The 55,613-nt window shown below is 64.3% G+C and carries 54 protein-coding genes and 1 pseudogene (1 of these 55 cut by a window edge); 35 read left to right on the top strand and 20 right to left on the bottom strand.

All coding sequences use genetic code 11. The features are described 5' to 3' along the window. Positions 1-186, top strand: partial view of a YebC/PmpR family DNA-binding transcriptional regulator gene (locus HOLFODRAFT_RS0210945; protein ID WP_005031349.1) — the 3' portion only. 546 nt of this gene lie to the left of the window's left edge; only the last 186 of its 732 coding nucleotides appear in the window; its start codon lies beyond the left edge, outside the window; the stop codon is at positions 184-186. Positions 187-262: 76 nt separating this feature from the next. Here HOLFODRAFT_RS0210945 and HOLFODRAFT_RS0210940 read toward each other — a convergent pair whose 3' ends face one another. Beyond that, a complete protein-coding gene (locus HOLFODRAFT_RS0210940; protein ID WP_005031350.1) occupies positions 263-853 on the bottom strand; it encodes a peroxiredoxin in 591 nt (196 codons plus the stop codon). A gap of 136 nt (positions 854-989) precedes the next feature. Beyond that, positions 990-2,912 carry a peptidylprolyl isomerase gene (locus tag HOLFODRAFT_RS0210935; RefSeq protein ID WP_005031351.1) on the bottom strand — a complete coding sequence of 641 codons (1,923 nt, stop codon included), beginning with the start codon at positions 2,910-2,912 and terminating at the stop codon, positions 990-992. A gap of 74 nt (positions 2,913-2,986) precedes the next feature. Here HOLFODRAFT_RS0210935 and def point away from each other — a divergent pair, with 74 nt between their 5' ends. From def to rlmN, 4 genes are read left to right on the top strand one after another with little or no spacing between them, the layout of a single operon-like run. Beyond that, positions 2,987-3,490, top strand: coding sequence for a peptide deformylase (def, locus tag HOLFODRAFT_RS0210930; RefSeq protein ID WP_005031352.1), 504 nt, complete (start codon positions 2,987-2,989; stop codon positions 3,488-3,490). Between the two features lies 1 nt (position 3,491). Continuing rightward, entirely contained in the window at positions 3,492-4,421 is a 930-nt protein-coding gene (locus HOLFODRAFT_RS0210925; protein WP_005031353.1) for a methionyl-tRNA formyltransferase, read from the top strand. Next, positions 4,421-5,461 carry a potassium channel family protein gene (locus HOLFODRAFT_RS0210920; RefSeq protein ID WP_005031354.1) on the top strand — a complete coding sequence of 347 codons (1,041 nt, stop codon included), beginning with the start codon at positions 4,421-4,423 and terminating at the stop codon, positions 5,459-5,461. The genes HOLFODRAFT_RS0210925 and HOLFODRAFT_RS0210920 overlap by 1 nt, the downstream gene beginning before the upstream one ends. After that, a complete protein-coding gene (gene rlmN / locus HOLFODRAFT_RS0210915) occupies positions 5,458-6,549 on the top strand; it encodes a dual-specificity RNA methyltransferase RlmN (protein ID WP_005031355.1) in 1,092 nt (363 codons plus the stop codon). Before HOLFODRAFT_RS0210920 ends, rlmN begins: the two co-directional genes overlap by 4 nt. A gap of 46 nt (positions 6,550-6,595) precedes the next feature. On the opposite strand, the gene HOLFODRAFT_RS0210910 is transcribed toward rlmN, so the two are convergent. Next, positions 6,596-8,011: a mechanosensitive ion channel family protein gene (locus HOLFODRAFT_RS0210910; RefSeq protein WP_005031356.1), complete on the bottom strand. Its 1,416-nt coding sequence runs from the start codon at positions 8,009-8,011 to the stop codon at positions 6,596-6,598. A gap of 139 nt (positions 8,012-8,150) precedes the next feature. Here HOLFODRAFT_RS0210910 and HOLFODRAFT_RS20680 point away from each other — a divergent pair, with 139 nt between their 5' ends. The 10 genes from HOLFODRAFT_RS20680 (at position 8,151) to HOLFODRAFT_RS0210865 (ending at position 17,294) form a co-directional block, all read left to right on the top strand. After that, positions 8,151-10,097: a sensor histidine kinase gene (locus HOLFODRAFT_RS20680; RefSeq protein ID WP_005031357.1), complete on the top strand. Its 1,947-nt coding sequence runs from the start codon at positions 8,151-8,153 to the stop codon at positions 10,095-10,097. After that, positions 10,094-10,717, top strand: a complete 624-nt coding sequence (locus tag HOLFODRAFT_RS0210900; RefSeq protein WP_005031358.1) for a response regulator — start codon at positions 10,094-10,096, stop codon at positions 10,715-10,717. Before HOLFODRAFT_RS20680 ends, HOLFODRAFT_RS0210900 begins: the two co-directional genes overlap by 4 nt. A gap of 208 nt (positions 10,718-10,925) precedes the next feature. After that, the gene (locus HOLFODRAFT_RS0210895; RefSeq protein ID WP_005031359.1) at positions 10,926-11,459 is read left to right on the top strand and encodes an outer membrane beta-barrel protein; all 534 of its coding nucleotides are present in this window, start codon (positions 10,926-10,928) and stop codon (positions 11,457-11,459) included. A 38-nt stretch (positions 11,460-11,497) separates the two neighbouring features. Further along, on the top strand, positions 11,498-12,118 hold the full coding sequence (locus HOLFODRAFT_RS0210890; protein WP_148300422.1) for a hypothetical protein: 621 nt from the start codon (positions 11,498-11,500) through the stop codon (positions 12,116-12,118). A 25-nt stretch (positions 12,119-12,143) separates the two neighbouring features. Continuing rightward, the gene (locus tag HOLFODRAFT_RS25090; protein ID WP_052572540.1) at positions 12,144-13,406 is read left to right on the top strand and encodes a collagen-like domain-containing protein; all 1,263 of its coding nucleotides are present in this window, start codon (positions 12,144-12,146) and stop codon (positions 13,404-13,406) included. Between the two features lie 55 nt (positions 13,407-13,461). Beyond that, entirely contained in the window at positions 13,462-13,806 is a 345-nt protein-coding gene (locus HOLFODRAFT_RS25085) for a hypothetical protein (protein WP_211237951.1), read from the top strand. Between the two features lie 124 nt (positions 13,807-13,930). After that, positions 13,931-14,191, top strand: a complete 261-nt coding sequence (locus HOLFODRAFT_RS0210875) for a hypothetical protein (protein ID WP_005031151.1) — start codon at positions 13,931-13,933, stop codon at positions 14,189-14,191. A gap of 25 nt (positions 14,192-14,216) precedes the next feature. After that, the gene (locus tag HOLFODRAFT_RS25520) at positions 14,217-15,878 is read left to right on the top strand and encodes a collagen-like domain-containing protein (protein ID WP_052572539.1); all 1,662 of its coding nucleotides are present in this window, start codon (positions 14,217-14,219) and stop codon (positions 15,876-15,878) included. A 54-nt stretch (positions 15,879-15,932) separates the two neighbouring features. Further along, positions 15,933-16,196 carry a hypothetical protein gene (locus tag HOLFODRAFT_RS24505; protein WP_005033327.1) on the top strand — a complete coding sequence of 88 codons (264 nt, stop codon included), beginning with the start codon at positions 15,933-15,935 and terminating at the stop codon, positions 16,194-16,196. 6 nt (positions 16,197-16,202) lie between these two features. Further along, positions 16,203-17,294 carry a glycosyltransferase gene (locus HOLFODRAFT_RS0210865; protein ID WP_043485816.1) on the top strand — a complete coding sequence of 364 codons (1,092 nt, stop codon included), beginning with the start codon at positions 16,203-16,205 and terminating at the stop codon, positions 17,292-17,294. Between the two features lie 49 nt (positions 17,295-17,343). Here the strand turns inward: HOLFODRAFT_RS0210865 and HOLFODRAFT_RS24500 are convergent, their stop codons facing one another. The 10 genes from HOLFODRAFT_RS24500 to HOLFODRAFT_RS20655 all read right to left on the bottom strand — a co-directional run bounded on the left by HOLFODRAFT_RS24500 (position 17,344) and on the right by HOLFODRAFT_RS20655 (position 28,216). Further along, the gene (locus HOLFODRAFT_RS24500) at positions 17,344-19,053 is read right to left on the bottom strand and encodes a beta strand repeat-containing protein (protein WP_005033320.1); all 1,710 of its coding nucleotides are present in this window, start codon (positions 19,051-19,053) and stop codon (positions 17,344-17,346) included. Positions 19,054-19,309: 256 nt separating this feature from the next. Next, positions 19,310-20,158, bottom strand: a complete 849-nt coding sequence (locus HOLFODRAFT_RS0210855; protein ID WP_005033317.1) for an FAD/NAD(P)-binding protein — start codon at positions 20,156-20,158, stop codon at positions 19,310-19,312. Between the two features lie 152 nt (positions 20,159-20,310). After that, positions 20,311-21,321: a 4Fe-4S dicluster domain-containing protein gene (locus HOLFODRAFT_RS0210850; protein ID WP_005033312.1), complete on the bottom strand. Its 1,011-nt coding sequence runs from the start codon at positions 21,319-21,321 to the stop codon at positions 20,311-20,313. A 6-nt stretch (positions 21,322-21,327) separates the two neighbouring features. Beyond that, positions 21,328-22,131, bottom strand: a complete 804-nt coding sequence (locus HOLFODRAFT_RS0210845; RefSeq protein WP_005033309.1) for a ferredoxin family protein — start codon at positions 22,129-22,131, stop codon at positions 21,328-21,330. Positions 22,132-22,140: 9 nt separating this feature from the next. Then, positions 22,141-22,578: a hydrogenase iron-sulfur subunit gene (locus tag HOLFODRAFT_RS0210840; RefSeq protein ID WP_005033307.1), complete on the bottom strand. Its 438-nt coding sequence runs from the start codon at positions 22,576-22,578 to the stop codon at positions 22,141-22,143. Between the two features lie 12 nt (positions 22,579-22,590). Beyond that, complete coding sequence (locus tag HOLFODRAFT_RS0210835; RefSeq protein ID WP_005033305.1) at positions 22,591-24,582, bottom strand: CoB--CoM heterodisulfide reductase iron-sulfur subunit A family protein; 1,992 nt, start codon at positions 24,580-24,582, stop codon at positions 22,591-22,593. A gap of 10 nt (positions 24,583-24,592) precedes the next feature. After that, a complete protein-coding gene (locus HOLFODRAFT_RS0210830; protein ID WP_005033303.1) occupies positions 24,593-25,456 on the bottom strand; it encodes a CoB--CoM heterodisulfide reductase iron-sulfur subunit B family protein in 864 nt (287 codons plus the stop codon). A 2-nt stretch (positions 25,457-25,458) separates the two neighbouring features. After that, positions 25,459-26,031: a 4Fe-4S dicluster domain-containing protein gene (locus HOLFODRAFT_RS0210825; protein WP_005033301.1), complete on the bottom strand. Its 573-nt coding sequence runs from the start codon at positions 26,029-26,031 to the stop codon at positions 25,459-25,461. Between the two features lie 480 nt (positions 26,032-26,511). Beyond that, positions 26,512-26,961, bottom strand: a complete 450-nt coding sequence (locus HOLFODRAFT_RS25080) for a hypothetical protein (RefSeq protein WP_211237950.1) — start codon at positions 26,959-26,961, stop codon at positions 26,512-26,514. Positions 26,962-26,986: 25 nt separating this feature from the next. Then, on the bottom strand, positions 26,987-28,216 hold the full coding sequence (locus tag HOLFODRAFT_RS20655; RefSeq protein WP_052572537.1) for an IS1634 family transposase: 1,230 nt from the start codon (positions 28,214-28,216) through the stop codon (positions 26,987-26,989). A gap of 149 nt (positions 28,217-28,365) precedes the next feature. Here HOLFODRAFT_RS20655 and asd point away from each other — a divergent pair, with 149 nt between their 5' ends. The 11 genes from asd (at position 28,366) to HOLFODRAFT_RS0210760 (ending at position 37,054) form a co-directional block, all read left to right on the top strand. Then, positions 28,366-29,295 (top strand): archaetidylserine decarboxylase, encoded by a 930-nt coding sequence (gene asd, locus HOLFODRAFT_RS20650; protein ID WP_005033298.1) that lies wholly within the window; start codon positions 28,366-28,368, stop codon positions 29,293-29,295. Next, complete coding sequence (gene scpB, locus HOLFODRAFT_RS20645; protein WP_005033296.1) at positions 29,292-29,924, top strand: SMC-Scp complex subunit ScpB; 633 nt, start codon at positions 29,292-29,294, stop codon at positions 29,922-29,924. The genes asd and scpB overlap by 4 nt, the downstream gene beginning before the upstream one ends. Positions 29,925-29,985: 61 nt before the next feature. Continuing rightward, positions 29,986-30,381, top strand: coding sequence for an antitoxin Xre/MbcA/ParS toxin-binding domain-containing protein (locus HOLFODRAFT_RS0210805; RefSeq protein WP_005033294.1), 396 nt, complete (start codon positions 29,986-29,988; stop codon positions 30,379-30,381). Continuing rightward, complete coding sequence (locus tag HOLFODRAFT_RS23055; RefSeq protein ID WP_005033292.1) at positions 30,381-30,968, top strand: RES family NAD+ phosphorylase; 588 nt, start codon at positions 30,381-30,383, stop codon at positions 30,966-30,968. Before HOLFODRAFT_RS0210805 ends, HOLFODRAFT_RS23055 begins: the two co-directional genes overlap by 1 nt. 76 nt (positions 30,969-31,044) lie before the next feature. Next, the gene (locus HOLFODRAFT_RS0210795; protein WP_005033290.1) at positions 31,045-31,815 is read left to right on the top strand and encodes a motility protein A; all 771 of its coding nucleotides are present in this window, start codon (positions 31,045-31,047) and stop codon (positions 31,813-31,815) included. Continuing rightward, on the top strand, positions 31,808-32,491 hold the full coding sequence (locus HOLFODRAFT_RS0210790) for an OmpA/MotB family protein (RefSeq protein WP_005033288.1): 684 nt from the start codon (positions 31,808-31,810) through the stop codon (positions 32,489-32,491). The genes HOLFODRAFT_RS0210795 and HOLFODRAFT_RS0210790 overlap by 8 nt, the downstream gene beginning before the upstream one ends. A 335-nt stretch (positions 32,492-32,826) precedes the next feature. Next, a complete protein-coding gene (gene clpP, locus HOLFODRAFT_RS0210780) occupies positions 32,827-33,423 on the top strand; it encodes an ATP-dependent Clp endopeptidase proteolytic subunit ClpP (protein WP_005033284.1) in 597 nt (198 codons plus the stop codon). Positions 33,424-33,519: 96 nt separating this feature from the next. Then, a complete protein-coding gene (locus HOLFODRAFT_RS0210775) occupies positions 33,520-35,256 on the top strand; it encodes a RecQ family ATP-dependent DNA helicase (RefSeq protein WP_005033282.1) in 1,737 nt (578 codons plus the stop codon). Between the two features lie 19 nt (positions 35,257-35,275). Beyond that, complete coding sequence (locus HOLFODRAFT_RS0210770) at positions 35,276-36,151, top strand: aldose 1-epimerase family protein (protein WP_005033279.1); 876 nt, start codon at positions 35,276-35,278, stop codon at positions 36,149-36,151. Continuing rightward, a complete protein-coding gene (locus HOLFODRAFT_RS20635) occupies positions 36,144-36,662 on the top strand; it encodes a hypothetical protein (protein ID WP_005033277.1) in 519 nt (172 codons plus the stop codon). The genes HOLFODRAFT_RS0210770 and HOLFODRAFT_RS20635 overlap by 8 nt, the downstream gene beginning before the upstream one ends. 89 nt (positions 36,663-36,751) lie before the next feature. Then, positions 36,752-37,054: an MTH1187 family thiamine-binding protein gene (locus HOLFODRAFT_RS0210760; protein WP_005033275.1), complete on the top strand. Its 303-nt coding sequence runs from the start codon at positions 36,752-36,754 to the stop codon at positions 37,052-37,054. Between the two features lie 50 nt (positions 37,055-37,104). Here the strand turns inward: HOLFODRAFT_RS0210760 and HOLFODRAFT_RS20630 are convergent, their stop codons facing one another. The 4 genes from HOLFODRAFT_RS20630 to HOLFODRAFT_RS0210740 are packed head-to-tail and all read right to left on the bottom strand — an operon-like array spanning position 37,105 to position 42,436. Further along, positions 37,105-37,926, bottom strand: a complete 822-nt coding sequence (locus tag HOLFODRAFT_RS20630) for an MBL fold metallo-hydrolase (RefSeq protein ID WP_005033272.1) — start codon at positions 37,924-37,926, stop codon at positions 37,105-37,107. Between the two features lie 15 nt (positions 37,927-37,941). Continuing rightward, positions 37,942-39,897, bottom strand: a complete 1,956-nt coding sequence (locus tag HOLFODRAFT_RS23050; RefSeq protein WP_005033269.1) for an ATP-binding protein — start codon at positions 39,895-39,897, stop codon at positions 37,942-37,944. A gap of 18 nt (positions 39,898-39,915) precedes the next feature. Further along, positions 39,916-40,440: a YfiR family protein gene (locus HOLFODRAFT_RS23045; RefSeq protein WP_005033267.1), complete on the bottom strand. Its 525-nt coding sequence runs from the start codon at positions 40,438-40,440 to the stop codon at positions 39,916-39,918. 7 nt (positions 40,441-40,447) lie between these two features. After that, positions 40,448-42,436, bottom strand: coding sequence for a TonB-dependent receptor plug domain-containing protein (locus HOLFODRAFT_RS0210740; protein ID WP_005033264.1), 1,989 nt, complete (start codon positions 42,434-42,436; stop codon positions 40,448-40,450). A gap of 206 nt (positions 42,437-42,642) precedes the next feature. Between HOLFODRAFT_RS0210740 and HOLFODRAFT_RS20615 the strand changes: the two genes are divergently transcribed. From HOLFODRAFT_RS20615 to cysC, 7 genes are all read left to right on the top strand, one after another. Continuing rightward, on the top strand, positions 42,643-44,550 hold the full coding sequence (locus tag HOLFODRAFT_RS20615; protein ID WP_005033262.1) for a transglycosylase domain-containing protein: 1,908 nt from the start codon (positions 42,643-42,645) through the stop codon (positions 44,548-44,550). Positions 44,551-44,823: 273 nt separating this feature from the next. Next, entirely contained in the window at positions 44,824-45,732 is a 909-nt protein-coding gene (locus HOLFODRAFT_RS0210725) for a PstS family phosphate ABC transporter substrate-binding protein (protein ID WP_158412946.1), read from the top strand. Next, positions 45,732-46,616, top strand: a complete 885-nt coding sequence (gene pstC, locus HOLFODRAFT_RS0210720) for a phosphate ABC transporter permease subunit PstC (RefSeq protein ID WP_005033255.1) — start codon at positions 45,732-45,734, stop codon at positions 46,614-46,616. The genes HOLFODRAFT_RS0210725 and pstC overlap by 1 nt, the downstream gene beginning before the upstream one ends. Continuing rightward, complete coding sequence (locus tag HOLFODRAFT_RS0210715; RefSeq protein WP_005033253.1) at positions 46,613-47,443, top strand: PstA family ABC transporter permease; 831 nt, start codon at positions 46,613-46,615, stop codon at positions 47,441-47,443. The genes pstC and HOLFODRAFT_RS0210715 overlap by 4 nt, the downstream gene beginning before the upstream one ends. Continuing rightward, positions 47,440-48,201: a phosphate ABC transporter ATP-binding protein gene (locus HOLFODRAFT_RS0210710; protein WP_005033252.1), complete on the top strand. Its 762-nt coding sequence runs from the start codon at positions 47,440-47,442 to the stop codon at positions 48,199-48,201. The genes HOLFODRAFT_RS0210715 and HOLFODRAFT_RS0210710 overlap by 4 nt, the downstream gene beginning before the upstream one ends. Positions 48,202-48,208: 7 nt before the next feature. Next, positions 48,209-49,108, top strand: coding sequence for a sulfate adenylyltransferase subunit CysD (gene cysD, locus HOLFODRAFT_RS0210705; RefSeq protein ID WP_005033248.1), 900 nt, complete (start codon positions 48,209-48,211; stop codon positions 49,106-49,108). Beyond that, complete coding sequence (gene cysC / locus HOLFODRAFT_RS0210700; protein ID WP_005033245.1) at positions 49,108-50,991, top strand: adenylyl-sulfate kinase; 1,884 nt, start codon at positions 49,108-49,110, stop codon at positions 50,989-50,991. Before cysD ends, cysC begins: the two co-directional genes overlap by 1 nt. Before the next feature lie 7 nt (positions 50,992-50,998). Here cysC and HOLFODRAFT_RS0210695 read toward each other — a convergent pair whose 3' ends face one another. Both HOLFODRAFT_RS0210695 and HOLFODRAFT_RS0210690 read right to left on the bottom strand, forming a co-directional pair. Beyond that, positions 50,999-51,604 carry a hypothetical protein gene (locus HOLFODRAFT_RS0210695; RefSeq protein WP_005033243.1) on the bottom strand — a complete coding sequence of 202 codons (606 nt, stop codon included), beginning with the start codon at positions 51,602-51,604 and terminating at the stop codon, positions 50,999-51,001. A 30-nt stretch (positions 51,605-51,634) separates the two neighbouring features. After that, positions 51,635-52,819, bottom strand: a complete 1,185-nt coding sequence (locus HOLFODRAFT_RS0210690; protein ID WP_005033241.1) for a hypothetical protein — start codon at positions 52,817-52,819, stop codon at positions 51,635-51,637. Between the two features lie 177 nt (positions 52,820-52,996). On the opposite strand from HOLFODRAFT_RS0210690, the gene HOLFODRAFT_RS23995 reads away from it, so the two are divergent. Further along, positions 52,997-53,374, top strand: coding sequence for a PilZ domain-containing protein (locus HOLFODRAFT_RS23995; RefSeq protein WP_280113193.1), 378 nt, complete (start codon positions 52,997-52,999; stop codon positions 53,372-53,374). 4 nt (positions 53,375-53,378) lie between these two features. Beyond that, complete coding sequence (locus HOLFODRAFT_RS23040) at positions 53,379-55,298, top strand: HEAT repeat domain-containing protein (RefSeq protein WP_005033237.1); 1,920 nt, start codon at positions 53,379-53,381, stop codon at positions 55,296-55,298. A 6-nt stretch (positions 55,299-55,304) separates the two neighbouring features. Here the strand turns inward: HOLFODRAFT_RS23040 and HOLFODRAFT_RS25795 are convergent. Next, positions 55,305-55,415 (bottom strand): annotated as a pseudogene (locus HOLFODRAFT_RS25795) (VF530 family DNA-binding protein); the annotation flags it as partial. Between the last annotated feature and the right edge of the window lie 198 nt (positions 55,416-55,613).

The raw sequence follows: 55,613 nt of genomic DNA, 5'->3' as shown, positions 1-55,613 counted from the left end.
AAGGATGCCGTGGATGCCGCCGGTCTGCCCGTGTTGGAGTCCCAGATCATCAAGGCGGCCTCCACCTCTGCCGCCATCCCCGACGACAAGCTCAAGAGCTTCCTGAAGCTCATCGATCTGCTCGAAGACAACGATGACGTGCAGAACGTCTGGCACAACGCCGAGTACGACGAGCCTGAAGACTGATTGCTGTCACGCGAAGACGCGGAGGGCGCGGAGAAAGAATCTTTCTCTCCGCGCCCTCCGCGTCTCCGCGTGTGACCTACTTTCCGCCCGAGTATTCCTTCAGCCCATCGAAGGTGGGCGTGAGGGCCTTCTCGCCCTTGTGCCAATTGGCTGGGCAGACCTCTCCGTGCTCGTTGGTGTAGTCGATGGCGTCCAGGACTCTCAGCACCTCCTCCACGTTTCGACCCAGGGGAAGGTCGTTGACGGTGATATGGCGAAGGGTCTGCTGCTCGTCGGCATCGATGATGAAGAGCCCCCTGAGGGCTACGCCCTTGCCCAGGAGCACGCCGTAGTCGGCGGCGATGGTCTTGTTGATGTCCGAAACCAGAGGGTAGGCGATGCCCTGAATGCCTCCGGTCTTGCGCTCGGTGTTGGCCCAGGCCCAGTGGCTGAACTTGCTGTCTACGCTTACGCCCACCACCTGGGTATTCCGTTCCTTGAACTCCCCGATGGCATCGGAGAAAGCCAGGATTTCTGTAGGGCAGACAAAGGTGAAGTCCAGGGGGTAGAAGAAGAGCACCACTTTCTTCCCCTTGAACTGGCTGAGGCTGAAGTTATCAACGAACTGCCCGTCCACAAGGGCGTCGGCCTTGAAGTCGGGTGCAGGCTGAGTCACGAAGGCAGTCATGGTTCCTCCCCATTCGCCGGGTCACGTCCGGTTTGCTGACTGCTACTTAGTCTCAATTCCCGGGTGATCTGTGACAGACGAAAGCGGCCTCCTGACTCCCGTATGGGTCAGAAGGCCGCTCTTGGGGTGCGGGAAGCTATTCTGCTTCGGTCTGGGCGGAGCGGGTGCGGCTCAGGGCCTCCTGGTTGACCCAGATGCCCCGGAAGCGTCCCCAGAGGGAGCTGAAGCCCGGCTTCTGGCGACCCTGGGTGTCGAGGGCCTGGAGTTCAGTCTGGAGGAGCTTGATGGATTCCCTGCCCTGGAGTTCGGCCACGAGGGCGTGGCGGGATTCGAAGTTCAGGGGGTTGGCAGGGATGCGGGCCGTGATCTTCGCCACCCACAGCTTGCCGTCTGGCGTCCAGAGAATCGGGGTGGTCTGACCGACAGCGGTGTCCAGCAGCGCCCGGCGGATGCCGGAGTGCTGGGCCAGTTCATTCAGGGAGGCAAGGTTGACTGCCTGCTGGGTGGCGGTTGTTCCCAGGGCCTTCAGGTCGCCGCCCTGAAGCTTGGTCTTGGCGGATTCGAGGGTCAGGCGGCGGCTTTCTTCCATTCGGAAGGCGGCCAGGACTCGGTCGCGGATTTCCTTGAGGGGCGGCACTGCGACGGGGCGCTCCTCCTGGACCCGGAACAGGACGAAGCGGTTGCCCAGGGGCAGGACCTTGGAAACCTGCCCGACCTTGAGCCCGAAGACCTCGGCCAGGATGGGATCGGCCTCGCCCAATCCCTCCACCTTGGTGCCGGGTTCATCCAGGAGGGGGTTTGAAAGCTGGACCTTGAGGCTCTGGTTGCGGGCAGGGGCCGAAAGGTCCCCCTTGGCACCGGCGGCCTTGCGGACCTGCTCCAGGCGATCCTTGGCGCGGGCGATGAAACGGTCCTGGAGGAGCTGGGCGCTCAGCTCGGCTTTAACCTCGTCGAGGGTCTTGGTCTTGCGTCCTTCCAGCTTGATCAGATGGATGCCGAAGGAGGAGCGGACGGGGCGGCTGATCTCCCCCTCCTTGAGGGCCCTGGCCCCCTCGGAAAACCCCTTGTCCATGGTGGCCAGCTTGAACCAGCCCAGCTCACCCCGATTGCTCTTGGCGCTGGGATCCTGGCTCTGTTCCAGAGCGGCCTTGTTGAAATCCTGGCCGGTCAACAGCTTTTCGCGAAGGGCCTCGGCCTTCTGGGTGGCCTCCAGATACTCCGCGTCGCTCTTCGCGAGGAAGAGGATGTGGCTGGCCTTCAGCTCAAGGTACTGGGCCTGGCGGGACTCGTAGGCGGCCTTGATGGAAGCCTCATCCGGCTGGAGGGAGTTCCCGAAATCGCCGGGCTGGACGCTGATGTACTGGATCACTCGGCGGGGGCCCACCTGGAATCGGGCCCCAGAGGATGTCAGGAGGGCCTGGAGCCTGGCATCACCGGGATCGGCGACGGCAGAGGCATCCGGCGCCAGGGTGACGGACTCGAAGGATATCTTCTCGTTGCGGGTCCGGTTCTCACGCTCAACCCAGGCCTCATCCACGGGGATGCTGGCGGCTGCCTGGGCCTTCAGCTTGGTCACGGCCTGTTCCAGGCGCACTTCCTTCTCCCAGATGTTCAGGCTGGTGCCGCTCTCCTTGAGGATGCCGTTGATTTCGCTGGTGCTTCGCAGGCTGCCGTTCTGAAGGAAGATGGGGTACATCCGCAGGCGGGCTTCCAGGGCGGCGGCCACCTCGGCGTCGGTCACCACGATGCCGTGGCGCTCCGCCAGTTCCTCCGCCAGCTTCTGTCCCACCAGGGACTCCAGGGCCTGGGACTGGAGATAGGCTCCCATGGTCTCCAGATTGACCTGCTTGCCCAGACGGCGGACCGTGTCGGCCACCTTCTGTTCCACTTCACGCCGAAGAACGTCGCGGCCATAGACCCGCGCCAGCACGTTGTCCGGGGCCTCACGATCCGCACCGCTGGGTGCCAGATAGGCCACCAGCCCCAGTAGCACGACACCCATCACTACGGTCATGGGTGTCTTGCTGCCCTTGAACACCTGCCGGAAATTGCGAAGCATGGGAACTCCAAGTCAGAACTTCCTAGATTATCAAAGGTTCCCCCGATGGCCTAAACTGAGTATCCGAGGAATGCATGACTGTACGACCTGTGATCACCTGGGGAGACCCCCGACTCAAGCAGAACAGCGCCGATATCGGCGAATGGACCCCCGAGCTGCAGCAGCTCGTGGAGGACATGTTCGAGACCACCCTGGCTGAGGAAGGGGTAGGCCTGGCGGCTCCCCAGCTCGGCATCAACCTCAATCTGGTGGTCATCGACACCTCCTGCGGTCAGGATCCGACCCAGAAGATCGTGCTCATCAATCCCGAGATCACCGCCAGTGAAGGGGTGCAGAAGGGCTCGGAAGGCTGCCTTTCGGTGCCCGGCATCACCGAGATCCTGGAGCGCCCCAAGAAGGTCTGGCTCAAGAACCGTCGGCCGGATGGCACCTGGGAGGAACGGGTGGGGGAGGATCTCCTGGCCCGGGCCTTCTGCCACGAGATTGACCATCTGCGGGGCAAGCTCTTTGTGGAGTATTTTGGGCCTGTGAAGCGAGGCCTGATCCAGCGGAAGTACCAGAAGCTGAACAGGGGCTAGGATGGCCCGCATCGCCTTCCTGGGCACTCCTGCCGTTGCAGTCCCAGTCCTCCGTGCCCTGGCTGCCGCCCATCCCGTGGCGGCGGTCTTTGCCAATCCGGACCGCCCCCAGGGGCGGGGTCGGAAGCTGGAAGCTCCCCCCGTCAAGCAGGCGGCCCTGGAGCTAGGCCTGCCTGTGCACCAGCCCGAGAGCTGGAAGCTGCCGGAAACCCGGTCGCTCTGGGAGAGCCTGGGCATCGATCTGGCCATCGTGGTGGCCTACGGTCACATCCTGCCCACCTGGATGCTGGATGGCTGCTCCCCCTGGAACCTCCACTTCTCACTGTTGCCCCGCTGGCGGGGTGCGGCGCCGGTGAACCACGCCATCCTCAGCGGAGATTCCGAGACCGGCGTCAGCCTCATGAAGATTGCGCCGGGACTGGATGCGGGACCGGTGCTGGCCGTCTCCCGCCGCCCCATCACCCTGGAGGATTCGGCGGACGCTCTCCTCGGGGCCCTGGCGGAGGATGCCGCCGCCCTGCTGATGGCCCACCTTCCCGAGTTGCTGGCAGGGCCCCTATCCCCCCTCCCCCAGGACGAGGCCCAGGTCACCGTGGCCTCCAAGCTGGACCGTTCCATGTCTGTCCTGGACTTCTCCAGGAGCGCCCTGGCCCTGCACCGGCAGGTGAGGGCCCTCCAGCCCTGGCCCGGCGTCGAACTTGCGCTCGGGGAGCTCCGTCTCAAGGTCTGCGGTGTGGGAGGCCTCAGGGCCTGTGGCGAGACCCCTGGTACCCTCCGCTGGGACAAGGGCGGAGCGTGGCTCAGCGCCGGTGACGGCCAGGCCCTCGAACTCACGGGTCTCCAGCGCCCCGGCAAGCCCATCCAGCCCGCCCTCCAGGCCCTCCAGCCCTGGGGGGCCTCAGGCCGCATTACCGCTGATCGGATCCCCTGATGGTGCGGGATTCCCCACCCCTCGCGCGGTTGCGCCACACCCTGGCACTCCTGCTCATCGTGGTGCTGGCCGGCGCCCTGGGCTACCACCTCCTGGCCCACCTCGGCACCCTCGACAGTTTCTACATGGCCATCACCACCCTCTTCACGGTGGGTTTCCGGGAGATGGGCGACGTCAACGCCTACACCCAGTTCTTCACCATCTTCTACCTCATCACGGGCCTGGGCACCGCGACTTACGCCCTGTCCAACCTCACGGCCTTGATCGTGGAGGGGGACATCCAGGGCTATCTACGGGAGCGCCGCATGGAAAAACGTCTGGCCGATCTTCAGGATCACATCATTGTTTGCGGCTTCGGCAAGATGGGCTTCCAGGCCGCCTGGGAGCTGAAGCAGGCTGACATCCCCTTCGTCATCATTGAGCAGGATGAGACCAAGACCCACAACCCCCGTTTCGAAGGCGAGATCTTCCTGGTGGGCAACGCCATGGACGAACTCATCCTCTCGCGTGCAGGCCTGACGCGGGCCCGGGGGCTCATCAGCGCCCTGGCTTCGGATGCCGACAACGTGCTGGTCACCCTCACGGCCAAGCAGATGGCCCCGGATGTGGAGATCGTGGCCCGGGCCGCCAAGCTGGGCACCGAGAACAAGCTCAAGGCCGCCGGGGCGGACCATATCGTGAGCCCCTATGAGATTGGGGGGCGCCGCATGGCCAACCTCTTCATGGCCCCCGACATGATCAACTTCGTGGATGTGGTGGTCGACAGCAAGGAACAGCTGGAGTTGGCCCTGGAGCACGTGCTGGTCTCGCCCTCTTCCCCCCTGGCGGGCCTGACCCTGCGGGACACCCGCATCCGGGACACCACGGGCGCCCTGGTGGTGGGCATCAATCGCGCCGGTGAGGGACTGCGCTTCAACCCTAAGGGCAGCGAGACCTTCCAGGTAGGGGATGTGCTGCTGGTGCTGGGGCCCCACACCGCCCTGGAGGCCTTCGTGACCCTGGCCCGAGGCGTGACCGTGCATCCGAGGCGTCGGACATGAACTGGGACCAGCCAGCTCCTGAGCTTGCTTCGGGTGGGCGCCCCAACGTGGCCGGTGCCTGTCGCGAGGCCCTGAAGGCCCTGGTGGCGGGGCTCGGGGAGAAGCCCTTTCGGGCGGCCCAGCTTTTCGAGGGCCTCTATGTCCATCGCTGGACCCGCTGGGACCAGTTCAGCACCCTGTCCAAGGCCCTGAGGGAGCGCCTGGAGGCCGAGGTGGACCTAGCCTGGCCCGCTATCCAGGAATCCCGCACCGCAGAGGACGGCGCCACCAAGCACGCCTTCCTCCTGGGGGACGGCCAGCAGGTGGAGGGCGTGCACATGCCCTATGCCGACCGCACGACCCTCTGCATCTCCAGCCAGGTCGGGTGTGCCATGGGCTGCACCTTCTGCGCCACGGGCCAGATGGGCATCCGCCGCAACCTCAGCGCCGCCGAGATCGTGGGGCAGGTGGTTGTCATGCTCAACCAGCACCGGCACCCCGAGGGACGCCCGGTGAACCTGGTCTTCATGGGCATGGGGGAGCCCCTGCACAACCTGGCCCAGGTGATGGGGGCCTTCGAGATCCTGACGGATCCCAAGGGACTGGCCATCCCCCCCCGGCGCATCACCCTCAGCACCTCGGGTCTGGTGCCGGGGATCCGGCGCCTGGGGAGCTATGAGCGCCGCCCCCGCCTGGCGGTATCCCTCAATGCCACAACCGACGCCTACCGCGACCGCATCATGCCGGTGAACCGGGCCTGGAACCTGGCGGCCCTGGCCGAGGCCCTCCGGGCCTTCCCCCTGGCCAAGGGGGAGCGGATCACCCTGGAGTACGTCCTGCTGCGGGGCGTGACGGACTCCCGGGAGGATGCCGATCGCCTGGCAGCCTATGCCAGGGCCCTCCCCAGCAAGGTGAACCTCATCCCCTTCAATGAGCACGAAGGGGCGGGATATCAGGCCCCGGAGGAGGGGACCCTGGACCTCTTCTGCCGCATTCTCACCCAGAGCGGGGTGGCCGTCATGATCCGGCGCAGCCGGGGGCAGGAGGTGGGGGGAGCCTGCGGGCAGCTGGTGAAGCGTGAACCAGAGCTGGAAGGGTCCAAGGACTGAGGACGGACCTTGGTCATCAAAGCTCTGTTCCACTTGGTATGAGACTTCAGCCCAGCAGCCACTTCCGGATCTGCTCCGTCCACTTGGCCCGCCGATCGATCGGTCCCTCACCTGGAGCCAGCGCCTTGGCCCGGCTCTCCATGAGGTCCACCAGGCGTTCCAGTAGGTGCGGCTCCTCCTTCAGGCAGTGCTCGAAAGCGCCCTTGGGGAGTTCCACCAGTTCGCAGGGCGTTTCGGCCACTACGGTGGCGTTGCGGGGGGATCCGGTCAGGAGGCTGGCTTCTCCGAACCAGGTGCCCGGCCCCAGATTTCCCACGACCTCCCAAAAAAGGCCGGTGAAAGGCTCGTGGCGCTCCACAGCCCGGACCACCTGAAGCCGCCCGGAGATGACGGCAAACAAGGACTCCCCGGGGTCCCCCTCCCGGATCAGCCCCTCCCCGGGGGCCGCGTGCCTTACGAAGATCTGCCCCTTTAGGGACTTGGCCCAGTGAGGGGGGAGGTGGAGCCGTTCCAGGAGCTGCCGGAGGTCTCCTTCGGCAATTTCCCGGGTCCGGTGGTGGGGCGTGGTGGCTCCATGGGGCCCCAGAAGGGAGAAGCCTTCCCGGGGCAGGATGGTGTTGGCGAGACGCACGGCCTGGAAGTTCCCCTGGCGCCCGTGGCGGAAGCCCAGGGCCCACCAGCGCATCTCCAGGACCGCGCCCCCCATGTCGAAGCTGTGGGCCACCACCTCGGGCCGATGATCCCGCAGGTGGGGGATGCCCCCCAGGGCCGCCGTGAGCTTGTCGATGGCCACGTGCAGATCGGGATGGGGCTCCACCACCACCCGGGCGGTGCGGCGGTGCAGGCCGGAGGGAATGTAGAGATTGGTGACCACGGCCTGGGCCAGGATGCGGTTGGGGAAGATGTCGGTGTCGCCATTCTCGGTCCGGAGCTGGACCGCCCGCCAGGTCATGGCCACCACCTGGCCCACGAGGGTCTCCCGGCCTGGACCGCCCCGCAGGTTGCCCGTGACTTCCAGCCAATCGCCCACCTGGAAGGCGGAATCCAGTTGAAGGCTGATGCCGGCGAAGAGGTTGCCCAGGACCTCCTGGAGGGAGAGGCCCACGACCGCCGCGGCGATGGCACCTGTTCCCAGGAGGGCCCCCAGGTTGACCCCCAGGAGGCTGTGTACCAGGAAGGCGCCGCACCCGATGTAGAGGATCACCATCAGGATGTCCCGGGCGAATCCCGGGCCCGCCGTGCGTCGGTTGCGCAGGAGGGGATCCAGAAGGAAGAAGGAGACGGCCTTGATGGCCAACAGGGAAACACAGGCCCACAGGATCAGGTCCCCGGCCCGCCGTAAACCCTGGCTGGCCGTGAATCGTGGCAGCACGAAGGCCAACCCCGCCAGAAGCAGCAGGAGGAGAATCCAGGCAAAGAGCCTGCGACCAGGGGTGATGCGAACATTGAGATCGCGGAACATGCCAAAAGGATAGTCCAGGGCTGGGGGAATGGTGCGAATTTGGTTGGCCGTCCCTCCTGGGGCAACCCGCTTGCGGTGGTCTTGACCATTTCTTCGGTTGTGTCCCCTCACTGGACCCCTGAGACTGGAATCCAGTGCCATGAAGACACCCTGCCTGAAACTCCTTTCCCTGCTGATGCTGGTCCTTTGTCTGGGCGGTATTGGTCGTGGACAGACGCCACTGAAGGCTCGGCACGGGGTGATGGACCTAAGAACCGTGGATCTGGCCAGAGGGGGAGCTGTCCACCTAGACGGCGAGTGGGAGTGCTACTGGGGCAGGCTGGTCGAGCCCGGGGATCTGCCTGTGGCAGGATCCCCGCCCTATCTGTCCCTGCCGGGGGCATGGAATGGGAAACCGCTGGGGAGCATGCCTATTCCCAGCACAGGCATGGCCACTCTCCGGCTCAAGGTGCTCTTGCCGTCAGGGCCGACCCCCCTGGGTCTCCGACTTTGCAACATCCAATCGGCCTACCGTGTCTGGATCAACGGGGCCCCCTCGGGGGGGAGCGGGGAGCTCGGCGCTTCTCAGGGGGAAGAGACCCCGAACCCCGCCATTCTCATTCACGCTCTGCCGGAAGGCGTGACGGAGGCTGAGATTCTTCTGCAGGTTACCAATCAGCATTTCCATCAGGGGGGGGTCCTGGCTTCCATCGCACTGGGGGAGATCGGGAAGCTGCAGGCGAATCAGGCGCGCAGTTGGGGCAGAGTCCTCTTTTTCGCTGGCAGCCTGCTGATGATGGGTATCTACCACCTGGTCATCTATTGGTTCCGCAAGGACAGCACCGCGACGCTCCTCTTTGGCACCTACTGCATTCTTTGGGCGGGCTTCATGTTGGTGGTGCAGACCCACGGTCTGACCCTCCGCCTCTTTTTCCCGGAGCTGGCCTTCGAGGACATGGAGCGGGCCAAGCAGTGCTTTCTCTTTCTGACAGTGCCCGTGGGCTTCGCCTTCTTTCAGGTGCTCTACCCCCAGGAACTCTCCAGGCGGGTACTGCTGATCTCGGTGGCCATGGCCGCTGCAGCAACTTTGCTGGCGCTGGTTTTGCCCACTCGGGCTCTGTTCTTCCTGCTCACCACCTACTACCTGCCAACCTTCGGCTTCATGTTCTATTGCCTCTTCGGCCTCTATCTGGCCCACAGGAGGCAACGGGAAGGTGCCACCTTCATCCTGGCGGGGTTCCTCATCCTCGGCCTCGCTGGACTTCATGACGCCATGGCTGCCCTGGGTTGGCTCCCGCCGGGACCCTGGATTCAAGTGGGGATGCTGGTCTTCGTCCTCTTCCAGGCGCTGACCCTTTCCCTGCGGCTTTCCAAGGCCTTCACAGCCGTGGAGCACCTGTCCTCGGTTCTGGACCACAAGAATCTGGCCCTGGAGGAGGAGATCCAGGAGCGGGGGCGTCTGGAGCGGGACATCGTCAGGGTGAGCGAGGACGAGCGCCGGACCCTCAGCCACGAGCTCCACGACGGGATCTGCCAGCAGATCACCGGGGCGCTTCTGCGGTGTCGGGTTGTGGCCAGGAACCTCAAAACCGAGGGACAGGACGACTCAGGCATCCAGGCCATCTCGGAACTGCTGGATGAGTCCCTCAGTCAGGCCCATGAGATCGCCAAGGGATTGAGCCCTGGGCTCCTGAATACCGGTGGTCTGGGGAACGCCCTGGCTGAAGTGGTGCGCCGCACCCGTGAGACCCATGAGCTGAGTTGTGAGTTGGAGGATGATGACAGCTGCGTCCACCTGGATGAGGTCGCCACCAACCAGCTTTTCTGGATCGCCCGGGAGTCCATCCTGAACGCGGTCAAACATAGCTCCCCCACCCAGATATGGGTGCGGTTGCGAAGAGTCGGGGGGGCGCTTCGGCTCGAGGTCGAGAACGATGGTACTTCCAGCAAGACCGCCAGGGGTGCAGGCATGGGCCTCCGCATTATGGAATACCGAGCCAGCCTGGCGGGGGGCAGCATCGATTTCAATATTCGGATGGGAGGCGGATGGCTTGTAACTTGCGCCGTCCCTTTCCCAGCGACCTCCCCTGAGCTGGAGATTTCATGAAAGCAGGGATTCGCATCTTCATGGTGGAAGACCACCCGGCTGTTAGGCAGGGCTTGCGTCTCCTGCTCGAACAGGAGGGCATCCAGGTCTGTGGCGAGGGGGAGTGCACAGACGAGGCTTTGAAGGCGATTCCCAGCTGTGATCCAGACCTGGTGCTGGTGGACCTGTGCCTGGGAGAGGATGACGGGCTGGAGCTCCTAGGCCAACTGCTGCTCCTGGCGCCGGACCGTCCCCTGCTGGTCTACTCCATGTTCGAGGATGCGGTCCACGTCCGGCGGGCCCTTCGGGCTGGGGCCATGGGTTATGTCACCAAGCGGGAGGCGGCGGAGGTCCTTGCCCTCGCCATTCGCGAGTGCATGGCTGGTCGCCGTTACCTCAGCAGCCGCGCCCAGCGAAGCCTCGACGAGGCGCCCATCCAGGCCAGTGCCCAGGAAGTCCTGAGCGCCCAGGAACAGCAGGTCTACGAGCTTCTGGGGAAGGGTTTCAGCACCTCGGACATCGCCAGGGAAATGGACCTCAGCCCAAGGACCATTGAAAGCTACTGCGGCCGGATCCTGGTCAAGCTCAAACTGCGGGGCATGAAGGAGCTGAGACGCCAAGCCGTGTCTGTCCGGGTGTGAACCCGCAGGCGAGCTGGATTGCTCTCGGGACAGGGCAGAGTGTGAAGGCAGCAGGGCGAATGCAGGGGTTTTCCCCTACAGACAGGAATGTCTAATGTCGCTAGGCTTCCGTTATGCTTCCATTCTCTGGCGGGGGACTTCTCTCATAGCAGATCGCCCTGTTGCCAGGACACCTCCTGTTTACTGACCCATTGAGCGAGGCCTGCTGATGTTCTCCCTGTGTCTGCGGAAACGGTTTGCCCTTGCTGTCCTGGCCTGTATTTCTCAGATGGGTCGGGCCCAAATGCCCTCCCCCTGGGAGTGTACCGCAGGCTATTCGGCCTTCCGACTGTCCTCCTCCGGGTCTGCACAGACCCTTGATGGGATTACGGTCGGCGGAGCCCTGCAGGTCAAAGGTCCATGGTCCTTCGAGGCTTCATTCAGCAAACACGCCGGGCGAGAGGCCGATTACGTCGATCTGGATCAGTGGATGGTCCTGGCCGGTCCCCGTTATACCCTCCCGGCCTTCGGCCGATGGCAGGCTTTTGCCCACTTGATGGTGGGCAGAGGGCAGTTGAACGGATCCACCGAGTTCGATAGCGCCCAGAGTGCCTCACTGGTTTACGGCCCAGGCCTCGGCGTGGATTTCGTGATCAATTCCGGTCTGGCCCTGCGGTGCCAGGGGGATTTCCTGACGACCCGCTATGCCGACAAGACCCAGCAGAATCAAAGCCTTTCCCTGGGTATTGTCCTCCGGAAATGATTCCCCTGCCAACCAATGCCAACAATGAGGTGGACCCCATGGGACACGTCGCAGCTTTCCCCACCCAGGGCTTCGGCCCCCGGCGCTGGGCACCTATCGTCCTCTGCCTGGGGCTCTCCCTCAGCATTGGATGTTCCGGACATGGGGGAGGAGGCGGGGTCTTCAGCAACCTCGAGCAGCGCTTCTCCCTCAGCGCCAGCCCTGCGAGCCTGGAGATTCCCTCCGGAGGCAGTGGTTACCTGACGGTGACAGTCACCCGGTCCGGGGGCTTCACCGGGGCCATCACCCTGGCGGTGGAGAACCTGCCCACGGGTGTCGTGGCCAGCGGCAGCATCCCGGCCGATGCCTCCACGGGGCGCCTGACCATTGCCGTGGCGGAGGGCGTCGCAGCCCAGAACCTGGGGAGCCTGAGTCTCCAGGGGAGCTCCGGCACCAAGAAGCAGACCACGAGTCTGGCGCTGGGCATCCTGGCGCCGCTGCCCGCGTCCAGCCTGCCCACCGGAAGCACGGTGGCCTCGGGTACCGATCAGAGCGGGGGAAGTCTCCAGAACCATGCCGTCGCCCTGGAGCACGTGAGCATCACCACCGCGAAGAACCCCCAGGAGACCGTGGAGCTTCGCCACGGCTTCCTGCCCGCCCCCCAGCCCAGCCTTCCCTGAACACCATCCATCCAGAGGACTACCCATGCGCCGATCCCTTCTTCCTTCCCTGGCGGCTGTCCTGGTCAGCCAGATGCCCTTCGTGGCCATGGCCACAGAGGCCCTGCCGAACCCTCAGATCGCCTACCAGGGACGCCTGCTTGAGGGCACGCTGCCGGTGACCGGCAACCGGACCTTTGTCTTTGCGATCCTGGATAGCGGCGGGGCCGAACTCTGGAACTCAGGAGATCAGGTTCTTTCGGTGACCAACGGGCTTTACGCCGTGGTCCTGGGGGGCACGGGGATGACCGCCATCCCGACCGAGGTGCTGGCCAAGCCCAACCTCAAGCTGAGGGTGGCCATCGGGGGCACGACCCTGACGCCGGACACGGATCTGGTACCCGCGCTCCAGGCCCGATCGGCCTTCGAGCTGACGGGGAGCTTTGCCGGGGATCTGGGGGGGACCCAGTACAAGACGACTTTGCAGAGCCTGCAGGGCTTCCCCCTGGACCTGACGACGGCAAATCCCACCAGCGGGCAGTCGCTGGTGTTCAACGGGACGAGCTGGGTGCCTCGGGAGGTGACCGGAGAGCAGGGTGCCACCGGCCCCCAGGGACCCGTCGGGCCTGCGGGGCCTACGGGCGATCAGGGGGCCCAGGGCATCCAGGGGATTCAGGGCGCCACTGGGGCTGTGGGCGCAACCGGAGCGACCGGTGCCACGGGCGCGGTGGCCAATTTTCGGAATGCCTGGTCTTCTTCAACAACCTACGCCGCCGGGGATGCCGTCTCCGAAGATGGGACCAGCTATGTGGCCCTGACGATCAGCACAGCGATTGATCCCGCAACGGACGTGAGTGGTTCCGGGGGCCATTGGGCGGTGCTGGCCTCGAAGGGGGCGACGGGTGCCCAGGGCGTGGCCGGTCCGACGGGGCCGACTGGTCCCACGGGCGCCCAAGGCATCCAGGGCCCTCAGGGCGATACCGGCGCTCAGGGCCCAGCAGGGGTTGCCGGACCTCAAGGAAACCACGGGTTCTACCGGTGCAACCGGCGCGACAGGGGCAACCGGAGCCACAGGCGGGACAGGCCCGACCGGGCCCACGGGAGCAGCTGGTACTGCCGGTGCGGCCGCCACCATTTCCATCGGCACCGTCACGACTGGAGCTGCTGGGAGCTCGGCTTCGGTGACCAATACTGGGACTACCTCCGCTGCGGTTCTCAATTTCACCATCCCCCAGGGAGCCACCGGGGCCGCGGGCTCAGCTTCTGGAGGGCTGCAGGTGGTGGACAAAAATGGGAATGTGTTGGGTAAGGTGTCTACAGCTACGAATTACGGATTCACCATAGTGACATCGGCCGGCTATCTCATGGATATGCAGTGGGATGGCACTTGTTATCCTGCGCAGGTCTACTTCACGACCTTTTCGGGGGGGGTCTGCGGGGGCACTGCCTATCTGAATGACGGCAGCGGAGGCGGGGCTGTGATCTGGGGGAAGACGGCTTACTGGGTGGGGTCGAAGAACAGTTTCATGGTTCCCAGCACTGTCGAGACCTCTGGGATCAGTCTTTCTGTGCCGTTCTATGCCGCCGGTATAGATAACCCCACTTGCGGAGGTGCTGGTAATGACGCCAACGGATGGCTCCTGAAAACCATCACCAATTCGGAACTGGGTCTGCCGACAACCATTACGGCGCCCCTTGTGCTGCAGTAGCTTTACTCCACCCTTCAGCTAATCGCAAAGACTCGCTGCATAAGGTTGGTCCTCATGGGGTATTTCACAGATTCCTTGAAGCGTTGTTGCTGGCTTCCCCGCTGGGCACCCACCGTTCTCTGCATTGCCCTCTCCCTCAGCCTCGGTTGTTCGGGACACGGGGGGATGGGTTTTCAGCAACCGTGAACAGCGCTTCGCCCTCAGCGCCACTCCCACCAGCCTGGTACTGAGCATCCTGGCCTCTGGAGCGGACCAGGCCGGGGGGAACCTCCAGAACCATCCCGTGGCCCTGGAGCGGGTGAGTATCACCACCGCGAAGAACCCCCAGGAGACCGTGGAGCTTCGCCACGGCTTCCTGCCCGCCCCCCAGCCCAGCCTTCCCTGAACACCATCCATCCAGAGGACTACCCATGCGCCGATCCCTTCTTCCTTCCCTGGCGGCTGTCCTGGTCAGCCAGATGCCCTTCGTGGCCATGGCCACAGAGGCCCTGCCGAATCCCCAGATCGCCTATCAGGGGCGCCTGCTTGAGGGCACGCTGCCGGTGACCGGCAGCCGGACCTTTGTTTTCACGATCCTGGATAGTGGTGGTGCCGAGCTCTGGACTTCGGGGGAACAGACCCTTTCGGTGACCAACGGGCTCTACGCCGTGGTCCTGGGAGGCACCGGGATGACCGCCATCCCGACCGAGGTGCTGGCCAAGCCCAACCTCAAGCTGAGGGTGGCCATCGGGAGCACGACCCTGACGCCGGACACGGACCTGGTGCCCGCGCTCCAGGCGCGGTCGGCCTTCGAGCTGACGGGGAGCTTCGCCGGGGATCTGGGGGGGACCCAGTACAAGACGACTTTGCAGAGCCTGCAGGGCTTCCCCCTGGACCTGACGACGGCAAATCCCACCAGCGGGCAGTCGCTGGTGTTCAACGGGACGAGCTGGGTGCCTCGGGAGGTGACCGGAGAGCAGGGTGCCACCGGCCCCCAGGGACCCGTCGGGCCTGCGGGGCCTACCGGCGCTCAAGGGGCTCAGGGCATCCAGGGGGTTCAGGGGGCGACTGGGGCTGTGGGCGCAACCGGAGCGACCGGTGCCACGGGCGCGGTGGCCAATTTTCGGAATGCCTGGTCTTCTTCAACAACCTACGCCGCCGGGGATGCCGTCTCCGAAGATGGGACCAGCTATGTGGCCCTGACGATCAGCACAGCGATTGATCCCGCAACGGACGTGAGTGGTTCCGGGGGCCATTGGGCGGTGCTGGCCTCGAAGGGGGCGACGGGTGCCCAGGGCGTGGCCGGTCCGACGGGGCCGACTGGTCCCACGGGCGCCCAAGGCATCCAGGGCCCTCAGGGCGATACCGGCGCTCAGGGCCCAGCAGGGGTTGCCGGACCTCAAGGAAGCACGGGTTCTACCGGTGCAACCGGCGCGACAGGGGCAACCGGAGCCACAGGCGGGACAGGCCCGACCGGGCCCACGGGAGCAGCTGGTACTGCCGGTGCGGCCGCCACCATTTCCATCGGCACCGTCACGACTGGAGCTGCTGGGAGCTCGGCTTCGGTGACCAATACTGGGACTACCTCCGCTGCGGTTCTCAATTTCACCATCCCCCAGGGAGCCACCGGGGCTGCCGGCTCGGCTTCTGGAGGGCTGCAGGTGGTGGATAAGAATGGGAATGTGTTGGGTAAGCTGTCTACAGCTACGAATTACGGATTCACCATAGTGACATCGACCGGCTATCTCATGGATATGCAATGGAACGGAACCAGTTATCCTGCGCAGGTCTACTTCACAACCTTTTCCGGGGGAGTCTGCGGGGGCACTGCCTATCTGAATGACGGCAGCGGGGGTGGGAATGCGATCTGGGGGAAGACGGCTTACTGGGTGGGATCAAAAGACAGTTTCATGGTTCCCAGCACGGTCGAGACCTCAGGAATCAGCATTTCCGTGTCGTTCCATGCCGCTGGTATAGATAACCCCACTTGCGGCAGTGCTGGTTATGACACCAACGGATGGCTCCTGAAAACCATCACCAATTCGGAACTGGGTCTGCCGGCGACCATTACGGCGCCTCTTGTGCTTCAATAGCCTTAATCTACTCATCAGCCAATCGCAAAGACTCGTTGCATAAGGTTTGTCCCCATGGGTCATTCCCGAGATCTCTCGAATTGTTGTAGCCGCCTTCGGCGCTGGGCACCTATCGTCCTCTGTCTGGGGCTCTCCCTCAGCATTGGATGTTCCGGCCATGGGGGAGGCGGGGCCTTCAGTAACCTTGAGCAGCGCTTCTCCCTGAGCGGCAGCCCCGCCAGCCTGGAGATACCCTCCGGAGGCAGCGGCTACCTGACGGTCACGGTCACCCGTTCCGGTGGTGCATCGCCGTATTTCAACAGGTTCAAGTTCTACTAATCGTGGGTGTCAGCATTGCCCTCCATCTGTCTCAACATGATCGTCAAGAACGAGGCGCCGGTGATCCGGCGCTGCTTGGCCTCCGTGCGACCCTGGATCGACGCCTGGGTAATCGTGGACACGGGGTCCATGGACGGCACCCAGGCCTTGATCCGGGAGGCCTTGGCTGGAATTCCCGGGGAGCTCCACGAGCGTCCCTGGGTGGACTTCGGGCATAACCGCAGCGAGGCAATCGCCCTGGCGGGGCGGCGCTCGGACTACCTCCTCTTTATGGATGCCGATGATGTTCTCCTGATGCCTCAGGGCTTTGCTTGGCCCGCGCTGGGAGAGGATGCCTACACCGTGCTGCACCTGGATGCTGGGCTGGAATACCGCCGATCCTTCCTGGCCGCCACCCGGCTACCCTGGCGCTACGAGGGCGTGCTTCACGAATACTTGAGTTGTGAGCTGCCTCATCGGATGGAGGCAATGGAGGGTCCGGCGATTCTCGACCGCTGCCAGGGCGCCCGCAGCGCGGACCCGCGAAAATACGAGAAGGATGCGGCGGTGCTGGAGGAGGCCCTTCGGAAAGAGCCGGGGCACACCCGCTACACCTTCTATCTGGCCCAGAGCTACCGGGATGCCGGCCAGGCGGAGCGCAGCCTGGAGATGTACGAGCGTCGGGCAGCCCAAGGCGGCTGGGAGGAAGAGGTGTGGTACGCCCTCTACCAGGTCGCCCTGCTCAAGGAATCCCTGGGGCATGCCAGGAGCGAAGTTCTTGGCGCCTACCTCAAGGCCTACCAGATGCGTCCCGGGCGCCCTGAGACCCTGGGGCAGCTGGCCCGGTACTGCCGTCTGGCCGGAGATCATCATCTGGCCTATCTCTTCGCCCGGCAGGCGATGGAGATCCTGCCCTGCACGGACATCCTCTTCGTGGACCCCTCCTTCGCCCAGTGGCGGAACCGGGACGAGTACGCCGTGGCCTGCTACTGGACGGGGCGCTTCGGAGAATCCCTGAAGGTCTGTCGGGAACTGTTGGGGGGCACGGAGCTCCCGGTGGCGGAACATCCCCGCGTCACGGCGAACCTGGATTTCGCCCAGAAGGCTCTGGCCCGCTGAGTCCCAAGGGGAACGGCCCATTTCCGACCCCCTTGGGAACTTGGTCGCCTCAGCTCTTGGCCTTGAGGGTTCCGCCACTGCTCAGGGTGTAGGTCCCTGTCAGGGCGCCCCCGCTGCCATTGGTCATGCTTGTGTAGGTGATGGTGACGCCGGAAGAGGCATCCACATTGGTCGGAACGCCCGCGCTCAGGACTACACCGGACAGGGTGGTGATGTTGGAATTGGCGGTGGCGGTCCACTTGCTGCTCGCATCCAGGGCGAGTGTCTTCGTCCCGCCGACGTTGTCCGTGTCGATGGGACCGGTGAGGGTGGAAGCGGTCAGGGTCATGGCAAGGGTGCTGGAGGAATCACACAGGATGACCTTCCCGACAAGGGTCTGGTTGTTGGCGACGAAGGTGACCACGCCGCCATCGCTTCCCCAGCTGCTGTTGACGTTGTCGATATAACTGCTCGCGGCTGAGGCCGTGCCAGCCACCAGGAGCGTATCGGACGCATTGACGATGGTGGCGCCATTCAGGGTGATGACCGCATCCGTGTCGCAGACGAAGAAGGCCGGGCCCTTGGCAAAGCCATTGGTTAGGGTCCCACCGGTCATGGTGAACCTCCCGGTGCCCACCGTGGAGTCCCCCGACATGCTCTGGTAGACAATGACCCCCCACTTGGCGACCCCAGACAGGCTGGTGTTGTTCAGCGTGATGGAGTTCAGGCCCTCGATGCAGGCGGCTTCGGAACCGGTTGCACTCAGGGTGCAGTCGGTGACCGTGAAGGTTCCGGTGCAGTAGATGCCCGGGGAGCCGCTCCCGGCGGTTGTCCCGGTACAGTTGGTCGCATTGATGGTGGGGGCGCTGGCTCCCGTGTAGCGGTCCGAGGCCAGGGCGGCACAGGAGCCTCCCAGGGTGGAAAGGGTCGAGTTGGTGATATTGACGGTGCCGCCATAGGTGGCATCCACGCCCCGGGAGTTGCTGTCGCCGGTGGTGACGATGGTGACGTGGTCAAGGTTGACCGTCGCGCCCTCGCCAAAGGCAAAGGCCCCGTTGGCCCCGGATGCGGCGGTGCTGATGGTGCAATCCGTCAGGGTTACGGTGGTGGTCTTGCTCGTCTCCACATAGCTGCTGGCGGAACTGGAAGAGGAGGCGAGCACCCCGACGTTGAACCCGTAGAACCCGCTGTTCTCCAGATCCGTCGTACTGCCGCTCTTGGTGGCTTTGGAATTGTTGAGGGTCAGGCTTCCACCGGGGGCCACCTTGATGGCCGGGGTGCCGGCGGTGGTCGAACTGTAGCTGTAATACTGCCCGGAGACACCCGCCGTGCTCGCCGAGTACGTGCCGCCGGACGTGAGCGAGACCGAGGAGTAATCGGTTCTGTCTCCTAGGGTGGAGGTCGAAGCGGAACTGGTGAAGTCGGTGCCGGTCACGTCTGCGTTGGAGAGGGTGATCGATGAGCTTGTGGGGCTGAAGGTATACCCGGTGAGTGTGGGGGCGACGGTGTAGGAGCCTGCGCTGAGGCCCGAGAATGTGTAGGTTCCGGAGCTCCCGGTTGTCTTCGTCGCGCTGCTGGCACCCGACAGGGTAAGGGTCACGCCGCTGGCGACACCCCCGCTTACCGTGCCGGAAATTGTGTAGGTGCTCGCGCTCGCAGTGGAGGTGGCGCCGCTGCTGGCACCTCCTCCACAGGCGGTCGCCAGGGCGACGATCCCGGTTGCCAGGAGGCTGGCCGTCCAAGGGCTGCGTTGCGTTCCGTATGGTGCTGTTCTTCCCATGGTGGTTGCTCCTCTCCTGGGACCGTGAACTGCTGCACAGGGATGCCGAATGACACGCTTTGACGGCATGTTGGGGTGATCCATTCTGGGTGGCAGCCGGGTGGCACAGGTGACACCTGAGGTCGAGTGTCGCCCCTTGTCCGCTGAGGCGACCCGGGAGTCGGCCCGGGGTCGGAGGGGAGCCGATAGGGTTCCTTGGGCATGGAAAAGGGCCAGGCACGGTGGCCTGGCCCTTTGCTTGCTGAATCGTGGAGACTCAGTATTCCGCTGGCAGTCCGTTGAGCTGGGCCAGGGTGTAGACCGGGCCGTCCTTGCAGACGTAGCTGGAGCCGGTGTTGCAGCGTCCGCACTTGCCCAGGCCGCACTTCATGCGGTTCTCCAGGGTGGTGTAGGTGTTCTCGGGGGGGAAGCCCAGCTTCTGGAGGACGGGCAGGGTCAGCTTGATCATGATGGGGGGGCCGCAGACGATGGCCACGGTGTTCTCGGCGCTGAGGCCCAGTCCCTCGACCACCATGGGGATGAAGCCCACCTTGCCGGTCCAGTCCGGGGTCTCGCCGCCGGGGTCCACGGTGCAGACCAGGTTGATGTCGCTGCGCCCTTCCCACTCCTTCAGCTCATGCTTGTAGACCAGGTCGTTGACGGAGCGGGCCCCGTAGACCACGGTGATGTCCTTGAAGTTCTCCCGGAGGTCCAGGCAGTTCCAGATGACGCTGCGCAGGGGGGGCAGGGCGATGCCGCCCGCGATGAAGACCAGGTTCTTGCCCTTCCAGGCATCCAGGGGGAACACATTGCCGTAGGGGCCGCGGAAGCCGATGGTATCGCCGACCTCCTTGTCCGCCAGGGCGCTGGTGACCCGGCCACTTTCCCGGAAGGTGCACTCGATGTAGCCCTTGCGGGTGGGGCTGGAGGCGATGCAGAAGGTGCTCTCACCCTCACCGAAGACGGAGTAGAGCCCGAACTGTCCGGTCTTGAATTCGAATTTCTGGCCCTCTTCCTCGTTCTGGAACTCCAGGCGGAAGGTCTTCACACCCGGGGCCTCCTGGGTCACCTGGGCGATCCGCATGAGGTAGGGGAGGTAGATGTTCTTGTCTTCACAGTGGCACATGGGAACTCCCGGAACCTTTTCCGTCATCCGCCTGGGAGGCGGCAACGGGTCATTCTCTTGGCTTTCCGGCCCTTGGGACCGGGGGGGATACTCGCGATTCAAACAGTCTTCACTCGGGTCCGCGTGCGGACCCTTTCGAAGCTGCGCTGGCGCTATTGCGCCTGCGCAGCTTCGACGAGGTGTTCCTTGAGGTTCATGTCCGCGGGACAGGCGCGGGTGCACTTGCCGCAGCCCACGCAGCCATACTGCTGGTAGCGCTCCGGGTAGTAGGCGAACTTGTGGTAGATCCGCTGGCGCCAGCGGGCACTCTGGACCTCCCGGGGGTTGTGCCCCGAGGCATGGAGGGTGAAGAGGCTGAAGCCGCAGGAGTCCCAGAGGCGCAGGCGCTCGCCCTTCTTGGGGTCGGCCTCCTCCTGGATATCGAAGCAGACACAGGTGGGGCAGACGAAGGCGCAGGCGCCACAGCCGATGCAGCGCAGGGACTGCTGCTTCCAGACAGGGTTCTCGAACATCCCCGGCAGCTTGGCGGTGAGGGCCTCGCGGTCGAAAGCCTTCTCGACCTTGGCGAGGACGGCCTCCTTGTCCTCGGTGGCGCCAGCCTGGAAGAACTGGGGGGCCAGGGCCTGGATGGCCTCACCCCTGGGGGTGAGGATCTCCGCCAGATAGCCGCCCTGAACGGGGGTCAGAAGGATGTCGGAGCCCTGGGTATCCCCGGGGCCGCCGCCAGCGGAGGTACAGAAGCAGGCCTCATCGGCGCTGGTGCAGCTCACGCCGATGATGGCGAGCTTCTCCAGGCGGGCGTTGAAGAACTTGTCCCGGCTGTCCCAGTTGAAGACGGCGTCCAGGGCCTTGAAGGCCCCGGCCTCGCAGGGGCGGACCCCGAAGAGGACCGTGGGGAGGGCGTGGGGCTGGGCATCCTTCAGATCGACCTTGCCGCCTTCCGTGGTGTAGGAGAGAAGCCGCTCCACCTTGGGGAAGACCGTCTCCTTGGCGGAGAGGATGGTCTGGAGGTACTGCTTGGAGACTTGGTCGGGGCTCGTGACGGCGTTCAGCTCCGTGCGGCCATCGGCGTCGGTGGGGGCCAGAATCCGGCGACCATCCTTGGCCAAGGCCTCGAAGAGGGCCGAAAGGGCGTCCTGGGTGAGTTTGTATCGTTCAGCCATGGGGACCTACCGGATGAAGGTTTCTTTGTCGTCGGGACGGAAGGTGGACAGGGCGTTGTCAATGGTGGCGCTGGCGCCGCCTCCCTGGCCGAACTGGGCGCGCACACTGTCTTCCGCGAAGAAGGTCAGCAGATGCACCGGAATGCCCACGGGGCAGGCCCGGCCGCACTCGCCGCACTCCACGCAGCGGCCCGCAAGGTGCATGGCGCGGACCAGGTGGTATTCCTGGTTGCCGACCGCATGGCTGGGCACGGGCACCCACTGGGGCCGGTTGCAGTCCATGGTGCAGCGTTCGCAGTAGCACATGGGACAGGAGTTCCGGCAGGCGTAGCACTTCATGCAGCGGGAGAACTCCTTCTGCCAGAAGGCGAAGCGTTCGGCCCGGGGCATGGCCTTAAGCCTGTCCAGCAGGGCCTGGTCCTTCTCGGTCTTCTTCTGGGGCACCAGGGCGAGGTGCTCCTCGAAGGCCTGGGCGGTTCCAAGTTGCTTCACGCCGCCCTCGGCGGGCACCAGGGCCAGGATGGCCCCGTCGGCAACCTGGTGTTCGGCGGTGAGCTGCAGGAGGCTGCGCAGGGTGCTGGGCCGGGAGGCGACCACCGCCAGCTTGCCGAGGTGTTTGATCTCGTGCTTCATCAGCAGGTTGGCGAGGTTTGTGGTGCAGGCCTGGTCCGCCACCAGCTTGTCGACCTCCAGGGCGGACATCGCGACGTGGGGGCGGCGGGTGTCGGAGGTGCCCCGGGCGTAGCCCAGGACTGCCTTGATCTCACCGGCTTCCAGGAGTTCTTTGGCTTTCTGTTTCAGGGATTCCACCATGCCCTCCTATTCCACGCCGAGGCCGACGAGCTGCTTCTGCTCGGTGTTGGGCCCCAGGGCCCGGATCTTGTCGGTCACTTCATTCACCAGGGCGCCCCACTTGGCGCCTTCCGCGGCGGAGACCCAGGAGAAGGTGACCCGCTCGGTATCGATGCCCATGAAGTCCATGAGGTCCCGGAAGACCATCCAGCGCCGCCGGGCGTGGTAGTTGCCGGAAGTGTAGTGGCAGTCGTTGGGGTGGCAGCCGCTGATCATGACGCCGTCGGCACCGCGCTCGAAGGCTTTCATGATCAGCATGAAGTCGATGCGGCCGGTGCAGGGGACCCGGAGGACCCGCACGTTGGGCTGGTACTTGATGCGGCTGGTGCCCGTGAGGTCAGCTCCGGCGTAAGTGCACCAGTTGCAGACGAAGGCGGTGATCTTGGGTTCGAATTGTTCAGACATGTCTCACTCCGCCTAGAGGGTCATGAGTTCAGCGAAGAGCTGCTCGTTGCTGAATCCGGCCAGATCGATGGCCTTGGTGCGGCAGAAGGCCACGCAGGTGCCGCAGCCCTGGCAGAGCCCGGGGTTGACCTTGGCCACCGTCTTGATGACCCGGCCCGAGCGGTCCTTGATCTCCTCCTGTTCGATGGCCTGGTAGGGGCAGGCGGTCTGGCAGAGGAAGCAGCCGGTGCAGGTACTGAAGAGGGGCGGAGCCTGGCGGTTCACCACGGCCACGATGGGCTCCCGCGTTAGCTCGTCCTGGCTGAAGAGGGCGGCCACCTTGGCCCCTGCGGCGCTGCCCTGGGCCACGGTCTCGGGGATATCCCGGGGGGCCTGGCAGGCGCCCGCCAGGAAGATCCCGGCGGTGTTGGTCTCGACGGGGCGCAGCTTGGGGTGGGCCTCGGCGAAGAAGCCGTACTTGTCGTAGCTGATGTGGAGGGTTTGGGCCAGATCCTCGGAGCGGTCCTGGGACTGGACGGCGGTGGCGAGCACCACCATGTCGGCCTTGATCTCCACGGGCTCGCCGTTCATGAGGGTGTCGGCCCCCTTGACGATGAGCTTGCCGTCCTCCTCATAGATGCGGGAGACGCGGCCCCGGATGTACTTGGCCTCATCCTCCTCGATGGCCCGGCGCACGAATTCGTCGTAGTCCTTGCCCGCGGAGCGGATGTCCATGTAGAAGACGTAGGCCTGGCCGTGGTGAACCTTGTGCTTGTAGAGCATGGTGTGCTTGGCCGTATACATGCAGCAGATCTTGGAGCAGTAGGGGACGCCCTTGGCGCGGTCCCGGGAGCCGGAACAGGCGATGAAGACCACGGTCTCGGGCTCCTTGCCATCGCTGGGGCGCTTGATGACGCCCGCCGTGGGGCCGGAGGCCGAGGCCAGGCGCTCGAACTGCATGCCATCGATGACATCCTTGTACTTGCCGTAGCCGTATTCGGGGAATTTGTCGGTCTGCATGAGTTTGAATCCCGTGGCCATGACGATGGCGCCGATGTCCATCGTGATGAGCTCATCCTCCTGGTCGTAGCGGATGGCGCCGGTGGGGCAGACCTTGGAACAGACACCGCACTTGCCATTCTTGAAGTAGGTGCAGTTGGCGGTGTCGATGGTGGGCTTGTTGGGCACCGCCTGGGGGAAGGGCACGTAGATCGCGGGCCGGAAGGCGAGGCCCTCGTTGAACTCGTCGGGAATCTTCTTGTTGGGGCACTTGGTGACGCAGAGTCCACAGCCCGTGCAGGCCTTCTCATCGACCTTCTTGGCCTTCTTGCGCACCGTGACCTTGAAGTTGCCGATGAAGCCGTCGACCTTCTCCACCTCGCTGTAGGTCATCAGCTTGATGTTGGGGTGCTGGGCGGCCTCCACCATGCGGGGGGTCAGGATGCACTGGGAACAGTCCAGGGTGGGGAAGGTCTCCGAAAGCTGGCTCATGTGGCCGCCGATGGAGGGGGACTTCTCCACCAGGACAACCTGGTGTCCGGCGTTGGCGATATCCAGGGCCGTCTGGATGCCCGCGATGCCGCCGCCCACCACCAGGGCCGTCTTGGTCACCGGGACCTTGATGGGCGTCAGGGGGGTGTCGTGCTTGACCTTCTCCACCATGATCCGGACCAGGTCCGCGGCCTTCTGGGTGGTGGCCTCGTTCTTCTCGTGGACCCAGGAACAGTGCTCCCGGAGGTTGGCCATCTCGCAGAGGTAGGGGTTCACCCCAGCCTCGGCGGCGGCCTTCCGGAAGGTGGGCTCGTGCATGCGGGGGGAACAGGCCGCCACCACGACGCCATCGAGCTTGTGCTCCTTGATGGCCTCCTTGATGAGGGTCTGGCCCGGATCCGAGCACATGTACTTGTAGTCCACGCTGTGGACCACGCCGGGGATCTGCCGGGTGAGCTCCGCCACCTTGGGACAGTCCACGGTGCCTGCGATGTTCTCGCCGCAGTGACAGGTAAATACGCCGATACGTGACATGTGCTACTCCCTACGCTTGGGCGCCGGTGGGGGCGTTGAAGGCCACGGGCACCATGTGCCGCTGGATCCCGAGCTTCTTGGGCTCGATCCCCATGGCCAGGCCGATCACCTGGGTCAGGAACAGCACCGGGATCTGGAGATCCTTGCCCAGGGCTGCATTGGTTTCGGGACGCCGCATGTCCAGGTTGCTGTGGCACATGGGGCAGGCCACCACCAGGGCTTCGGCCTGGAGCTTGACGGCGCTGTCCACGATCTTGCCGCAGAGCTTGGCCACCAGGTCCGTGCGGGTCACGGAGAAGGCCGCACCGCAGCATTCGGTCTTGAAGGGCCAGTCGATGGGGGTGGCCCCGACCTTGGCGGCCAGCTGGTCCATGACCTGAGGATCCTCGGGACGGTCGAAGTTGACCACCTTGGGGGGACGGACCAGGAGGCAGCCGTAGTAGCAGGCGACCTTCCGGGCGAAGGGCTGGACGGCCTTGGCCTGGATGACATCCGCGAAGCGTTCCAGGACTTCCAGGACGTTCACGACCTTCACGGCGCCCGTGTACGGCATTTCGATGATTTCCGAGACCCTGGTTTTGTGGTCGGGGTTCTTCTCCAGCTCGCTATAGGCCCCGATGAGGCGGCTGTAGCAGGCGGCGCAAGGGGCCAGGACCTCGGTGAGGCCCGCGGCCTCGGCCTGGGCCAGGATCTTGGCGGGCAGGGCCACGCTCAGCTCGTGGTCCAGCACGTGGGCGCTGCTGGCGCCGCAACAGTTCCAGTCCGGCACTTCCACCAGCTCCAGGCCGATGGCTTCACAGACCGCTTTGACGGATTCGTTGAATTCCCTGGAGGAGCCCAGGAGGGAACACCCGGGATAGTAGCCGATTCGCATAATCACCCCTTGCTGCCCAGCGTGCGCTTGAAGATCCGCTTAACCGCGGCGGTGCCCTTGATCATGTGGGGCAGGAGCCCCAGCTTGCCCCGGACATACATCTTGGGGGCCAGCATCACGTCCTTCAGGAAGTGGCCAGAGCGGAGCTTATAGTTGGCTACCAGGCCGATCTCGTAGAGGCGGCCGGTCTGCTCGACCGAGTCCAGGAAGGCTCGGTGGAAGGCCAGGATGTCCTTGCTCTTGGGGTGGGCGATGCCGCGCTTCAGGGCCTCGGCGCGCACCACATCCATGATCTTGGGGATCTCCACTTCCTGGGGGCAGCGGGTGGAACAGGTCTCGCAGGAGAGGCAGAGCCAGATCCCGGCGCTACGCATGGCCCTCTCGTCGTACTTGTCCTGGCCGTACTGCAAAAGGCGAAGGACCTGACAGGGCGTCAGGTCCATCTCTTCGGATACAGGACAGCCCGCGGCGCACTTGCCGCACTGGTAGCACTGGGCCAGGGAGATCCCCGTGGCCGCCTTGACGCGTGCTGCCAGGGTGTCCGCGTGGGGGGCGTGGTGACTCGCACTGCTCATGGTTCTTCTCCGGGCGGAATCTGTAGCTGGGCCGCTCCCCGTCGCAAAGGACTTCTGCTCTGGGGATGATGCAAACTGTGAGTTCCATAAGGAGCATCGTGCGTGATGGGAAGCCCGACCAATCGGCAGGATGCGGAACGTTAATTGTCATATTCTATGTGGATTAATTCAAGATCAAATTGATCGCTATCGGCAATCATTTATGCTGATAAGCACGCGCTAATCTGGTCATTTGAGATATTTTATCGATACAAAAATATCCATATATCTCCCAAAAGGGCCCCCCGCAAGGTGTCCGGCTTGCACACCCCAGTGTGTGATTCTGGTCATACCAACTTCAAGGACTTTTTGTAATATTTGAAATGGAATAAGTTGAGAAAGAGGCAGGAGGGGCCGTTCGAGCCGAAGTTCGATAGTGAAACCGCGAGACTTTCCTTATCTGGCGGGCCTTTCTAGGGAAATCGGGTGTTGCGGTTCTGGCTACAGGGCGTGAGATACCCCCAGCAGGTCCAGCGCACGCTGCTGCAGAGGGCTGGGGGTCGAGTAGAGCGTGACGGGCGATTTGGCTCCTTGGAACAGAACCTGATTCCGCGTCAGCCCTTTCAGATCCGCCAGAAGGTCATGGAAGGACATGACGGGATGACCTTCCCGGCTTCTACGGGTCCTGCGCTTGCCGTTCGCCACGCCCTGGGGCTCGCCGTCGAACAGCAGGGGTTCCCAGTCCTTCCGCATGTGCCACTCCACGTAGTAGGCCAGCATGCAGAGGAATACATGGGCTCGGACCCGGTCCTCCAAGTGGTGGTGGATGGGGCGGATCTGCAGATCCATTCCCTTCAGGCTGCGGAACGCCCATTCCACATGGGAAAGGCTGTGATACGCGTCTCGCGCCTCTTCGGCCTTCAACTGGGTGGCCGGGACCTTGGTCCGCACCACATAGATTCCATCCGCTGCAGCCTCATGCTGGATGCAATCCAGCCTGGCGCGACCACGTGAAGTCCGTCTCTCCGATCTCCACCTGGTAGTACTTGGCCATGCCGTAGGCCACGAGCGCCTTGCCCACCTCCACCCCGATCGGCCCCTTGCCTCTCAGTGGCTTGACCTTCCGGATGCAGGCCCGGTGGGCCTCACGGAGCTTCCGATCCGTCAGTTCCAGCAGCTCCCCTCGCTGGACCTGACGCTTCTCCTGGGTAAAGGGATTGAAGCAGGCCACCAGGCGTTCGCCTGGATAGTCGGGATGGCTGATCTCTGCCAGGTTCCGCTCGTCGAACAGGCTTGGGGTGATCACCTTGGCCGCGCACAGCTTCTCGATGGCCGGACCCCGGAGAGCCGTCAGGTAATCGAGATGAGCAGGCTCCACGTCCTCGTCGATCCGGGTCTGGGTGATCATGCCCCGGTCCCCCACCAGCACCACATGCTCCAGGCCCCAGCGCTCCTTGAGCTTCTTGATCTGGTTCGGAACCGTCTTGGGATCGCCGGTCCTGCCCTCGAACACCTCGATGGCCACCGGCACCCCCTGGGCGTTGCAGAGCAGTCCGTAGACGATCTGCAGCAAGTCCGAGCGGCGATCCCTGGAGTAGCCCCGCTGGGCCAGGGGACAGGTCTTGCCCTGGAAGTAGCTCCCGCTCACGTCGTAGAGCACCATGCAACCCCTGCTCAGGTGCTGTTTGGCCAGGGCGGCCTCGATCTTGGACTGGCGCTCGAACAGCCAGTCCATGGATTGGTAGAACTCGCTCTCCGTGGCTCCCTCCACCCCCAGCACCTGCGCCAGCGAGGACATCCGGGTCTCGCCCAAACAATGACGGGAGAGGGATAACTTACTCCCGGGATGGATCAGCCGACCCGCCACCAAGGCCAAGGCGATGTCTTTCTCCCGGCTCGGCCGGACAGCCAGCAGGCGATCCAGACCCAACTTCTTCATCGTCCCCACCACGGCTGCAACATGACCGTGGGGGCGCGATTCCATCGTCTCGAAGGAATGCCCCACAGGGCCCACAGCCTGCCCCTTGAGTCCCAATCGGATCGCATCAATCACCGTGTCCGGCAACATGGAAAGGTTGGCCAGGGTCACGTTGCGGACCTTTCCGTCTTCTCGGAAGGAGTGGCGCAGCAGGTGCGAGTGGTAGACCTTCTCGCCCACCTTGCGGGTCGTTGTGGCGACATGAACGGAGAGCTGATTGGTCTTCATGCCAATCAAAATAGGCATGCCACGGAATATGTCAAGGTTAATTAGTGTCTACATTTGACACATGCAAAGCCATTCCAAGCCGCACCTGGACTACGCTGGCCGTCCATTCGCATATCGAACTTCGGTTCGAGGTGCGATACCTTGGAAGCATGTTTTCCTGGCTCACCTGCAACCGTCTCCTGCTCCTGGTGGTCGTCCTTGTGGCGGCCCTGCTCCTCTATCCGAGGGGGTGGCCCCTCTCTCTCCATCTCCTCCGCTTCTACCCCAAGCGCCTGGGGAGCGCCATTGCTGGGTGGGCCGCCAGTCGTGAGCTTCCCCGCTCCCTGCGTCCCGTTATCCTCGGTGGCTTCGCCCGGAGCTATGCCATCGATCTGTCAGAGGCGGAATTCCCCCTGGGGGACTATCCGAGCCTCCAGGCCTTCTTTACGCGGCGTCTCAGGCCGGGCCTGCGTCCCCAGGCACAGACTATTCCCGGGGGGATCAATAGTCCCGTGGATGCCCGGGTCTTCGCCTGCGGACGTATCGACAAGAACACGATGATCCAGGCCAAGGGGCTGCCCTACCGGGCCTCCGAGCTCCTGAAGCACATCCCCGACCCGGGCCGATTCGAGGGGGGGCACTTCCTGACCCTCTACCTCGCACCCCAGGATTACCACCGCATCCATGTGCCCGTGAAGGGCGCGGTGACGGCCGTGGCGCGTGTGGAGGGGGAGCTCTGGCCCGTCAACGACGCCAGCACAACCCATGTCGCCCGGCTGTACGAACGGAATCGCCGGGCGGTGTGGATGGCGAAGGGGCTGGGCGCCGACGAGGGCCTGGAGGTGGCGGCGGTGCTGGTGGGGGCCACCCATGTGGGGGGTGTCATCATCGACGGTCGCTGGCTTGAGGGCCGCACCCTGCCGAAGGACGGCGGTTTCCCGGTTTCCGGCCTGCCCTGCCAGCCAGGGGATGACCTGGGCACCTTCGAGTTCGGCAGTACCGTGGTTCTCCTGGTGGGCGGTCCCAAGGCAGAGGCCTGGGAACCCCTGATCCGCGAAGGCAAGGTCCGGGTGGGCCAGCGTCTGGGGGCCTTCCGGTGAAGGACGAGATCTTCGCCCACGAGCCCCTCTGGGAGGAGGGCGGCGATCTCCCTGGGGCCCTGGAGGCCCTCTTCGTGGCCACGGGGGAGGTTCTGGAGCTGGGCCGCCTTCGGGAGCTCACGGGGCTGGGCGAAGGGCCCATCCTCCAGGCCATCGAGAAGCTCCAGGAGCGCTTGAGGGCTCCCCGGGGCATCCGCCTCATCGAGGTGGGGGGTGGGTGGCGCATGGCCACGGCCCCGGAATACGTGGAGCTGGTGTCCAAGCTGGTGACGACCCTTCGGAGCGGTCGCCTGACGCCCGCCCAGGTCGAGACCCTGGCCATCATCGCCTACCGGCAGCCCGTCACTATCCCTGAGATCAATGAGCTGCGCGGAGTCACCTCCGGTGCCAACCAAGTCAAGACGCTCCTGGAGCGGGATCTGGTGGTGCCCGCCGGGCGCAAGGCGGTGGTGGGTCGTCCCATGATGTACGCCACCACCCAGAAGTTCCTCCTCCACTTCGGCCTCAGGAGCCTGGAGGACCTGCCGAGGCTGGCGGACTTCGGTGACGGCAACCTGGAGGCCCAGGCCCTGGCTCAGCTGGAGCCCCCCATGCCCGAGGGGGGATTGTTCGATGGGGTGGAAGACTAGGTCTATCTAGTATTGGATTGACAAATCCAATACTAGACTCATCCTGGTGCAGGAGGCCCCCATGTCCAGCGTGGCTCTCGACACTTCGCTCATCGATGCCCAGCCTTCGGACGGGGCGCTTCTTCTTTCCGCCTTCCGGAAGGTGGCCCTTGCCCTGGGGCTGACCCTGCCCGAGCAGGCCGCCGTCCTGGGGGTCTCCCGGGCCACGGTGGCGGGATGGAAGGATATGCCAGGCCAGGATTCGGACAAGCTGGACCGGATGGCGCTCTTCGTGGGGATATACGGCCTTGCCGGGGAAGCCTTCCCGGGGGAGCGGGGTGCCGAGGGGTGGCTCCGGCGCCCCAACCGGGGGCAGCCCTTCCGTGGGCGATCCCCCCTGGAGCTGATGCTCGAGGGCCGCTTCGAGAGTCTCTTCAGGATCTATGATCACCTTCAATCCCTGGCGCGGATCTGGTGATGGGGCTTCGTACCCTGACCGTGATGGGGCCCTGGGTCCGCCTTCATCGGGCGGAATCGGATGTCCTGGCTGCCCTTCTGAGCGCCGAGGAGCGGGATGCTGTGAACCGGCGCCTGGGGCGCCCAACCTCGAAGGTTCCGGCCTGGCTGCCCCCCTCCATGGGGGACCAGGGGGGGCGCTTCGCCGAGCCCCACGGCCCCGGCGCGCTCTACCTGGGGAACACCCTGGAGACCTGTGTGGCGGAGGTGATACACCACCACGGACTCCATTGCATGGCCTCGGTGGGGACACCCCCAGGGACCCGGGCCGTGCTCCGCCATCTGCTGTTTCAGGTGGCGGGGGACTTTGCAGACGCCTCTCTGGATCGCAGGGGCGGCCTGCACAACCCCGAAGATTACGCTGCCTCCTGGGGCTTCGGGCGGAAGGTGCGGCAGGCAGGCCTTCCCGGAGTCCATTACCGGAGCGTACGCAAGCGCGGGGGGCGCTGCCTGGCGGTCTTCAATGGGCAGGTCGCGCGCTTCCTGCGCCATGAACTCGGGGCCGTAATCCTGGAATGGGATGGGATGCGCTCCCGGCGAATCCTGTAATCCGTAGCCAGCTTCGGCACGAGAATTTCATTTGCCGACTTTCCGGGTCGATAATGCCCAGTAAGGGATGTGCTCTATGGATCGAGGTACGCTCATCGGACTGTTTCTGGGCCTGGCACTGCTGGGTACGGCCATCGGCATCGGGCCCAGCCCCAGGGTCTTCTTCCACTACCCCAGTCTGATTGTGGTCTTTGGTGGGGTCATCGCCTCCACCCTCATCCGTTTTCCCCTGTCCAATGTGCGTTCGGCCTTTGCCGTGGCCTCCCGGGCCTTCTTCACCCACCCCGCCACCTCCCAGGCGGTGGTGCTCCAGCTGGTGGGGCTGAGCCAGCGGGCCCGTCGGGAGGGGACCAAGAGCCTTGAGAAGCACCTCCCTTCGGACCCCTTTCTGGCTTCCGGCATCCAGATGGTGGTGGACCGGGTGGAGAAGGAGCACATCCGGGAGGTCCTCTCCGCCGAGATCCAGGCCACCATGGACCGGCACTCCCTGGGCCAGGACACCTTCCGCTTCATCGGCACCGCAGCCCCCTCCTTTGGCATGGTGGGCACCCTCATCGGCATGGTGCAGCTCTTCGTCTCCATGCAGAACCCCAGTGAACTGGGAAAGGCCATGTCCCTGAGCCTCCTTTCCACCCTCTGGGGCGCCGTCATCGCCTACCTCTTCGCCATTCCCATCTCCGGCAAGCTGGAACTGCGGTCCAAAGAGGAGGGCCAGATCCGCAGCCTCATGCTGGAGGGCATCCTGGGCATCGCCAGCGAGATGAATCCCGGCCAGCTGGAGGAGCAGCTCAACGCCTTCCTGGCCCCTCATCTGAAGGTGCGGCGGAGCGGAGGCCACATTGACTAGGGTCCGGGGCTTTGTCCGCAAGCAGGATCTCGACAGCCTGTGGCTCATCACCTTTGCGGATCTCATGGTCCAGCTCATGGCCTTCTTCGCGGTGATCTACTCCTTCAGCGCCCAGGACTCCCGCAAACTGGATGAGATCTTGCGTTCAATCCGGAGGGAGCTGGGGGTGGAGAAGGCCGCTACCCTCGGGGCCGAAGCCCAGAGTGGAATTCTGCCGGGAGGGCAGGGTCTGGATCCCAATCGGGCAGCCGACGTGGAGAAGCTCCTTTCGGATCTCAAGGCCACCGATGGGCTGGATGCGGGCACCCGCATGAGGATCGTGAGCTTCCGGGGAGCCATCCTCTTCTCCGAGGGGAGCACGACCGTGGACGCCGCCTTCATGCCCATGGTCCAGCGCATCTCCGAGCTGGTCGTCGAGTACCCGGGCTTCACCCTCATCTGCGAAGGCCATGCGGCCCCAGGGGAGAAGGGACGCAACGGAGCGGATGCTCTGGAGTTGAGCGGTATCCGGGCCCAGTCGGTGACGCGCTTCCTGGTGCAGAAGGGGGTGGTGGCCAAGGGTGTCGCCGCCGAGGCCCACGGGGACTCCCAGATCGAAGGGGATCCGGAGAGCCCCGAAGGACGGGCGCTCCAGCGGAGGGTCCGGTTCCGGTTCCAGCGGGTGGCGGAGCGCTGAGGCTCGAGGCTGGAAGATCAAAAGAGTCAACACAGAGGCCACAGAGGTTCAAAAGAGAGGGCACAGACGTGATGGTCGGGCTTTGCCCGGCCACCACGTGGGGGTCAAAGGGGGGACATCGCGAGCGCAGCGAGCAGGCGGTCCCCCCTTTCATGGCAGAGAAAAGCAAGAGATTGGCTGAGATGGGCCTGATTTATGGTTTCAGTGCCCTTTCCATCCCCTTCATCCTGGCTAAATTCTTTTTGTGCTGCTTTTGAGCCCTGCTTATGGCCCTTCGTGTGCTTCGTGGTTCCTTCAGCCCCTCGAACAGCTATCCTGGTTCAGAGGGAACATCCATGTTCGAACGCGGCTACTACCCCCCCATTGTCATCGAGGAAACCCCCCGGGGCGAGCGGAGCTATGACATCTACTCGCGCCTGCTCAAGGACAACATCATCTTCCTGGGCACCGCCATCGACGACAGCGTGGCCAACGCCATCGTGGCCCAGATGCTCTTCCTGGAGTCCGAGGACCCCGACAAGGACATCCAGATCTACATCAACAGCCCCGGCGGCAGCGTCACCGCCGGTCTGGCCATCTACGACACCATGCAGTTCGTGAAGAACGATATCGTCACCTACTGCATCGGCCAGTGCGCCTCCATGGGGGCCCACCTCCTGGCGGCCGGCACCAAGGGCAAGCGCTTCGCCCTGCCCAACGCCCGTATCATGATCCACCAGCCCTCCGGCGGTGCCCAGGGCCAGGCCACCGAGATCGAGATCACCTACAAGGAAATCCAGCGCTTGAAGGACAACCTTGCGGGCACCTTCTCCAAGCACACCGGCCAGACCCTCAAGAAGGTCATGAAGGACATGGACCGCGACTACTTCATGAGCGCCGAAGAGGCCATGGAATACGGCATCGTGGACAAGGTCCTGACGGAACGTTCATGATTTTTCATGCCCTCCTGCGGGAGCCATGAAGAATCCTCATTTTGAGATGCTGGGGCGCCCGCTTCGGGCGCTCCCCTTTTTCCGGCTGAAGACGCTGTGATCCCCTCCCACCTTGAACGGCTGCGCGCCCTTGCCCCCTTCTCCACGCCCGAGGCGCAGGAGGAGGGGCAGGGGCTCCTGGAGCGGCTGCGGCAGGCCTATCGCGATGATCGGGGCCGCTTCAATCCGGCCATGCTGGCCGAGCTGAAGGCCGCCTCCGACGCGTTGAAGATGGCAACCCTGAACGAGGGGAACGCGGGGCTCACCATGCGTCCCCCTCCTGCCCCGTCTGTGGCGGGCGATCCCCTGGCCCTCCTGAAATCAGTCTTCGGATACGACCGCTTCCGGCCAGGTCAGCGGGAGATCATCGACGCAGTCCTGGCCGGACGGGATGCCATCGGCGTACTCCCCACGGGTGCCGGCAAGAGCCTGACCTACCAGCTTCCCGCCAGGATGCTGGGGGGGGTGACCCTGGTGGTCTCGCCCCTTATCGCCCTCATGAAGGACCAGGTGGACGCCTTGGGGGAGGCCGGGCTCCGGGCCACCTTCCTCAACTCCAGCCTGGACGCGGAGGAACGGCGCCGACGCGTCACGGCCCTGCGCCGGGGCGAGTACGAGCTGGTCTACGCTGCTCCCGAAGGGCTGGAGCTGGGGGTGGGTTCCCTCATGGAGGATCTGGACCTGCGCCTCATCGCCGTGGACGAGGCTCACTGCATCAGCCACTGGGGTCACGACTTCCGGCCCGCCTACAGGAACCTCCAGAATCTCAAGGCCCGCCTCAAGGCGCCGGTGCTGGCCCTCACCGCCACTGCCACCCCGGAGGTGCGGGAGGACATCGTCCAGCAGCTCGGCATGGACAATCCCTTCCGCTTCCAGGGCTCCTTCTTCAGGCCCAATCTCCACCTTCATGCCATCAAGAAGGGTGGGGACGTGAAGGTGAAGGAATCCATGCTGCGCTTGATCCAGGCCCGGCGGGGGCAGTCCGGCATCATCTATTGCCTGGCCCGCAAGAGTGCCGAGTCCACGGCGGAGTACCTCCAGAGCCAGGGGATCAGGGCGAAGGCCTACCACGCAGGGCTGGCTCCGGAGGAACGGGAGTCGGTACAGGATGCCTTCCGCCGGGATGACCTGGATGTGGTGACCGCCACCATCGCCTTTGGCATGGGCATCGACAAGTCCAATATTCGCTACGTCATCCATCGGGATATGCCCAAGTCCATCGAGGGCTACTACCAGGAGATCGGCCGGGCGGGCCGGGATGGCGCCGAGGCCGACTGCATCCTTTTCTATTCCTGGGCCGATGTCATGAGCCTGGAACGCATGCTGGAGGGGCAGGAGCAGACCGATTCCCAGCGGCAGCAGGTCCGGGCCATGTTCCACTTCGCTGAGGAGAAGACCTGCCGTCATCGCGGACTGGCCCGCTACCTGGGGGAACAGACCCCGGATTGCGGCTCCTCCTGCGATGTCTGCGGCCATTGGGACATCCTGGCTGCGGCCCGCCGGATCAGCAGGGAGCCCTCCAGGGTGAAGGTGGGCATCCCCGCCAGGCTGGCGGAGAACCTGGATGAAGCCCTCTACCTGAAACTCAAGGAACTGCGCAAATCCCTTGCGGATCAGCGTCATGTGGCGGCCTACATGGTCTTCAGCGATGCCACTCTCCAGCATATGGCCAGGATCCGTCCCCGCACGGCGGAGGAGTTCCTGGCCATCAGCGGTGTGGGGCTCCGCAAACTGGATCTTTATGGGGAGCCCTTTCTTGAGTTGCTCCAGGGCTTTGATCCTGGGCTATCCTGAACAGAACGCTCGGTGATCCATGGACTCCTGCACTCTCCAGAACCTGCATCTGCGCTTGGCCCTCAAGGCGCAGGGGGCCGAGATGGTACGGCTACAGACGCTCACCGGGCTGGATCTGCTCTGGGATGGGGACGCCTCGGTGTGGCCCCGGCAGGCCCCCACCCTGTTCCCCATCGTGGGCAGCCTCAAGGATGACACCCACACCCTGAACGGTCGGCGCTATCACCTGTCCAGGCACGGTTTCGCCCGGGACCTGCCCTGGCGCCTGGTCAAGCTCTCCCGGGAGCGGGCCACCTTCGTCCTGAAGGACAATGCGAGCACCCAGGCCCAGTATCCCTTCCCCTTCGAGCTCCGGGTGACCTACCGCCTGCTGGATCAGGCGGTGCGGGTGATCTATGAGCTCATCAACCCAGGGAGCGCGCCCTTGCCCGCCAGTCTGGGGGCTCACCCCGCTCTTCGTTGGCCCCTGGTGCCCGGTGGCCGCCGTGAGGACTACCGAATCCGTTTCGAGCTTCCCGAGGCCGAGCCGATCCTGAGGCTTTCCGGGGGCCTTCTGGATCCCACCCCCCGGCCCACGCCGGTCCAGGAACGGACCCTGCCCCTGCGGGACGAGCTGTTCGAGGAGGATGTCCTCATCTTCACCCGCCTCCGGAGCCGCAAGCTGCGCTACGACGCTCCGGGTTCCCCCGTGGTGGAGGTGGCCTGGGACGGCTTCCCCCAATTGGGGCTCTGGACCAAGCCTGGAGCCGGCTTCATCTGCATCGAGCCATGGCAAGGCGTTTCCAGTCCCGTGGGCTTCCTGGGTGAGCTGGCCCAGAAGCCAGGCTCCATCCTGGTGCCTCCCGGCGAGATGCGTCGCTTTGCCTATCAGATCGCTGTCTGGACGGATGTCTAGCCTTCTTCCGGGCCTGGATCAGCGTGCCCTTCTCTACCTGGGAGCCCTGGCCCTTTGCCTGTGGCTGCTCAACCAGGCCCGCCGCTGGCTCTGGTTCTTCTCTCTCCTGGCCCTGCCCGGGACCTTCTGCCACGAGCTCTGCCACTGGCTGACCGGGAAGCTGCTCAATGGCCAGCCCATCGGCTTCACGGTGATCCCCCGTCGGGAGGGGAAGGGCTTGGTGCTGGGCTCGGTCCGCTGCGCCCACCTCCGCTGGTACAACGCCTTCTTCATCGGAGCTGCGCCGTTGGTGCTGCTTCCCCTGGCATTTCTTCTGCTCCGGTGGAGGCTCGCCCTGCGCCCCGCCATGGGCTGGGGCGAGGCCCTGGGGATCTACCTGCTGGCCAACCTGGTGTTCGGCGCCATCCCATCCGGACAGGATCTCCGTGTGGCGACCCGTTCGCCCATTGGGTGGCTCCTGCTGGGAGCTGCCGGGGTGTGCGTCTGGATGAGATGCACTGGGCGGATTTAACACCGACTTTGCTGCTTCCGGGTGCGAAGGCTCTAGGGGCGACGGCAGTTTCGTTTGGGCCCGTGCCATCCTGTTCCGGGAGGCATGCCATGCACGTCATCGCTGGTTTCACGGTCATCGCCCTGGGGGTGGGTCTTTCGGCTTCGCCCTATGTTGCCGAGATCGAGCGCTACTTGGCCACCACAGGGCTCACCTTCGAACTCCACGCCAATGGCACCAATATCGAGGGGGAGTGGGACGCTGTCATGGAGGCCATCAAGGGCTGCCACGAGCGGCTTCACGCCATGGGAGTGCCCCGCATCCAGACCAGCATCCAGCTCGGGACCCGCACAGACAAGGTCCAGCGCATGGCGGACAAGGTGGCCAGCGTCCAGGAGAAGCTGAAGGGCTGAGCCTTGCAGGCCTTTGAGCCGCTCCAGGACCTGCTGGTCATGCCGGTCGGTCAGTGCTGGGTTTTCCCGTCCAGTTCCACCCAGGCGAAGCCTTCGGAGCGCTTTTCGATGCGGCCCATCCCGGGAAAGGCGAGGTGGGATCCTCCCATCACGACCTTCCCCTTCGCTGCCCTTTCCCATAGGTCGAGACGCGTGGCGGCCGCTCTGGGGCTGTCCGTGTCGAAGGTGACGGTGACAGCGGGTTTGGCGAACTGGACCTTGCCGAAGTGGATGATGTCGCCGATGGCCCAGAAGGCGTTCCTGCCGTGCCCAAAGGCGTAGGACGTGTGCCCTGGGGTATGTCCGGGGGTCGGGATGGCCTTCACTCCGGTAAAGGGCGCCTCTCCGGGTGCGAAGGGGTGATAGGCTCCCTCGGCCTGATAGGTCGCGATCATGGCCTTGATGGCTTTCATCATGGGTTTCCGGCTTTCGGGCAGGCTGGCCTCCGTGGCGGGGTCCATCCAGAAGTCGTGCTCGGCCTGGGAGAGCCGGACCTGTGCCTTCGGGAAGGCCCGCTTGCCTTCGGGCGTCAGGAGTCCGCCGACGTGGTCGCCGTGGAGGTGGGTGATGAGCACGGCGCCAATGGACTCGGGGTTGACTCCAGCTTTCTGTAGCCGCTCCGCCAGATAGCCGATGCCCCAGGCCGATGTGCCACCAGCATCCACGAGAATGCGGTGTTTGCCTGTATCCACCAGGAAGGCGTTGACGGAGGTGGCCACGGGGCCTGGGCCTCCCAGCAGCTTTTCTGCTTCGGCGGTGTCCAGGCCCTTGAGCAGATCCTTTCCGAGGGGCAGCTCCCCATCCTGCAAAACCGTGATTTTGAGGTCACCCACCCGGGTTCGATAGCATCATATCAAGTCCGTTCGGCCTGTGATCACCCGATGCAGGGCCTTCAGCAGGGTATCGGCGGTGAAGGGCTTGGGCAGGAAGGCGTTGGGCTCGAAGATGGGATCACCCTGGGGGTTGGGCTTGCGGTGGATGCCACTGGCGGCGATGATCCGCACCTCCGGGTCCAGGAGGCGCAGGGTCTGGATGGTCAGAGTGCCATCCATGTCGGGCATCATCATGTCGGTGAGGACCACCTCGATCTCTGGGCCGTGGGCGGAGAACCGTTCGATCGCCTCGTTGCCATCCGCAGCGGTCATGACCCGATAACCGAAGGACTCCAGGGTCTGGCGGGTGGCTTCCCGGATGAAGTTCTCGTCATCCACCACCAGCACAAGCTCGCCACGCCCCTGGGGCAGGGGCTCTTCCCCATGTGTGGAGAGGGATCGGTCATCGGGCGACTCCGCCGCCGGGAGGAAGATATTGAAGGTGGTACCCCGTCCCACCTCGCTGTAGCAGGTGACGAAGCCACCATGGCCCCGGATGATGGCGTGGACAGTGGAAAGCCCCAGGCCGGTGCCCCGGCCCACATCTTTGGTGGTGAAGAAGGGTTCAAAGATGTGCTCCATGGTTTCAGGGCTCATGCCATAGCCGGTGTCCTCCACGGAGATGAGGACGTAGCGCCCCACTCTGGCGTCGAGGTGCAGCCGGGCATAGTTCTCGTCCAGGGTCTGGTTCTGGACCCGCAGGGCGAGGGAGCCTCCCCCCTCCATGGCATCCCGGGCGTTGACGCAGAGGTTGAGGAGCAGCTGATGGATCTGGGTGCCGTCCCCGAGGATGGGCCAGACCTCGGATGGCAGGCTGCAGGACACGGAAAGCGTCTTGGGAAAGGTCTGCTGGACGATGGAGAGGGTCTCCTTCACCGTGTGGCGGACATCGATCTGGGTGCGCTCCCCATCGGTCCCGCGGGCGAAGGTGAGGATCTGCTTCACGATGTCCTTGCCGCGCCGGGAGGCACCCTCCAGGATGGCCAGCATCCGCTGGGCCTGGGGCTCCGGCGAGAGCTGCTTGAGGGTCTCCACGGAAAGCATGATGGGGCTCAGGACGTTGTTCAGGTCGTGGGCCACCCCTCCAGCCAGGGTGCCGAGGCTCTCCAGTCGCTGGGCCCGGAGAAGCTGCTTCTCCAGGGATTTCCGTTCCGTCAGATCCCGCTCGATCTGCTCCGTGCGGGCCCGGACCATTTCTTCGAGGTGCTCCCGGTAGTGGAGCAGCTCCTCGTCCCGGTGCTGGATCTCCGCCAGCATCTCGTTGAAGTCCGCCATGAGCATGCCCAGCTCATCGATGCCCTTGGGGCGGACCCGGAGGCCGTAGTCGTGATCCCTGGAAACCGCCCTGGCGGTCTCGGCCAGTTCCACCAGCGGGGCTTCGATGGCGGTCTGGAGGCGTCGGGAGATCACGATCGCGAGGGCGAAGGAGATGCCCGCAATGCTGGCGACCACTGCTGCGGTCCAAAGGAACTGCTTGCGCAGGCCGCTCATGTCCGTCGAAAGGTAGAGCGTCCCCACCCTTCGATCCTTGAGGTGGAGGGGGTGGACCATCAGGAAATGCCTCCAGGAGAGTTCGGTGCGGTCGGGACCCAGCTCTGTCGGAATGGCCGTCTCCGGGGCACCGTTCTTCCGGTAGCCCGCCAGGAAGGTGCCCTTCTCTGTGTAGAGGTAGGCCGAGATGATATCCCGATTGGTCTGCATGGCCTCCAGGGCGGTCTCAGCCTGCTTGGAGTCCTCGAAGGTGAGGGCCGCCAGGCTGCTGGTCTCCACCATGTCCGCGATCAGGTTCATCTCCCTCACCAGGGCCCTGCGGTAGGCGTGGACCTGGTAGCTCACGAAGGCCAGCGCGGCGAAGAGCAGGGCGATTCCCGCCGAAAGCACCGTGAGGCGCATCAGCTTCTGGCGGATGGATATCTGGCGGAAGAAGAACAAGGGGGTTCCGATCTACATCTAGTTTCGGGAGGTGATCCTGGCGAGTTGAAGGAATCCTGGGTGCATCCTCAGATTGGATTCACGGACGGGGCCCAGGTTCACCTCGAAGGTCATTCTGGCCCCCTCCCGGACGATATTGACCATGACCCCCCGCTGGGACAGGCCAGGGGAGTCGGCCACCGTCAGGATGGGCCTGCCCTTGGCCAGGGCCAGGATCGCCTCGGCGCGGTCCTTCTCGGAGGCGGCGATGAAGAGAAGGTCGCAGTGGCCGATGCTGTCGGGACCCGAGACATACCGGATGGATACGGGATGGTTCTTGATGGGGTGGGAGGCGAAGTACTCCTCCAGCCCGTCCCCGAAGGGGGTGCGCCCCACGACGGTCAGATGGAAGGCTGAGTGGGCGTCTCGGCCAGGCCACTCCACGAAGCGGGTCAGTTTCTCAAGGAGGACGATCTTGGCCTGGTACTCCGGTAGGGGGGCCTGGGCATAAGCGAGCGTTCCTCCGAGGACCACCAGAGCGGCAATGCGTCCGTAGAAGCCCATGCCCACCTCAGAACCGGAAACCGGCGCTCAGTCGGAAGGTCCTGCCATCCGAGGCCATGTGGGTGATGGGGGTGTAGTCGGCAGTCACCAGATCCTGCCGCTGGGCGTCTCCGGCATCCTCCAGGGTGCCCCGGACCCACCAGCGGTCCTGTTCCCATCCCAGGGTGCCCCGGAAGACCGTTGCGCTCGGAACGCGGGCGGCCAGGGGTGGATTCTCCCTGGATCCTGTATGCCGGACCTCTCCACTTGCGCTCAGGTGCTTCCAGCGGCGGGTGAGGCGGAAGCTGCCCTGGACCCGTGCGGCGTTGGGGACGTTATCCTCCCCCTGCTTCCACCGGTAGACCCCCAGGCTCCCGTAGAGGCTCCACCCCGGCCAGTGTCCCTGGAGTTCGGTCTCGAGTGAGGTCCCATGGAGTTCCTGGGGGGCGTTCCGGCTCTGCTGGGAATCGGCTCCGACGGGTACCGATTGGATCAGATGCTCCCAGTGGGAGTCGTTGAGTGAGACCTGGCTCTGGACCCCTCCTCCCCACACGTGCACCCAGATCCCTGAGAGGGTCTGGATCCGCTCGGGCTCCAGGGAGGGGTTGGCGACGAAACTGCCATCGTCAGAGTAGTAGGCCTCGAAGATGGTGGGATTCCGGTAACCCTCCCCATAGAGAAGCTTGCAAATATCCAGGGGGGTCGGTGACCAGACCGCCGCAAAGCGGGGGGTGCTCCCGCGGAGGGTGCGGGCGGGGTAGGAAACCGGGGTTCCTTGGGTGAGGGTCCTGGCATCGCTGACGATCCAGGCGGCCTTCTGCAGGCCCAGGGTGAAGCTCAGGTTCTCTGTCGCCCTCCACTCCCCCTGGAGATAGGTGTTCTGGACACGGTGTCGAACCTTGGTCTCAATGGTGCTTCCGTTGAAGTTTGTGATGCCATCGTAGTGCTGGCGGCTCTCCTCCCATCCGAGGGTGAAGAGCAGGGCCTCGCCCACATGGATCCGGGCCTGGGCCTCTCCCCCGAGGCTCCAGTTCGGATCGGATTCCGTGTAGGAACCGGGCAGATCGTAGCGGCTGGCATCGTAGGCCAGGTCGCATCCGTATTCCGTCCGGTCTCCGAAGACGCGGAACAGGGTTTCGATGGGGCCCAGGGTCGGGGTGCAACGTCCCTCGAAGAAGGACTGGCGGTTCCTGTCCCGGTTCACCGGGGAGCCGATGGTGGACAGGAAGGGGGCACTGGCGGCCCTCTGGGTGCGCTCCATGAGGTAGCCGGCCAGGCTCCACTCGCGGCCCTGGAGGGTCAGGTAGGCGCTCTGGCGGTCCTCCTTGTCCAACTCCGCCGGGAGGGTCTGGGAAGTCAGTTCCGGGAACCGGGTCCTGGAGCCTCCGCGATGCATGCTGCTGTAGAGGAGCTTCCAGCCCACCGGGCCGAGGGTGCCGTTCAGCATGGCATCCCCACTGGCCAGGGACCCGGTATCCCCCGTCGCGGCAAGCTCCCCGCCAAGCTGCTCCGGCGGGGCTGCCTTCGTCACCACGTTCACCATGCCCAGGAAGGCGTTGTTCCCGTAAAGGCTGGAAGCGGGCCCTCGAATGATCTCGATCCGCTCCACATGGGCCAGCGGAATGCCGAAGTCCGAGCCGATCTTGCTGCTGCCCACCTCCGCAGCGCTGTTCAGGGCGTGACCATCCAGCAGGATCAGGACCCGGGTGTTCTGGTCTCCCAGGACGTAGAGGCCCCGAACCCCCAGGCCCTGGTAGCTCCGGTCTTCGTTGGTGCGGAAGCCCAGCACCCCCCCGAGGGCGTCCCCCAGGGTGCGGTAGCCCATATCCGCCAGATCATGGCCCCGGAGGACCGTCATGTCCGCCGCGGCCTCCTTCAGGCGCTGCACCCGCTTGCTGGCGGTCTGGACCGGCTGATCCAGAATCGTCTGCAGATCCTTGAGATCCGCCGCAGCTGGGTCCTGGGCGGACAACGAAGCAGCGATCGCAGCGGTGAGGAGGGGGTTCCAGCTCGGCATTTCCAGATCTCGGTCACGGGTTGGCTTTGTCGGCCCATTGTCATCTTTCGGCCGCCGAAAAACATCAGGAATTCTCGTGCGGGTATCATAAATGAATGTAATGCAATATTTGTTGAGGTGCTCCTCTGAACCAGAATGCTATGACTCTGATACGCCGATGCAAGCCCGCATTGGGGTTCTTCGCCGCTCTTTGTTCCGGGGTGGCGATGTGGGCCCAGGAGCCCCTTGGGGCCTACCCGAACCTGCCGACCGGTGTCAGTTCCATTACGGTTCTGGACAGCAAGGGGCGTTACGTGGGCCGGATCCCTCCCCAGAAGCGCTACTGGGTCTCCATCGATCGGGTTCCTGCCTTCCTTCAGCAGGCCGTGCTGGCTGTGGAGGATGCCCGGTTCTACGAGCACAGGGGTGTCGATTACCGGAGCATCGCCCGGGCCGTGGTGACGGACGTCCTCAAGGGAAAGCTGGTCCAGGGGGGCTCTACCATCACCCAACAGCTCATCAAGAACAAGTTCCTGAGCTCGGCCAGGACCCTGGATCGGAAGCTCAAGGAGGCCGACATGGCCCTGGAGTTCGAGAAACGCTACAGCAAGCGGCAGATCCTGGAGATGTATTTCAACGAGATCTATTTTGGCAACGGTGCCTATGGGATTGTCCAGGCCGCCCGCCTTTACTTCGACAAGAGTCCCGAGGAGCTGAACGAGGGCGAGTGCATCCTCCTGGCGGGTGTCCCCAAGAACCCCAGCCGCTACAACCCCTTCGGTAAACCGGCGGATGTGGTCCTGCGGCGAGAGATCGTCCTCAAGCGCATGGCGGATCTCCATCTCATCACGCCTCAGCGACGGCTGGCGCTCCAGACCCATGGCGCAGGCACGCGCCCCCTGGGGCAGGCCCCGCATTACCTGGCCCAGATCCGGAACCAGCTGATCGGGCGCCTGGGGCCTGATGCCGTCGAACGGGGGGGAATGGAGGTGATTGCCGCCCTGGACCTGGACCTGCAGAAGAAGGCTGAGGAGGTGCTCCGGGCCGGGGTCAAGCGCCTTGCCCCCAAGCTCCAGGGCGCCCTGGTCTGCATGGATCCGGCGAGCGGGGATGTACTCGCGGCGGTGGGGGACGTCGATGGGGTCCAGAACGCCATCAACCGCGCCTTCACATCCAGGCGCCAGCCTGGTTCGGCCATCAAACCCCTGATCTACGCTGCTGCCCTGGAGAAGGGCATCACCGCAGGCAGCATATGGAGCGATGCCCCTGTGGCCTACGACCGTGGGAACGGCCGGATCTGGAAACCCCTGAACTACGGCAACGAACACTTCGGAGAGCTCTCCCTCCGGCAGGCCCTGGTCCACTCCGACAACATCATCACGGTGAAGGTGCTGGAGTCCATCGGTGTCCCGGGTTTCGTGGACTTTGCCGGCAGGATGGGCCTCTCTCTGCGTTCGCAGAATGGCCTATCCCTGGCCCTGGGCACGGACGAGGTGACCCTCAAGGATCTTGTCCAGGCCTACACCCCTCTGGCCACCGGAGGGATGAGGGCCGAGGCGAGGACCATCCTCCGGATCTATGACCGCAGGCGCCAGTCCTGGACCGAGAGCCCGGCTGCTGCGACCCAGGTGCTTTCGCCTGCCGCCGCCTTCATCACCACGCAAATGCTGAAGGATGTCCTCAGCACTGGCACCGCCAAGGGGCTTCGTGCGTTCAGTAAGGCCCATGCCTGCGCCGGGAAGACTGGAACCACCGACAACTACGTGGACGCCTGGTTCGTGGGCTATACGCCGAACCTGGTGACGGGTGTCTGGGTTGGGTACGATCAGCCCACGTCCGGAGGGAAGGGGTTCACGGGGGGGGCGATCGCTGCCCCGATCTGGGAACGCTTCATGGAGAAGGCTGTGGCCGCGCGGCCTGCAGGGGATTTCTCCAGACCGGACTCCGTGGTGAGCCTGGCCATTGACCCCACGACAGGCCTCCCGGCCCGCCAGGAATGCCCGCAGAAGCAGGACGAGTTCTACATCGCTGGTACCGAACCGGTCGAGTCCTGTCCCCTGCACGGAGGGGAACCGATCCGGGCGGAGGCAGCCCCCGATAGCCTTCCCCTCACTGAGGGGGATCCGCCTTCCTGATGTCCCGGAATTCCCGGGTGAACGCCATCACCCATTCGGGTCCCATGAAGATCAGGATCATCAGGCCGAGAACAAGCGATGCTCCAGCAATAGGTCCCATGGTGCTGCCTCCATGTGATGCTGCGTAGAAGTTGAGGGGTATGAGCCCATGTGCTGCATGGCGGAAAAAGGTTCACCGATTTTCCGGAGAGGCGAAAAAATGGCTCTGCTTGACGAGGCTTGAGTTGCGGGTTCGAATGGATGATTGCTTCAACTGATCTGCGGGGTTCGATCTTGGGGATTCTTCTTGAGGCCAGAGGCTGGTTCCATCCGCTTCTCTGGGTGGGGCTGGTCCTGGCGCTGATGCTGCCCGGGTGTGGGCGCCGTCCGGAAGTCATCCGGGTGTCAGGGGCCTGGGCCCTGTACCCCCTCATGGTCAAGTGGGCCGAGGTCTACAACCAACAGCATCCTGGCACCCGGGTGGAGGTGAGTGCCGGGGGCGCCGGCAAGGGCATGACCGACTGCCTCTCCGGGCTGGTGGACATCGCCATGGTGAGCCGGGATCTCCGGCGGGAGGAACTCAACCGGGGCGCCTATCCCATGCCGGTGGTCCGGGACGCGGTGTTCGCGGTGATATCCGTCGGGAACCCATCGGCGGAGGCCATCCTTCGGACCGGGTTCGGGCGGCAGGTTCTCCAGGACCTCTTCCTGAGGGGAAAGGGACAGCCCTATACCCGTTCGGATGCCTGCGGTGCCGCTGAAACCTGGGCCGCCTTTCTCGGTGCCAGGCAGGAGGACTTGAAGGGGATCGGCGTCTATGGCGATCCAGGGATCGCCGCCGCGCTCCGGAGGGACCCCAGGGGAGTGGGATACAACAATCTCGCCTTTGCTTTCGATCTCCGTACCGGTCTTCCCCTCCAAGGGCTCGCGGTGGTCTCCCTGGATGTCGATGGCAACGGGAAGGTGGACCCTTCCGAGGACGTTTCCAGTCGCGAAAAGGCGGTGGCCGCTATTCGCGAGGGCCACTACCCCTCGCCGCCGGCCAGGGACATCCTGCTGGTCACCCGTGGTCGGGCGAATCCCGCCACCTCTGCCTTCCTGCGGTGGATCTTCACGGAAGGGCAGGCCCTGGTGGATGCCGCCGGCTTCGTCCCCGTGAGGGAGGACCAGCGACGGCAGGTCCTGGCTCTGTTGGATCGCTGATGCGAGTCGATCGACGTTGGGGTGATGCCGCGGTGACCGTCCTTGCGCGGGGCGCTCTGTTTCTGGTTTTCGGCCTTGCCCTGGTCTTGGGGCTCACGCTGCTGCTGCGGGCCTGCCCCATGCTCGGCAGCCTGGAGCGCTCCACCCTGCTAGGGAGTGCCTGGGCCCCGGCCCAGGGCAGCTTCGGACTGAGGACCTTCCTGGCTGGTTCCCTTGCTGTGACCGTCCTGGCCCTGGGGCTGAGTGTTCCCCTGTGCCTGCTCTCGGCTCTCTATCTGTCGGAACACGCCTCGCGGCGCCTGCGGGAGCGCGTTCAGCCGGTCCTGGACGTGGCGGCGGGCGTCCCCTCCGTCGTCTTCGGCCTCTTCGGGGTAATGTTCGTGGTGCCTGGGGTGGCCGCCCTCGGCCGCCTGCTCGGCGTTCCGACCACGGGCTACAGCCTGTTGGCCGGAGGACTCGTGCTGGCTTTGATGGCCGCGCCCTTCACCTTGTCCGTGGCCCTGGACGTGCTCCTGGCGGTACCGATGGGGCTGCGGGAGACTGCCCTGGCCATGGGGGCCACCCGCTGGGAGACCGCTTGGCACGTGGTGCTGCGGGAGGCCAGGGGTGGCCTTCTGGTGGCGGTGGTCATGGGCTTCGCACGCGCCTTCGGGGAGACCTTGGCGGTGATGATGGTGGTGGGGAATGTTGCCGTGCTGCCCACCTCCCTTTTCGGTCCGGCCTACCCCCTGTCGGCCCTCTTGGCCAACACCTATGGCGAGATGATGTCCATTCCCCGCATGGAGGGCGCCCTCATGAGCGCCGCCCTGCTGCTCTTCCTCGCCACCGGGGCTGTGAGCTGTGCGGCGACCCTGGTGCTTCGGCGTATGCGGAGGCTCGGATGAGCCGGACCCGCAGGTGCCGCATGGACCGCCTAGCCCGTTGGGCCATGGGAGGAGCCCTGGGCATTCTCGGCATCGCCTTTGCCGGGCTTCTCCTCTCTGTGGTGATGCGCGGACTGCCCCACCTGAGGCCCTCCATGCTGCTGGCGGACGGCCAGGGTGGGGGAATCGCCCATGCCCTGGTGGGTTCCCTCTGTCTGGGGGCAGGTGCGTCGGTTCTGGCGCTGCTCTTGGCACTCCCAGCTGCGGTGGCTCTCCAGCGGGCTTACGCCCCCCCTCGCATCGCCGAAGCCGCGGCCCTGGTCCTGGATCTGCTCTGGGGCACCCCCAGCATTGTCTACGGCGCCTTCGCCTTCCTCCTGATGGTGTGGATGGGGGTGCGCACCTCGCTCCTCGCTGGGATCCTCACCCTGGCCCTGGTGATGGTGCCCGTGATGACCCGCGCCATGACCGAGGCCTTCCGCTCGCTGCCGCCTGAGCTGTGGGAACAGGCCACGGCCCTCGGGGCAACCCGGGGGGAGATCACCCTCAAGGTTGCGCTGCGCCAGGCTCTGCCGGGGCTGGTGACGGCCTTCCTGCTGGCCTTTGGCCGTGGCATCGGCGATGCCGCCTCCATCCTCTTTACCGCAGGCTATACCGATCGTCTCCCCGGCAGCCTCATGGATCCCGTGGCTTCCCTGCCCCTTGAGGTCTTCTACCAGCTCGCCACGCCCGATCCCACGGTCCAGTCCCGCGCCCACGCCGCCGCCCTTCTTCTCCTCATCCTGGTGCTGGGGGTGACCCTCATCTCCCGCGCCCTTGCCCGGCGCGCCAGCCGACACCGCCTATGACTCACATCCACATCAAGAACCTCCATGTGGCCTATGGCTCCCACACCGTGATCGAAGGGCTTGACCTTGAGATCCCGGATGGTGGCATTGTGGCGATCCTGGGGCCCTCAGGCTGCGGGAAGACCACCCTCCTCAAGAGCCTCAACCGCCTGCTGGATCTTCATGAGGATGTGACCGTGCGCGGGAGCGTCCTCATCGATGGCGAGGACATCTATGCCCCAGGCTCCGACCTGCTCGCTTTGCGGAAGAAGGTCGGTTTCGTGGCCCAGCGTCCTTTCCCCCTGCCCATGTCGATCCATGACAACGTGGCCTTCGGGGCCAGACTCCACGAACTGCCCACGGTGGCCGACCGTGCCGCCACTTCCGGGACCGTGGAACGGCACCTCCGGCGGGCTGGGCTCTGGGAGGAGGTGAAGCACCGCCTGGATGCCCCCGCCAAGGGCCTTTCGATCGGCCAGCAGCAGCGGCTGTCCCTGGCCCGGGCCCTGGCGGTGGAGCCGGAGGTCATCCTGGCGGACGAGCCCACCAGCGCCCTGGACCCGCTTTCCGTGCGCATCGTGGAGGCCCAGTTCCGGGCCCTCAGGCAGGACTACACCGTGCTGCTCGTGACTCACATCCTGCGCCAGGCCCGGCGTCTTGCGGACTACGTGATCTTCCTCTACGACGGGCACTTGGTGGAGCACGGTCCCGCTGAGACCTTCTTCAATGCCCCCGTGGACCCGCGCACCCAGGCGTACCTCCATGGGGAGATAAGCTGAGCGTGCCATGACCCGATTCCAGATGACCTGTCTGCAGCAACTTGAAGCTGAAGCCATCCATATCCTGAGGGAAGTGGCGGCCACGGCCCGGAACCCGGTGATGCTCTACAGCGTCGGCAAGGATTCCAGCGTGATCCTTCACCTGGCGAAGAAGGCCTTCCATCCCGGGCCCGTGCCCTTCCCGCTGATGCACGTGGATACGGGGTACAAGTTTCCGGAGATGTACGCCTTCCGCGAGGAGGTGGCAAAGGATCCCCTCCTGAGGGTGATCGTGGAGGGCAACGAGCCCTGGATCGCCCAGGGATGCCATCCCGTATCCCATGGGGTCGATCGCTGCTGCAGCCTGCTCAAGACCGCCGCCCTGCTGGAGGCCTTGGAAAAGCACGGCTTCGATGTCGCCATCGGGGGGGCCCGCCGGGAGGAGGAGAAGTCTCGGGCCAAGGAACGCATCTTCTCTCTGAGGGATCGCCACGGGCAGTGGGACCCCAAGAACCAGCGGCCCGAGCTGTGGGATCTCTACAACACCGGGATCAAGGAGGGCGAGAGCCTGCGGGTGTTCCCGCTCTCCAACTGGACCGAGTTGGACGTCTGGCAGTACATCCGCCAGGAGTCGATCCCCGTGGTGCCCATCTACTTTGCCCAGGTTCGCAAGGTGGTGCGCCGGGGTAACATCCTGATCCCGGTGGGGCTGGGTGTGGTCGCCGAGGGTGAGGTGGAGGAGCTGCGCTGCCGCTTCAGGAGCCTGGGCTGCATGCCCTGCACCGGTGCGGTGGCGTCGGACGCCACCACCCTGGACGGGATCCTGGAGGAAGTGGCCGTGGCCCGGAAGTCCGAGCGGGAGAACCGGGTCATCGACCTGACGGGGGATGCCTCCATGGAGCAAAAGAAGCGGGAGGGCTACTTCTGATGGAAACCCAGGAGAAATCCATCCTCAGGGTCGTCACCTCCGGCAGCGTGGACGACGGGAAGTCCACCCTCATCGGGCGCATGCTCTACGAAACCCGCAGCATCTTCGAGGATCAGCTTGAGGCGGTGAAGCGCACCTCCGAGCGCAGGGGACAGCAGGAGGTGGACCTCGCCCTGCTGCTGGACGGCCTCTCCGCCGAGCGCGAGCAGGGAATCACCATCGACGTGGCCTACCGCTACTTCGAGACGCCCACCCGGAAGTACATCCTCGCGGACTGCCCCGGCCATGTGCAGTACACGCGCAACATGGTCACCGGCGCTTCCTCAGCCGACTGCGCCATCCTGCTCATCGACGCCCGCAACGGAATCCTCACCCAGTCCCGTCGCCACGCCTTCCTGGTGTCGCTCCTGCGGGTGCCCCGGATGGTGGTGGTGATCAACAAGATGGACCAGGTGGGCTTCAGTCGCGAGGTCTTCGAGCGTCTGGTGGCCGAGTACCGGGCCTTCGTGGAACGTCTCGACCTGCCGGATATCACCTTCATCCCTGTCTCCGCCCTCCGGGGGGACAACGTGGTGATGCGGAGTGCGGCCATGCCCTGGTACGGTGGGCCGAGCCTGCTCCAGCACCTGGAGGCCCTGCCCACGACCCATACGCGGAACCTGGTGGACTTCCGCTTTCCGGTGCAGTCCGTGCTGCGCCCCAACCAGGACTTCCGGGGCTACGCGGGCCGCATCGCCTCCGGGGCCATCCGTCCAGGGGAGCCGGTGCTGGTCCTGCCCAGCCGGGTGGAGAGCCGGATCAAGGAGGTCCTCCTGGCGGAAAAGAGCCTGGAGGAGGGCATTGCTGGACAGTCCGTCGTCCTGACTCTGGAGGACAATGTGGATGTGAGCCGGGGTGACATGCTGGTGCGTCCCCACAACCTGCCCTTGCAGACCAAGCGTTTCGAGGCGGTGCTCAGCTGGATGGGCGAGGCTCCGCTGGAAACGGGTTGCGCCTACCTGCTGCGGCACGGGACGCGGAATGTGAAGGCCGTGGTGACCCGGGTCTATCACGCCATCGACGTGGATACCCTGCGACGCACCCCGGCCGAGACCCTCGACCTCAATGGCATCGGTAAAGTGGAGGTCGAGCTCGCCTCCCCCCTGGCCTGTGATCCCTTCAAGGCCAACCGGGCCACCGGCAGCTTCATCCTGGTGGATGCCATGACCCACTGTACCGCCGCTGCAGGGCTGATCCTCGGCACCGCGGGAACCCTGGAGAGCCTTGAGCCCGCAGCCCTTCCGGAGGCCTCTCCCAACACCGTCTGGAGTCCCTGGAACATCCCGAGGGGCGCGCGGGAGCGCCAGGCCGGTCATCCTGGCCAGGTGCTCTGGTTCACCGGGCTTTCGGGCTCGGGCAAGTCCACCCTGGCCCGGGCTCTGGAGCGGCGCCTCTTCGAACGCGGGCAGCGCACCATGCTCCTGGACGGGGATCAGGTTCGCCACGGCCTCTGCCGGGACCTGGGCTTTTCGCCGGAGGACCGCAGCGAGAACATCCGGCGGGTGGGCGAGGTGGCCCGCCTTTTCTTCGAGGCTGGGCACATCGTCCTCTGCACCTTCATCTCGCCCTACGCCGAGGACAGGGACACCGTGCGGGGACTCATCCCCCAGGGCCGCTTCCATGAGGTCCACGTCGATGCCAGCGTGGAGACCTGCACCCGGCGCGATCCCAATGGACTGTACGCCAAGGCTCTCCGGGGAGAGATCCCGCAGTTCACAGGCATTTCGGCGCCCTATGAGCAGCCCGGTAGCCCGGAATTGAGGCTTGAAACCGACAATGTGACCCCTGAGGCCCTCCTGGCGCAACTGGAGGCCTATCTCCGGTGCTGCGGCCTGAAGATCTGAGCCCTGATCAGAACTGGTAGCCGTGGGTGCTTATTTCGCTGGTGAAGGCATTCTCAATGATCTTCCGTTGTTCAGGTGTGTAGACTTCCCGATAGTGCCTCCGGTCGAGTCTGTAATCTCCTTTGGCGTTGGCATTCAAGGATCCATTGAATGGAATGCCAAGATGCAGAAAGATTTCACCGAGTTCATCCATCAGATTTTCGTATCTGACGATCCGGTCCACCATAACCTCTGAAGTTTTCGGGTCGGTATACAAGGGGTGGTTCATTGGGAACTCCCCTTTGGACAGGTAGGAATCAAAGGAGAGTTCCCCCGTGGCTCGGAATCTTTCCATCCAATAGTGCGATAGGGTTTTGTCCCATGGGTTGCGCTCGATACAGAATTTGAAATAGTGGTTCCAAACCTCAAGGGGCAGTTGCTTCTTTACCGCTGATGCTGGGATGTGATTGAAAAAACCATTGTGATTGCGGGCGCGATGGGGCTCTACGTGGGGGTGTATCGGGGTGACGACATCACGCCTTCCACAGTGCTGGGATAGGAATATTTCCAGGCTGGTTCCTGCTGTTTTTAGTGTCTTTATAAAGATGAATTTATGTTTGTGGGATATGATCATAAAAATCAACCTTGTTCCGAGTATTTGTGGCTATTTTCTGATGAAATGCCTCAGTTTCCGTTCAATGATATTCAGTGAGCTAGTGGCATTTTTTATGCGATAAGCCATCCTGAACCATCTGGATCCCAGGAAGGGGGCAAGGGCCTGAGTGCCCGAGTCACCCAATGCTGCTGCCCAATTGCTCGCGTAATCCATCGCCAGCATCCTTGCCCTGGAAGCCTGTTCGATCAATTGCGGGGCTGATGGTGCAAGAGTGCCCTCCGACAGCTTCTGTGCATCTCGAGCCCGTGCGAGGCCCTCATGGTCGGGAAGGGTCCGGGCGAAGGTCTCTGTGATCTGCGCCTCGATGGCCTCATAGAACTTTGATTCGGTCTGTGAAAAATTGGATTTGGGGATGGCGCAATCCGAAAAGTCCAGGCCTGGGACCCCTGCGTCCTCGAGTTGGCGCAGGACGGCTTCCCGATAGGTGACGGATTCTGTCAACTGGTCGATGTTGATTGATACATCCGATGCCTCTTCACAGTGCAGGAATGCATAGAGCCAGCAGGCGTAAAAGGACCGGTAGCTCTCTGCTGACTTCAAAGGGGTGCTGTACGCGTCGGCGAAGCGAAGTGACAGATTGTCCCCTTTGAGGGCATGGATGCCTGCCTCATCCCGGATCTGCTGAATTACAGGGGGAAGCCCATCGGATGACAGGATCTGGCGGGTGGTCGCGTCGAAATAGGGGCCGGCCTTATAGGACCACCACTGATCGCGGGGATTGCGCCAGAGGTGGATGTGGGTGGCGTCGAACTGACGTCCCAAGGCCTGCGCTCTGCCGCCCGATCGGCAGAATTGCAGAACGGGCCGTCCTTTCGCACATTCGATCAGGCGAAGCAGGTAATTCCTCAGGTCATCCGGGAACTTGCCTGTCGGATCGAGGAAAAACTTGTTGTAGCTGAAATTTTCGCTGAAATGGCCCGCCAGGCTCTCCTTGATCTCGTGGAACTCGAAGAAGTAGGGTTTAGCAAGGGCTGGATGGCGTAATGCCGAGAGCGACTCGTTGCCATAGGCGAGCAGCCTGTCCGGGCAGTCGTTCACGCAGGTCAGAGCCTCGTGCAACGGCTCCTGGTAGCACCAGTAGCCCGCCGGGGAACGGCGAAAGGCATTGAACAGGAAGGTGCTCCCGGAGCGGAAAAGCGCATGGATGAATATGGGTCGTGGGCTCAAGGGCATTTGGAATCCTGATTGGTGTGCGGGATGTGCCCCAGGCCGGATTGAAAAACTGGGACAACTTCATGGCCTTGGCTGGAGTCATAGTAGCCTCTCCGCTGTAATCCTGTGGTTACACCCCTGCGTGATTGCTCAAGGTGGAGGGCTTTCCCGCCGTTATGAGGTGGGGGTGAGTGGATCGTGAATGGGTCAGAACGCAGAAGAGCACCACGTTTGAGTACCTCCGGTGGGCCCTATGGGGTTTCCTTCCGGCACGAGGGTCATGAGAGCAGACAGGTCCGGCTCACCAATATCAGCGGCACCGGCTGTGCCCTGGAAATACCCATGGAAGAGGCCCTGAACATTGAAATGGGATCGATCCTCAAGGACTTGTATCTCAACCATCCGGAGTTGCCTTTTGTTCCCCTTCAGGCCACGGTGGTGCGCCTCCTGGGCAAGGTGCCTGGCAAGACCAGCGGCTACATCCTGGCGGGTGTCGACTTCCTTCTCATCACCCCTCTTGTCCAGGAATTGATACAGGCCCATGTGGAGGCCCATCTCGTCAGTCAGGAGGTCTGAGGCGATGGCTTCCTCTTCCATGGATACCTTCCGCAATGTCCTGGACCACCTGGATGAATCGGATTCCAGCCATCAGCTCCTCTTCTTTCGGGTTCTCCATGCTGCCGGTGCCGAGGCCGTCGAAGAGCTCGCCGATCGCGTCAAGAAGGCCTCCGCCAGCCGGACCTTCTGCCAGCTGGTCTACGAATCCAGTTTCTACTACCCCTGGTCCGACTGGACTCCCGTCCTCTCCCGGATGCTCCGGCATGAACCGGATCTGCAGATGTTCTGGGTGGGGCTTCGTGCCCTGGGGCGCGTCGGGAATGCCCAGGCCGTAGAGGCTCTCATGGAGCTCTCCAGGGTCCGTCCGGTTCCCGAATTCCAGCAGGCGGTGGCCGAGGTGCTGGCGGAAGTGGACCCCAAACAGGCCTTCCAGCACCATTTGGCGGGTCTTCTGGAGGGGAGTTCGAACCCCCGCTTGGCCAACGAAGCCGCGAGCCACATGGAGGATCTGGTCAACGAAACCCACCTGGAATCCCTGCTGATGGCGATCCAGCACCCCGACCTGCTGGTTTTCCGCCACGCGATCCGGCTGGTGTCCAGGATCCCCTCCCCCGATGCCGCGGAGTGTCTGGCAAGTTTCCTCGCGGATTACCACCAGGAGGTGCTGGAGGACCGCGATCTCAAGGAACTGCTGCCCGCCTTCCGCAACGTCTCCCGCAGCGATGCGATCGAGGGGGCCCTGGCCCGACTGGCTCCCCGTCTTGAGCAGCGGGATCCCCAGGCGCTCCAGATGCTCCAGAGCCTCAGCGGATCGGATTCCGGGCAGATCCTGGAATCCCTGAAGGCGAAGGCGTCCGGAGTCGTCGAGGCGTTCCTGTTGAGGGTTCTCGCTGCCGCCCAGGAGAGCAACTCCGCCCCGTTGACCAGGCTGCCCGCCGAGGTCACGGAGGAAATCCATATGAGAGCCCGGCGCCTGGCCTTCGCCATGGACAATGGTGCCGAGGGGCTGGCCCAGATGGTGCGGTCAGGCTTCTATCCGGCGGAGAAGGCCATCCCCATTCTGGAAAAGGCTGTGAGGGAGAATACGGGCCGGGAGGGACTGGTTCGGGCCTTCGCCTTGGTGGTGCCTGGGGAGGCGAGCGAGCTGCTGGACCTGGTCGTCCTCCATCCGGAGGGCGCCATGCGCGCTGTCGCGGTGGAAACGCTGGGGGAGCGGAACGAGGCGTCCCTGCGCCCAGCCCTTCTCAAGGCCTGCCATGATTCCATCACCGATACCGCCCTGAAGGCCTTGGGCTACCTGGGACGGCTTCCAGGGGCGGAAGCTCTGGGGCGGCAACTGCTTCACTCCGCCACCCTGGAGGAGATCCAGCTTGGCATCAGCTTCATCGGCATGCATCGGCTGGCGAGTCTGGTGCCGGACCTGCTGGACCTGCTGCACAAGGGAGGGCGTGAGGAGCTCGCCCTGAAGGCCCTCGAAGCCCTGGGCCAGGTCGGATCGCCCGAAATCCCGCAGCCGCTCCTGGAACTGCTGCATTCGGGTCAGAGTCCTCAACTTCAGATCGCTCTGGCTTCGGCCATCCGCGACCTGAAGCTTCCGGAGGCGGCCCTGGCCCTTTGCGGGAAGGCCAGCGAGCTGAAGAATGCGGAGATCCATGTGATCGCGGCCGAAGCGCTGAGCCGCTCCCCGCAGCCCCTGGGTGCCGAGGCTGGCCGACAGTTGATGGCCCAATTGCAAGCCGCGTGGAATGAGAAGAATCCATGGTCATTGCGCTTGCGCCTGATCCTCGCCCTCCAGGGTGTGATGCTTTCTGAATCAGAGCAGTGGCCAGCCTTCTCCAATCTCGTCCAGCAGGCCCTCGCCGAAAAGCGGGCTCCCAATGCCTGGAGCGCCGAGGAACAGGCCAAGGCCATGGCTGTTGCGAAGGAGCTGGCGCGGCGCTGAAACCCTTCAGCAGAGGCTCCGATAGAGGTTCTCCACCTTCTGGCGCGCCCACGGTGTGCGGCGCAGGAACTTCAGGCTGGAAGAGATGCTGGGATCCTGGTTGAAGCAGTGAGCATTTCGTCGGTGGGGCGTGGGCGAGGCTGCCTCAGGTAGACGGAGCCCCCACCGATGAAATGCGGTGTTGAACAAGCCCGGAGCGGCGGGGGAGTTGGGCGAGGGCTATGGGGAAATCGCGCCTGCTGATCCACTTTTGGGGACGCCAGGTCCCCTGTCGCCCAGGGATTGCTGACTGCTGAGCCCGACAGTCCCGGCAGG

Origin of the sequence: Holophaga foetida DSM 6591 (assembly GCF_000242615.2) — a bacterium.
GTDB classification, from domain to species: domain Bacteria; phylum Acidobacteriota; class Holophagae; order Holophagales; family Holophagaceae; genus Holophaga; species Holophaga foetida.
Note: the sequence above shows the minus strand (reverse complement) of the source record. Positions and strands in the feature narration are given on the sequence as shown.

Bases quoted from the DNA above. Each gene is read 5' to 3' on its own strand.
- clpP (WP_005033284.1), top strand. From the start codon at position 32,827: ATGTTCGAACGCGGCTACTACCCCCCCATTGTCATCGAGGAAACCCCC.
- HOLFODRAFT_RS25085 (WP_211237951.1), top strand. From the start codon at position 13,462: ATGGATATGCAGTGGGATGGCACTTGTTATCCTGCGCAGGTCTACTTC.
- HOLFODRAFT_RS24505 (WP_005033327.1), top strand. From the start codon at position 15,933: ATGGGTCATTCCCGAGATCTCTCGAATTGTTGTAGCCGCCTTCGGCGC.
- HOLFODRAFT_RS0210890 (WP_148300422.1), top strand. From the start codon at position 11,498: ATGGGACACGTCGCAGCTTTCCCCACCCAGGGCTTCGGCCCCCGGCGC.
- HOLFODRAFT_RS0210825 (WP_005033301.1), bottom strand. From the start codon at position 26,031: ATGAGCAGTGCGAGTCACCACGCCCCCCACGCGGACACCCTGGCAGCA.
- HOLFODRAFT_RS24500 (WP_005033320.1), bottom strand. From the start codon at position 19,053: ATGGGAAGAACAGCACCATACGGAACGCAACGCAGCCCTTGGACGGCC.
- HOLFODRAFT_RS23055 (WP_005033292.1), top strand. From the start codon at position 30,381: ATGGGGCTTCGTACCCTGACCGTGATGGGGCCCTGGGTCCGCCTTCAT.
- HOLFODRAFT_RS23045 (WP_005033267.1), bottom strand. From the start codon at position 40,440: ATGGGCTTCTACGGACGCATTGCCGCTCTGGTGGTCCTCGGAGGAACG.
- HOLFODRAFT_RS0210715 (WP_005033253.1), top strand. From the start codon at position 46,613: ATGAGCCGGACCCGCAGGTGCCGCATGGACCGCCTAGCCCGTTGGGCC.
- HOLFODRAFT_RS0210760 (WP_005033275.1), top strand. From the start codon at position 36,752: ATGCACGTCATCGCTGGTTTCACGGTCATCGCCCTGGGGGTGGGTCTT.
- HOLFODRAFT_RS25520 (WP_052572539.1), top strand. From the start codon at position 14,217: ATGCGCCGATCCCTTCTTCCTTCCCTGGCGGCTGTCCTGGTCAGCCAG.
- HOLFODRAFT_RS0210840 (WP_005033307.1), bottom strand. From the start codon at position 22,578: ATGTCTGAACAATTCGAACCCAAGATCACCGCCTTCGTCTGCAACTGG.
- HOLFODRAFT_RS0210805 (WP_005033294.1), top strand. From the start codon at position 29,986: ATGTCCAGCGTGGCTCTCGACACTTCGCTCATCGATGCCCAGCCTTCG.
- HOLFODRAFT_RS0210835 (WP_005033305.1), bottom strand. From the start codon at position 24,582: ATGTCACGTATCGGCGTATTTACCTGTCACTGCGGCGAGAACATCGCA.
- HOLFODRAFT_RS0210830 (WP_005033303.1), bottom strand. From the start codon at position 25,456: ATGCGAATCGGCTACTATCCCGGGTGTTCCCTCCTGGGCTCCTCCAGG.
- HOLFODRAFT_RS0210710 (WP_005033252.1), top strand. From the start codon at position 47,440: ATGACTCACATCCACATCAAGAACCTCCATGTGGCCTATGGCTCCCAC.
- HOLFODRAFT_RS25090 (WP_052572540.1), top strand. From the start codon at position 12,144: ATGCGCCGATCCCTTCTTCCTTCCCTGGCGGCTGTCCTGGTCAGCCAG.
- HOLFODRAFT_RS0210695 (WP_005033243.1), bottom strand. From the start codon at position 51,604: ATGATCATATCCCACAAACATAAATTCATCTTTATAAAGACACTAAAA.
- HOLFODRAFT_RS0210940 (WP_005031350.1), bottom strand. From the start codon at position 853: ATGACTGCCTTCGTGACTCAGCCTGCACCCGACTTCAAGGCCGACGCC.
- HOLFODRAFT_RS0210910 (WP_005031356.1), bottom strand. From the start codon at position 8,011: ATGTTCCGCGATCTCAATGTTCGCATCACCCCTGGTCGCAGGCTCTTT.
- HOLFODRAFT_RS20635 (WP_005033277.1), top strand. From the start codon at position 36,144: ATGTCTAGCCTTCTTCCGGGCCTGGATCAGCGTGCCCTTCTCTACCTG.
- def (WP_005031352.1), top strand. From the start codon at position 2,987: ATGACTGTACGACCTGTGATCACCTGGGGAGACCCCCGACTCAAGCAG.
- HOLFODRAFT_RS20655 (WP_052572537.1), bottom strand. From the start codon at position 28,216: ATGAAGACCAATCAGCTCTCCGTTCATGTCGCCACAACGACCCGCAAG.
- HOLFODRAFT_RS20615 (WP_005033262.1), top strand. From the start codon at position 42,643: ATGTGGGCCCAGGAGCCCCTTGGGGCCTACCCGAACCTGCCGACCGGT.
- pstC (WP_005033255.1), top strand. From the start codon at position 45,732: ATGCGAGTCGATCGACGTTGGGGTGATGCCGCGGTGACCGTCCTTGCG.
- HOLFODRAFT_RS0210850 (WP_005033312.1), bottom strand. From the start codon at position 21,321: ATGGCTGAACGATACAAACTCACCCAGGACGCCCTTTCGGCCCTCTTC.
- HOLFODRAFT_RS0210900 (WP_005031358.1), top strand. From the start codon at position 10,094: ATGAAAGCAGGGATTCGCATCTTCATGGTGGAAGACCACCCGGCTGTT.
- HOLFODRAFT_RS0210740 (WP_005033264.1), bottom strand. From the start codon at position 42,436: ATGCCGAGCTGGAACCCCCTCCTCACCGCTGCGATCGCTGCTTCGTTG.
- HOLFODRAFT_RS0210925 (WP_005031353.1), top strand. From the start codon at position 3,492: ATGGCCCGCATCGCCTTCCTGGGCACTCCTGCCGTTGCAGTCCCAGTC.
- rlmN (WP_005031355.1), top strand. From the start codon at position 5,458: ATGAACTGGGACCAGCCAGCTCCTGAGCTTGCTTCGGGTGGGCGCCCC.
- asd (WP_005033298.1), top strand. From the start codon at position 28,366: ATGTTTTCCTGGCTCACCTGCAACCGTCTCCTGCTCCTGGTGGTCGTC.
- HOLFODRAFT_RS20680 (WP_005031357.1), top strand. From the start codon at position 8,151: ATGAAGACACCCTGCCTGAAACTCCTTTCCCTGCTGATGCTGGTCCTT.
- cysD (WP_005033248.1), top strand. From the start codon at position 48,209: ATGACCCGATTCCAGATGACCTGTCTGCAGCAACTTGAAGCTGAAGCC.
- HOLFODRAFT_RS0210935 (WP_005031351.1), bottom strand. From the start codon at position 2,912: ATGCTTCGCAATTTCCGGCAGGTGTTCAAGGGCAGCAAGACACCCATG.
- HOLFODRAFT_RS0210770 (WP_005033279.1), top strand. From the start codon at position 35,276: ATGGACTCCTGCACTCTCCAGAACCTGCATCTGCGCTTGGCCCTCAAG.
- HOLFODRAFT_RS0210895 (WP_005031359.1), top strand. From the start codon at position 10,926: ATGTTCTCCCTGTGTCTGCGGAAACGGTTTGCCCTTGCTGTCCTGGCC.
- HOLFODRAFT_RS0210920 (WP_005031354.1), top strand. From the start codon at position 4,421: ATGGTGCGGGATTCCCCACCCCTCGCGCGGTTGCGCCACACCCTGGCA.
- HOLFODRAFT_RS23040 (WP_005033237.1), top strand. From the start codon at position 53,379: ATGGCTTCCTCTTCCATGGATACCTTCCGCAATGTCCTGGACCACCTG.
- HOLFODRAFT_RS0210690 (WP_005033241.1), bottom strand. From the start codon at position 52,819: ATGCCCTTGAGCCCACGACCCATATTCATCCATGCGCTTTTCCGCTCC.
- cysC (WP_005033245.1), top strand. From the start codon at position 49,108: ATGGAAACCCAGGAGAAATCCATCCTCAGGGTCGTCACCTCCGGCAGC.
- HOLFODRAFT_RS0210855 (WP_005033317.1), bottom strand. From the start codon at position 20,158: ATGTGCCACTGTGAAGACAAGAACATCTACCTCCCCTACCTCATGCGG.
- HOLFODRAFT_RS0210795 (WP_005033290.1), top strand. From the start codon at position 31,045: ATGGATCGAGGTACGCTCATCGGACTGTTTCTGGGCCTGGCACTGCTG.